At 29.2% G+C, this 41,089-nt stretch carries 35 protein-coding genes; all 35 read right to left on the bottom strand.

Translation table 11 applies throughout. The features are described 5' to 3' along the window. Window positions 1-131: 131 nt before the first annotated feature. The 35 genes from glyS to VN21_RS10700 all read right to left on the bottom strand — a co-directional run bounded on the left by glyS (window position 132) and on the right by VN21_RS10700 (window position 40,841). Window positions 132-2,198 (bottom strand): glycine--tRNA ligase subunit beta, encoded by a 2,067-nt coding sequence (gene glyS / locus VN21_RS10865; RefSeq protein WP_046823290.1) that lies wholly within the window; start codon window positions 2,196-2,198, stop codon window positions 132-134. Continuing rightward, entirely contained in the window at window positions 2,198-3,076 is an 879-nt protein-coding gene (gene glyQ, locus VN21_RS10860) for a glycine--tRNA ligase subunit alpha (RefSeq protein WP_021429889.1), read from the bottom strand. Before glyQ ends, glyS begins: the two co-directional genes overlap by 1 nt. A gap of 136 nt (window positions 3,077-3,212) precedes the next feature. Further along, complete coding sequence (locus VN21_RS10855; protein ID WP_046823289.1) at window positions 3,213-3,788, bottom strand: DUF4342 domain-containing protein; 576 nt, start codon at window positions 3,786-3,788, stop codon at window positions 3,213-3,215. Then, window positions 3,781-4,527 carry a DNA repair protein RecO gene (gene recO, locus VN21_RS10850; RefSeq protein WP_332840874.1) on the bottom strand — a complete coding sequence of 249 codons (747 nt, stop codon included), beginning with the start codon at window positions 4,525-4,527 and terminating at the stop codon, window positions 3,781-3,783. Before recO ends, VN21_RS10855 begins: the two co-directional genes overlap by 8 nt. Next, a complete protein-coding gene (locus VN21_RS18420; RefSeq protein ID WP_152650803.1) occupies window positions 4,505-4,678 on the bottom strand; it encodes a YqzL family protein in 174 nt (57 codons plus the stop codon). The genes recO and VN21_RS18420 overlap by 23 nt, the downstream gene beginning before the upstream one ends. A gap of 70 nt (window positions 4,679-4,748) precedes the next feature. After that, window positions 4,749-6,128: a magnesium transporter gene (mgtE, locus tag VN21_RS10845; RefSeq protein ID WP_046823287.1), complete on the bottom strand. Its 1,380-nt coding sequence runs from the start codon at window positions 6,126-6,128 to the stop codon at window positions 4,749-4,751. Between the two features lie 14 nt (window positions 6,129-6,142). Beyond that, a complete protein-coding gene (gene era / locus VN21_RS10840; protein ID WP_046823286.1) occupies window positions 6,143-7,033 on the bottom strand; it encodes a GTPase Era in 891 nt (296 codons plus the stop codon). Window positions 7,034-7,072: 39 nt separating this feature from the next. Then, window positions 7,073-7,474, bottom strand: a complete 402-nt coding sequence (gene cdd, locus VN21_RS10835; protein WP_046823294.1) for a cytidine deaminase — start codon at window positions 7,472-7,474, stop codon at window positions 7,073-7,075. A gap of 134 nt (window positions 7,475-7,608) precedes the next feature. Next, window positions 7,609-8,322 (bottom strand): diacylglycerol kinase, encoded by a 714-nt coding sequence (locus VN21_RS10830; RefSeq protein WP_021429952.1) that lies wholly within the window; start codon window positions 8,320-8,322, stop codon window positions 7,609-7,611. Between the two features lie 4 nt (window positions 8,323-8,326). After that, window positions 8,327-8,785, bottom strand: coding sequence for an rRNA maturation RNase YbeY (gene ybeY, locus VN21_RS10825; RefSeq protein ID WP_046823285.1), 459 nt, complete (start codon window positions 8,783-8,785; stop codon window positions 8,327-8,329). 3 nt (window positions 8,786-8,788) lie between these two features. Then, entirely contained in the window at window positions 8,789-9,790 is a 1,002-nt protein-coding gene (locus tag VN21_RS10820) for a PhoH family protein (RefSeq protein WP_046823284.1), read from the bottom strand. Window positions 9,791-9,802: 12 nt separating this feature from the next. Continuing rightward, window positions 9,803-11,107, bottom strand: a complete 1,305-nt coding sequence (gene yqfD, locus VN21_RS10815; RefSeq protein ID WP_046823283.1) for a sporulation protein YqfD — start codon at window positions 11,105-11,107, stop codon at window positions 9,803-9,805. A gap of 13 nt (window positions 11,108-11,120) precedes the next feature. Beyond that, on the bottom strand, window positions 11,121-11,357 hold the full coding sequence (locus tag VN21_RS10810; protein ID WP_046823282.1) for a YabP/YqfC family sporulation protein: 237 nt from the start codon (window positions 11,355-11,357) through the stop codon (window positions 11,121-11,123). Between the two features lie 147 nt (window positions 11,358-11,504). Beyond that, window positions 11,505-12,011, bottom strand: a complete 507-nt coding sequence (locus tag VN21_RS10805) for a TspO/MBR family protein (RefSeq protein ID WP_226896701.1) — start codon at window positions 12,009-12,011, stop codon at window positions 11,505-11,507. A 124-nt stretch (window positions 12,012-12,135) separates the two neighbouring features. Beyond that, window positions 12,136-12,579, bottom strand: coding sequence for a GatB/YqeY domain-containing protein (locus tag VN21_RS10800; RefSeq protein ID WP_046823280.1), 444 nt, complete (start codon window positions 12,577-12,579; stop codon window positions 12,136-12,138). 26 nt (window positions 12,580-12,605) lie between these two features. Continuing rightward, a complete protein-coding gene (rpsU, locus tag VN21_RS10795) occupies window positions 12,606-12,785 on the bottom strand; it encodes a 30S ribosomal protein S21 (protein ID WP_021125460.1) in 180 nt (59 codons plus the stop codon). A 161-nt stretch (window positions 12,786-12,946) separates the two neighbouring features. Then, window positions 12,947-13,294, bottom strand: a complete 348-nt coding sequence (locus VN21_RS10790) for a histidine triad nucleotide-binding protein (protein WP_046823279.1) — start codon at window positions 13,292-13,294, stop codon at window positions 12,947-12,949. A gap of 41 nt (window positions 13,295-13,335) precedes the next feature. Continuing rightward, on the bottom strand, window positions 13,336-14,637 hold the full coding sequence (gene mtaB, locus VN21_RS10785) for a tRNA (N(6)-L-threonylcarbamoyladenosine(37)-C(2))-methylthiotransferase MtaB (RefSeq protein WP_046823278.1): 1,302 nt from the start codon (window positions 14,635-14,637) through the stop codon (window positions 13,336-13,338). A 1-nt stretch (window position 14,638) separates the two neighbouring features. Next, window positions 14,639-15,391, bottom strand: a complete 753-nt coding sequence (locus VN21_RS10780) for a 16S rRNA (uracil(1498)-N(3))-methyltransferase (protein ID WP_046823277.1) — start codon at window positions 15,389-15,391, stop codon at window positions 14,639-14,641. Window positions 15,392-15,400: 9 nt separating this feature from the next. Then, window positions 15,401-16,342, bottom strand: a complete 942-nt coding sequence (prmA, locus tag VN21_RS10775) for a 50S ribosomal protein L11 methyltransferase (RefSeq protein ID WP_046823276.1) — start codon at window positions 16,340-16,342, stop codon at window positions 15,401-15,403. 192 nt (window positions 16,343-16,534) lie between these two features. Then, on the bottom strand, window positions 16,535-17,506 hold the full coding sequence (locus tag VN21_RS10770; RefSeq protein ID WP_052952044.1) for a DUF4003 family protein: 972 nt from the start codon (window positions 17,504-17,506) through the stop codon (window positions 16,535-16,537). Window positions 17,507-17,529: 23 nt separating this feature from the next. After that, window positions 17,530-18,048, bottom strand: a complete 519-nt coding sequence (locus VN21_RS10765) for a GNAT family N-acetyltransferase (protein WP_046823275.1) — start codon at window positions 18,046-18,048, stop codon at window positions 17,530-17,532. 96 nt (window positions 18,049-18,144) lie between these two features. After that, a complete protein-coding gene (locus VN21_RS10760) occupies window positions 18,145-20,514 on the bottom strand; it encodes a glycoside hydrolase family 31 protein (protein ID WP_046823274.1) in 2,370 nt (789 codons plus the stop codon). 57 nt (window positions 20,515-20,571) lie between these two features. Continuing rightward, window positions 20,572-23,574, bottom strand: a complete 3,003-nt coding sequence (locus tag VN21_RS10755; RefSeq protein WP_052952043.1) for an endo-beta-N-acetylglucosaminidase — start codon at window positions 23,572-23,574, stop codon at window positions 20,572-20,574. Between the two features lie 30 nt (window positions 23,575-23,604). Continuing rightward, window positions 23,605-24,486 carry an ROK family protein gene (locus VN21_RS10750; protein WP_046823273.1) on the bottom strand — a complete coding sequence of 294 codons (882 nt, stop codon included), beginning with the start codon at window positions 24,484-24,486 and terminating at the stop codon, window positions 23,605-23,607. A gap of 161 nt (window positions 24,487-24,647) precedes the next feature. Continuing rightward, window positions 24,648-26,021: a glycoside hydrolase family 1 protein gene (locus VN21_RS10745; protein WP_046823272.1), complete on the bottom strand. Its 1,374-nt coding sequence runs from the start codon at window positions 26,019-26,021 to the stop codon at window positions 24,648-24,650. A gap of 18 nt (window positions 26,022-26,039) precedes the next feature. After that, window positions 26,040-27,314, bottom strand: a complete 1,275-nt coding sequence (locus VN21_RS10740) for a glycoside hydrolase family 125 protein (protein ID WP_046823271.1) — start codon at window positions 27,312-27,314, stop codon at window positions 26,040-26,042. A 72-nt stretch (window positions 27,315-27,386) separates the two neighbouring features. Beyond that, entirely contained in the window at window positions 27,387-28,847 is a 1,461-nt protein-coding gene (locus VN21_RS10735) for an ABC transporter substrate-binding protein (protein WP_046823270.1), read from the bottom strand. Between the two features lie 32 nt (window positions 28,848-28,879). Beyond that, window positions 28,880-29,830, bottom strand: a complete 951-nt coding sequence (locus VN21_RS10730) for a carbohydrate ABC transporter permease (RefSeq protein WP_226896700.1) — start codon at window positions 29,828-29,830, stop codon at window positions 28,880-28,882. A 22-nt stretch (window positions 29,831-29,852) separates the two neighbouring features. Continuing rightward, window positions 29,853-30,782: an ABC transporter permease gene (locus VN21_RS10725; protein WP_046823269.1), complete on the bottom strand. Its 930-nt coding sequence runs from the start codon at window positions 30,780-30,782 to the stop codon at window positions 29,853-29,855. A 169-nt stretch (window positions 30,783-30,951) separates the two neighbouring features. Next, window positions 30,952-32,433, bottom strand: coding sequence for a response regulator transcription factor (locus VN21_RS10720; RefSeq protein ID WP_046823268.1), 1,482 nt, complete (start codon window positions 32,431-32,433; stop codon window positions 30,952-30,954). Beyond that, window positions 32,426-34,129: a sensor histidine kinase gene (locus VN21_RS10715; RefSeq protein ID WP_046823267.1), complete on the bottom strand. Its 1,704-nt coding sequence runs from the start codon at window positions 34,127-34,129 to the stop codon at window positions 32,426-32,428. Before VN21_RS10715 ends, VN21_RS10720 begins: the two co-directional genes overlap by 8 nt. 24 nt (window positions 34,130-34,153) lie before the next feature. Further along, complete coding sequence (locus VN21_RS10710; RefSeq protein WP_046823266.1) at window positions 34,154-34,759, bottom strand: YesL family protein; 606 nt, start codon at window positions 34,757-34,759, stop codon at window positions 34,154-34,156. Between the two features lie 72 nt (window positions 34,760-34,831). Continuing rightward, window positions 34,832-37,537, bottom strand: a complete 2,706-nt coding sequence (locus tag VN21_RS10705) for an alpha-mannosidase (protein ID WP_046823265.1) — start codon at window positions 37,535-37,537, stop codon at window positions 34,832-34,834. A gap of 172 nt (window positions 37,538-37,709) precedes the next feature. Further along, complete coding sequence (locus tag VN21_RS10700) at window positions 37,710-40,841, bottom strand: alpha-mannosidase (protein ID WP_084822078.1); 3,132 nt, start codon at window positions 40,839-40,841, stop codon at window positions 37,710-37,712. Between the last annotated feature and the right edge of the window lie 248 nt (window positions 40,842-41,089).

The following is a 41,089-nucleotide window of genomic DNA, read 5'->3' as shown; positions in this document are numbered from 1 at the left end:
CTTATTTATTTAATTACAGTTTTAGCCATAGGGTCCTTTTTTATCCCACTTTAGGTAAAATTTAACCTATAATCTACTTTTCTTAAAGATTTAAATAACCGAGGAAAAATTCCCTCGGTTATTTTAACAGACTATTTGTACACTATCTTTGATAGGTCACAAATATTTAACATTATGTCATATATTTGTTTTAATATGGCTAATCTGTTATTCTTTATAGCCTCGTCCTTGTCCATTATCATTACTGAGTCAAACATATTATCTATTGCTGGTCTTAACGATGCGAATGCATCAAGAGCTTTTGTATATTCTTTATTAGCTAATAAGTGCTCAACATTTGAACTTATTTCTTGGAATTGTTGATATAAATTAAATTCTGCTTCTTCTCTCATTAAGTTTATATTAACTTCATTAGTTTCAGCTTTTTCTGCTAAAGTAGCAACCCTGTTGAACGCTGTTAACATTTCAACTAACTCACCTTTATCTATCCAAGAGTTTAAAGCCTTAGCTCTAGCATACATATCAGCTATATCATCTATATTAGAACTTAATATAGCATCTATAACATCATATCTTATGCCTAAATCTCTAAATAAATTCTTTATTCTATCTTTGAAGAATTCCATTATTTGATTTAAAACTTCATCTTTATCAAACTCTATAAATGAATAATTATCAAGAGTTAATGATACAAGTTCTCTTAAGCTTATATCTAAGTTGTTATCCATTAATATATTTATTATACCTAATGCTTGTCTTCTTAAAGCATATGGATCTTGTGATCCTGTTGGTTGTATTCCTATAGCAAAGAATCCTGCTATAGAATCTAATTTATCTGCTATAGATAAAACTATTCCAGATTTAGTAGCCGGAAGTATATCTCCTGCAAATCTAGGTAAATAATGTTCAAATATAGCTTCTGCTACATTTTCATTTTCACCACTTACTTTTGCATATTCTCTTCCCATTACACCTTGAAGTTCAGTAAATTCAAATACCATACCTGTAACTAAGTCTGCCTTGCATAATTTAGCTGCATGAAGTGTATCTTCTTTTATATCTGTTTCATTTAATTTTTCTAATATATCATTAGCTAATTTTTCTATTCTTAAAGATTTATCATAAACTGTACCAAGTTTAGCTTGGAACACAACAGTTTTTAATTTTTCTATGTAGCTTTCTAAAGACTTCTTAGTATCTTCTTTATAGAAGAATAATGCATCTGCAAGTCTAGCTTCTAATACTTTTTCATTACCTTTTTTAACGTTATCAATTCTATGGCTATCTCCATTTCTAACAGCTATAAAGTTTGGAAGCAATTTTCCATCCTTTAAAACAGGGAAATATCTTTGATGTTGTTTCATTGGTGTTATTACAACTTCTTTTGGAAGTTTGGCATAATCTTCATCAAATTCTCCATAGAATGCAGTTGGATACTCTACTAAATGAGTTACTTCTTCAAGTAATTCTTCATCAAACTCTATTTCTCCACCTAAAGATTTAGCAACATCGTCACATTGTTTCTTTATTAATTCTTTTCTTTCGTCTTGATTTAATATTACAAAGTTCTCTTCTAACTTAGTTAAGTATTCATTTAAAGTATTTACTTCAAATTCACTTTCTCCTAAGAATCTATGTCCTTTAGTAGTATTAGATGATACTATTCCTTCTAACTCTATATCAAGTACAGAATCATTTAATATACAAACCATCCATCTTATTGGTCTTATAAATCTCATGTTCTTTCCACCCCAATGCATAGCCTTAGGGAACGTCATAGATTTTATAGCTTCAGGAAGTATGCTTTTTAAAACTTCACTAGTTAATTGTCCATCTTGCTTTATTTTACCGAAAGCATATTCTTCTTTTCCAACTTGTTTAAAGTATAAGTCTTCTTCTTTTATACCTTTGCTCTTCATAAATCCTAAAAGAGGTTTAGTATAGTTGCCTTCAGCATCAACCGCTATTCTCTTAGCTGGTCCTTTTACTTCTTCTTCTAAATCTGATTGTTTTTCACATATATTATTAACTATAACAGTTAATCTTCTTGGTGTAGAATATACATTAACTTCATCAAAAGTTATTCTATTTTCATTAAAAGATTTAACTATGTTAGTTTTTAATTGGTCCATTGCTGAATTTACATATCTTGCAGGTAATTCCTCAACACCTATTTCAAATAAAAGGTAATTTTTCATTATTTGTCACCTTCCTTTAAAAGTGGATATCCCATTTCTTTTCTTAACTCTACATAAGCCTTAGCTACTGTTCTAGCCATATTTCTAACTCTACTTATAAATGAAGCTCTTTGACTTACACCTATAGCTCCTCTTGCGTCTAGAGTATTAAATGTGTGCGAACATTTTAACACATAATCATATGCTGGAGTTATTAATCCTTTTTCCATAAGTCTTAATGCTTCTTTTTCATATACATCAAATAAGTTAAATAGCATATCTGCATCACACTCTTCAAATGCATATACAGAGTTTTCATATTCAGCTCTATTGAATACTTCGCCATATGTTATTTCATCATTCCATTTTAAATCGTATACACTTTCAACTTCTTGAAGGTACATAGCTAGTCTTTCTAAACCATATGTAATTTCTCCTGTTTCAAGCTCACACTCGATTCCACCAACTTGTTGGAAGTAAGTAAACTGTGTTATTTCCATACCGTCTAACCAAACTTCCCAACCAAGGCCCCATGCCCCAACAGCAGTTGCTTCCCAGTTATCTTCAACAAATCTTATATCATGTGCTTTTGTATCTATTCCTATAGCCTCTAAACTTCCTAAGTATAACTCTTGTATATTATCTGGAGATGGTTTTAAGATAACTTGGAATTGGTGATGTTGATATAATCTATTTGGGTTCTCACCGTATCTTCCATCTGCCGGTCTTCTAGATGGTTCTACATAACATACTTTCCAAGGTTCTGGTCCTAAAGATCTTAAGAATGTATTTGGGTTCATTGTTCCTGCACCTTTTTCTACGTCATAAGGTTGCATCATTATACATCCTTGCTTAGCCCAATAATCTTGTAATGTTAGTATCATATTTTGAAAATTCATACGAATACCTCCTGTATTAAAAACAAAGCCTTTCGTCTACACGAAAGGCCATTAAATGGTTATTTTCTAACTTTTAGAATATCAAAGTATAGAGTATTTGTCAATATGCTTAAATATTAGTTTTGTCAACACTTTTTTAGTATTTAGTTATATCGTCATCCTCTTTTATTAATTCTTCAGTTATATCTTTGTCATCTTTTTTATTATGTTTAACTACATCAGTAACTTCTTTTGCAGTGTTTGTTAACATATTTTTTAGCATATTTAATGTATCTTCATTTAGTTCTCCTAAATCAACAACTGTTTTGTCTTCTTCATTTTGAACTTTTATATTAAATTTGCCTATTACAGCTGCTGAAAGTCCCACTAATGTAACTAAAGGTCCTAGTGCTAACCCAACAACTCCAACTGTTAAAGGAATATTCATTATAATCTTATTGTCTTTTTCAACTATTACTCTTATAACGTTACTTCTTTTTAGCATTTCTTTTAATTGATTCTTTATTTCTTCTGTATCTTTTCCTAAAGCAGTTTCCATTTTTTCTTTTGCTTTATTTTTTACTTTTGCAGTTTTTTTGTTTTGCTCTAAATATATTATTGCATCTAGTACATTTCCATCGCTAATCACTAATGCTTCTTTAGCTTCTGCATAACTTGCACTTGGAACTCTCTCTAATACTTGATCTATCTTTTCTAATGTTATATCAGTCATCAATATCAGCTCCTTTATTATTTTCTATTCCTTGTAATAAGTGTAATGATTTTGTGTTTGCGTTGTCAACGTAAACCTGAATGTAAACTTTTAAAATTTTTGTTAGTTCATTTACTAAGTATTTTGATACCTTAGCCTTACTACAAGTTAATATATCATTCCTAAAAATGTAATCCATTAATTTTATAGTAGTACTATCAATTTTAAAATTATACACATGGTTTTCTTTACACTTTTCACATAGTATTCCACCTTTGTCAACATTAAATACACTACTTTTAAGATTTGTAGTATTGCAGTTGACACATCTATTTACTATTGGTTTAAAGCCTATATAGTCTAAAAACTTTAGTTCAAATGCTCTAGTTATGTATTCTTTATCAACTTTATTTTGAGTATATAGGTAAAGAGTTTGCGCTAGTAACACAAAAAGCCTGTTATTAGTCTGATTTTCATATATAGATCCATCTACTAAACTCGTTATATATGTAGCGTAGGAAAATGCTTCTATATCATATGCAATATCATAAAAATTTTTAATGGTCTCACTTTGACTTACTCTATACATATTGCCTTGTTTTTTTAAAGTAAAATTAGAGTATGAGAAAACCTGAGAAGAAGATAATAACGAGCTTTTATTTCTTTTTGCGCCTTTTGCTATAGCTGATATCTTCCCAAGTTTTCGTGTAAATATTGTTAAAATCAAATCATTTTCTTTATATCTTGCTGATCTTAGCACTATCCCCTGGGTGTTCACAATTATCATGGTCGTTTTCTATCTCCCTGTTCATATTGACTTCGCCATTATTTATATTTATGCTATTTTTTAAGTATAGATAGGCTTCTATACTTCCTGTTTTTTTAAAAAGTTCCCAACACAAATTGTTCATTTTTAAAAACCCCCTTCTTACGCTTATACTATATTTTTAGTAAGAAAGGGGAAAAAAATGCATTAAGTTGTTAGACAATTTTTGACAATGTAATTGTTGTTATTAAAAAATAGATAACCATCCCAATTATATCAAGGGATGTAGCTATTAATGGAGCAGAAACAATTGACGGATCTACATCCATTTTTTTAAACATCATAGGTATAAATGACCCAATCATCGCTCCTATTATCATATTTATAAGCAATGATACAGATACTATTAAAACTATATTTGTGTCCTTTACAAAAACATAAGTAGCTATTCCTATAATTAAACTACATATAATTCCTGTAAATACACCTACCATACCTTCTAATAATACATTTTTAAAATCTAACTTTCTATTAGACAGTGCCATTACAGTAAGTGCTGATGCTTGAGTCCCTATATTCCCAGCCATACCTGTAACAACTGGAACAAAGTATATCAGAGGAAAATACTTTGAATCTATTACATAATCAAAACTCGATAATATCAATGTAGCTATAAAACTACCAACTAAAGTTACTATAAGCCAAGGTATTCTAGCTTTAAAAGATGACAATACCTTGTCTTTTGGATCTACATTAGTTTGTTCTATAGTATCTCTTTCTTGTTCTGATGTACCAGCGAATTTATACATATCTTCACTGGCTTCTTCTTCAATTACATCTATTACATCATCTACTGTTATAATTCCTTTTAAAATGCGATTTCTATCTATTACTGGTATAGCTATTAAGTCGTACTTAGAAACAAGCTTAACAGCCTCTTCTCGGTCTTCATCTACATATACAGAAATTATATTCTCACTCATTAAATCTTCTATTATGCTATCATCTCTGGATATTATAAGTTCTCTTAAAGATAATACTCCAACTAGTTTATCAAAATTATCAACCACATACATATAGTAGATTGTTTCTGCATCTACAGCATTCTCTCGCATGTATTCTATGGCCTCTTTTGCTGTCATATCTTTATTTATAGATATGTACCCAGTTGTCATTATACCTCCAGCAGATTCTTCTTCATATATAAGAAGTTCTTTTACGTCTTGGGCATCTTCTTGATTTAGAAGGTTTATAATTTCTTCTCTTTCACTTTCTTCTAACTCTCCTAAGATATCTGCCATGTCATCTAAAGACATCATTTCTAAAATATTAGCTTTATGCTCTATGTTTAACTTAGAAAGTATATGCCTAAAAAATTCTGAATCAGTTTCATCAAGTATGGAAGCTGCCATATCTATAGGTAATATTTCAAAAAGCTTTATTTGTTTGTCTTCATCTAAGTTTTCTAATATGTCAAAAATATCCCTGTTATGATATTCTTCCATTAATTCTCTTAATTCTAAAATTTTATTGTTGTCTATTAAATCTTCAACTTGATTTAACAGCAGCTTGGAATGTTCATCTTTCCTATCCATAAAACCCACCTTTATTATTTTTCAGTATACCCAAAGTTATTTATAAAACTTTGTAGGTTTCTCCAATTTTCTTTAACTTTAACCCAAACTTGAAGGTTAATCTGAGATCCTAGTAATAATTCAATCTCTTCTCTTGCTGATTTTCCTATTCCTTTTAACTTTCTACCATTCTTACCTATTATTATACCTTTATGTGAATCTCTTTCACAGTATATAACAGCAGATATATCTATTATATCTTTATCTGGTCTTTTTTTCATTCTTTCTATCTCTACAGCAACTCCATGAGGTATCTCATCATGTACATAATGTAGAACTTTTTCTCTTATAAGTTCAGATACTAAAACTCTTTCAGGTTGATCTGTTATCATATACTCTGGGAAATATTGAGGCCCTTCCTCTAAGTATCTTTCTATTACTTTTAGTAGTCTATCAGTATTCTTCCCTTTTAATGCTGAAATTGGAACAATCTCATCAAACATATTTTCAGCATCATACATTTTCATTAAGTCGAATAATTCTTCTTCACTTAACATATCAATTTTGTTTAAAACTAAAATTTTAGGAGTTTTTATTCCTCTTAAATTTTCAATTATCATTCTGTCTCCTGGTCCAATTTTCTTAGACTCATCAACTACATATAATACTACATCGACATTTTTAAACGCATCTGTAGCCGATTTTACCATAAATTCTCCTAATTTATTTTTAGGCTTATGAATACCTGGTGTATCTAAAAATACCATTTGACATTCTTTGTCTGTATAAACTGCTTGTATAGTGTTTCTTGTTGTTTGTGGTTTATCACTCATTATAGCTATTTTTTCTCCAACTACGCTATTCATAAGAGTAGATTTCCCAACATTTGGTCTTCCTACTATACTAACAAATCCTGATTTAAACATATTAATTCCTCTTTTCAATTTATCTTTTGTTGTTTTAATTTATTTGAAGTCACTACCTGAGAAATAATGTGGAACTAATTCTGCGATAGTTTGTTCCTGTATATCTCCTTGTGAGTATCCAGTTATTATTCTTATGTGTGGCCCAAACTCAATTATTACCTGTCTACATATAGCACACGGATATGTAGGCTCATTTTTTTCTGAATTAGTACTAGCAACAGCTATTGCCTCTATATCTTTATACCCTTCAGAGATAGCTTTAAATAGCGCAGTTCTTTCAGCGCAATTTGTCCCTCCAAAAGATGCACATTCTACATTGCAGCCTGTAAAAACTTTACCACTCTTAGTTAAAAGTGCTGCACCAACTTTAAAATTTGAATATGGTGAATAAGAGTGTTCTCTTGCTTTTTCTGCTATTTCTAATAATTCTCTATTATCCATTATATTAACCTCCATCAAAGACCACCTATACATTATATTTTAAGTAGTACATTACATTATACCAAAATAGAAAAAAAGAAAAAAGTATATTTATATTTCCTTTCAAAAAAAAGCGGGAATAACTTTCCCACCTTTTAATATTGAGCTATTTGTAAAACTAACATAGCTACCAAAACTCCAAGTAATGCCCCCGCTACAGTTTCCCAAAAAGTATGTATTTTACCTTCTATTCTACTTTGTGCAACTAAAACTGCCATTAAGTAAGCAAGTGTAGATGCTACCACTCTTTCTGTCATAAATGTTACAAGTGTAGCAAGTGCAAAAGCAAGCGCCGAATGACCACTTGGCATTCCTCCTTGTAGAGGAGTTCCTGTAGATGTTAATGATTTCACTACTACTACTGCTATTAAAACTAAAACTATACATATAAGAGTAACATGAATTGGCGATTTTCTTATTGTAAAAAATACAGATGCACCTACAGTTTCTAGTTTATCATAAAATAGTAAGTATCCAATTATACAAGCATTTAAACTCGCTATCAATACTCCTCCAGCAGCAACATCTTTTGCTATTTTAGCTAATGGGTGATATGTATCCGTTATCATGTCTACAGTTTTTTCTATAGCTGTATTAAACATTTCTGATATTACAACTAAGCTTATTGTAAATAATAATAGCATCATTTCAAATTTATTAAATTCACAAAACAAACTAATTGTAAGAACTAAAGCTGCAACAAAGTAGTGTATTTTCATATTTCTTTCATGCTTGAAAGTGTATAAAATTCCAGCAATAGCTGCATTAAAGGCATTTATTATCCCTTGTTTACCTTTCTTTTTACCCATAAGTTTACTCCCTTGTTATATTAAGCTTGTTTAGTACATCCTCTTCTCTTTTTCTCATATCCTTTGTATTTTCTTCAGTATCATGGTCATAACCTAATAAATGGAACATACTATGACATACTAAAAAGCATACTTCTCTTTCAAAGCTATGATTATATTCTTCACTTTGTTCTAAAGCTCTTTCTAGAGATATAACAATATCTCCTAAAGATTCTTCTTCTATTTCAACATCAAATTCATCTGTTAAAAGTGGAAAAGATAAAACATCTGTAGCTCTATCTACACCTCTATATTCTCTATTTAATTCATGAATTTCTTCATTATCAACAAAAGATAAACTTACTTCATAATTGTCATCATAACCTTCGTAGTATAATGTTTCAACGATTATATCATTGATTTTTCCTAAAAGGTCTTCACTTACTTTTATTTTATCTTGTCTATTGTCTAATATAATTTCCATAATTTATCTCCTATTTCTTTTGTTTCTATCATCATTAAATTTATTTAACTCTTGTTCTTCATCAAACTTTTCATAAGCTTTAATTATTCTTTGTACTAATTCATGCCTAACGACATCTTTTTCTGTAAACTTGTTTATACCAACTCCATCTACATCTTTTAAAACGTCCATAGCTTGAATTAATCCACTTTTATATTTATTTGGTAAATCTATTTGTGTTAGATCTCCAGTAACTACAGCTTTTGATTCAAAACCTAATCTAGTTAAAAACATCTTCATTTGCTCTGAAGTTGTATTTTGAGCTTCATCTAAAATTATGAATGCATTATCTAGAGTTCTTCCTCTCATAAAAGCTAATGGAGCAACTTCTATTATTCCTCTTTCAATATACTTAGCACATTTTTCATCGCCTAACATATCAAATAATGCATCGTAAAGAGGTCTTAGATAAGGGTCTACTTTATCTTTCATATCTCCTGGTAAAAAACCTAAGCTTTCACCTGCCTCAACAGCCGGTCTAGTTAATATAATTCTACTTATTTCATCTTTTTTAAAAGCTCTAACCGCCATAGCTACCGCAAGATATGTTTTACCTGTTCCAGCCGGCCCAACTCCAAGTGTTATATCGTTATTTCTAATAAGGTTTATATAATGTTTTTGACCTATTGTTTTAGGTTTAACTTCTCTACCTTTTTTTGTTACAGCTATAGTATCTTCTAATTCTTCTATTTGATCTTTATTTCCTTCATTTAATAGCTCTATAGCATAAGTAATACTCTGTTTATCTAAAGTTTTACCTATTTTAAAATTTTTATATAATTCATTTATAAATTCTATTGCTTTTTCTACATTTTTACTTTGACCTATCAAAACTATATTTCCTTCTCTTAACAGTACATCTACATTTAAACTCTTCTCTATTATTTTTATATTTTCGTCAAAGTTTCCAAATAGTTCTCTTTCAAATTTATCATCTGTTATTTCAAAACTCTTTTGTACTATCAACGTTTATCCTCCTTAGTTATCCCTTGTTTGAACTTCTTCTTTATCTTTTGCATCTTTATCTTTATTTATATCCTTAAATTCATTTCTTATATCATTAATAGGTCTTTTATCTGGATTTGAAGGTACTTCTTCTTCACCTTCTTTAGGCTTACTTTCTTGTCTAATTAATTCTTCAGCTTCCGATTTGCTTAAAGAGTGTACCTTAGCTATATTTTCTAAAGTTGTAACAGTTACTATGTACTCTAATTTATCTTTTTTAACTTTGTATTGATGTTTAACATCTTTATATCTTGAATCCACAGGGATAGTGTACTCAAGTTCTTTAAGAGCCTTTTGTTTTAAATCTTCTTTTACTTCTTCTTTATTTTTCTCAACTTCTTTTACATTTACTTCATGGAAAATACTAGACTTTATTTTTAAAGGAAAAGTATAGTCTCCAATATTTAAAACATGTTCTTTGTTTTCGATTTCGTAATTTTTAAAGTCTATATTTCTTCTTAATGTATATTTTTTATCATAGAAGCTAAATGTATATACTGTTTTTTTATTACCAGTTCTTGTTTTAACCTTGTCTATGTAATTTGTACTTTGTTTTGACTCGTAAAATGTAGTTGCCCATACTTCTGGTAGAGATTTAGTGTTCGATCCCGATACTAAGACGTCTCCTTTTCTTACTATATCACCTACATTAGCAACTTGTTTACCACTTCTTGGTATTACCTTCTCTATTATACCATTTTTCTTAGCAATTATATTACAATAATTAGTTTCTTTTTTCTCTTCTAATGATTCATCTTTCTTCGTCACTGTAACAAATATATTAGTTCCTTTTACATTTATAGATACATAGGCAATATCCCCGAACTCTCCCATTATTTGATCTCTTACTTCTTTTCTATCTATGCCCTTTTTATACACACCAGGCTTTACACCTGCTTTTTCAAGTTCCTTCCTTACAAGCACTTTGTCAATTCCCTCTGGAGCTTTTATGTATACATCTGTTACAAATAACGATGTACTCATTAATAAAATCAAGGAAAGTATAGCACAAATCCACATTCCTTTGTATCTATATATACGCCTAGCAAAAAAAGGCAACCCTGTTTTTTGCTTTATTTTAACCTCAAACTTACTGCCTCTATAAATACTTTTAAATGTTCGCATACTTTTCCTATCAACCTTAAGTTCAATTTTTGTGTTTGAAATTCGTTTTACATCATAAACATTAACTTTATTTCTTATTAGTATGTTTAAAAATTTTTCTGTATTTATACCCTCTATCGTTACTACATAGTAACCTCTAATATAACTTATCAAGCGTAATTCCCCCCTATGTAGTGTATTCTACACTATATATAATTCCTTTTATTCCTATCTCCGTCTCTGTAATATGCTTTAAATATAGCTTTTCCCCACATATTTTTATGGTATTTAACTTTGTTTTTATTTTAATTAAATTTACATCGTATTCTAATATGGACTTGTAGTTTTCTATGCTCATAAATGTATTCCCCAAAACAGTAACTGTAGGTTGATTTACCTGTAAATCAGTAGGAACTTCTATCATACTCATAACCCCCTTAATATATTCTATGTCCTTTTTTTTATTTTAATTACTTGTATTAGTTTCTAAGCCTTAATATAATAGTATGTTCCTTTAATACATTTTGAGACTTTTATTTCAAAAAAAATAAAGCCAAGCCGGCTTTTATTTTTATCTATTTATTGACCATATAACGTAATTTAAAAAGAATGCATAAAATAACCAAGCTAAATATGGTAAATTTATATAAGCTGCTCTTTTGTCAATTTTAGCAAATTTAGTTATCATAATTAATACAATCACTATCATAAGTCCTATAACTATCAAAGCTGTGAATCTAAGCCCTAATCCAAAGAATAAAATAGGCCATATAAAGTTCAATCCTAATTGTAAGTAATAATAAAACATTGCATCTCTTACTTTAAGAGTGTTCAATCCTTTTTTAGAAATTAAATAAGCCGAGATACCCATAAGTACATACAAAATAGTCCACACTATAGGAAATACATACCCCGGAGGGAAAAAACCTGGTTTTATTAAATTTGAATAATATGTACTTGTATTTGTCTGACTTAAAAATTCAGATATAAAGCTACTAGAAAAACCAACTATAATAGGTATAAAAACACTTATTATAAACTTTTTTATTTCTTTTGTAGATATGATCAATGAATTCACCCTCTCTTTATCCTCTATTTAGTTTATAAATATGTTATCTAAAATAATATTATTACAATTTTTTGGACAAAGATTATAAAATTAAAAGCAAAAAACCTAGAGCATTAGCTCTAGGTTTTTCTATCTATTGTAAGTTAGATTTAACTAACTCATTTATCATTTTTCCGTCAGCTCTACCTTTTGTTTTCGGTTTTATAGCTGCCATGATTTTTCCCATATCTTTCATAGAAGTAGCTCCTACTTCAGATATAGTATCTTTGACTATCTCATTTAATTCTTCTTTGCTCAGCTGTTGAGGTAGGTATTCCATTAATACTTCAATCTCAGCTTCGGCCTCTTGAACTAAATCGTCTCTTGATGCTTTTGCAAATTCAGTTTTCGCATCTCTACGTTGCTTTAACTGTTTTGTTATTACGTCTATAATTTCGTCATCACCAAGTTCTGTTCTAGTGTCAACTTCACGCTGCTTGATTTCAGCTCTTATTAATGTAACAACAGATTTTTTTACTGTATCTTTGTTTTTCATAGCAAGTTTTAAGTCTTCTTGTAACTTTGCTTTAAGGGACATATCCCTTCACCTCTTATCTACAAAAATTATTTCTTAGCGTTTTTTCTTCTTGCAGCTTCAGCTTTTTTCTTACGTCTTACGCTTGGCTTATCATAGTGTTCTCTTTTTCTTACTTCAGACATTATGCCAGACATAGCACATGAACGCTTAAATCTTCTTAAAGCGCTGTCTAATGTTTCGTTTTCTCTTACTCTTACTTCTGACATTCTTTTTCCCTCCCTCCGATAGCGCAAATTATGCTGGGACTGTAACTCGATTATATCTGCATAATATGCATTACAACCTCACACTTTGTTTATTATAAACTAATCTTATTTTTTTTTCAAGTATTTTTATGAATAATACCTCTAAAAGTTTAATTTATCTATTACTTCTCAGCATCATACCAATCTAATTTTTTTCCTGCTAACACATGATAATGAATATGCTTAACTTCTTGGCATCCATCATCTCCACAGTTATTTATTATTCTAAATCCAGTTTTGTCATATCCTTTTTCTTTAACTATTTTATTAATAACCTTATGAATATGTGCAATTATTTCCATATTTTCTTCACCTATGTCTATTATTGACTCATAGTGCTTTTTAGGTATAACTAAAACATGTAATGGTGCAACAGGATTTATATCATTAAAAGCTAAGACTTTATCATCTTCATAAACTTTATTTGATGGTATTTCTCCATTTATAATTTTACAAAATATACAGCTCATATTTACACCTCCTATCTGTTAAGAGTTATTATTTCTACATATTATACTAAAATTCCTTCTACATATTCATCTTTTACGTGTAATATTTTAGTATTTAATATCTTACCATGTATATCTTCATCACTTTCAACTACTACTCTTATATAGTTAGGTGTTAATCCTTCATATTTTTTGCCTTCTATATTCTGTTCAAATAGTACTTCAAACTCTTCTCCTATAAAGTTTGTTGCAAAATCACTAAAATTCTTTTTATTTAATGATATTAATTTATCACTTCTTAGTTGCTTCATTTGAGGATCTATTTGATTTTCCATAGTTGCTGCTGGTGTTCCTTTTCTTGGAGAGTATTTAAACACATGCATTTGAGAAAGTTTTATATCACTTAAAAACTCATATGTTTTATTAAATTCATCATTAGTTTCTCCTGGGAATCCAACTATTACATCTGTAGTTATTGCCACTTCAGGCATCTTTTCTCTTAATTTATCAACTATTTCCTTATACTCTTCTGTAGTGTATCTTCTATTCATTCTTTTTAATGTTTCATCACATCCACTTTGTAATGATAAATGGAAATGGGGACATACTTTTGGCATTTTAGAAACTGTGTCTATAAATTCATCAGTCATTAATATAGGTTCTACCGAACTTAATCTTATTCTCTTAACTCCGTCAATTTCATCTATAGCCTTTATAACACTTAATAAATTAACTTCAGCATCTTTTACATCTTTTCCATAAGATGCAACATGTATCCCAGTTAAAACTATTTCTGTGTATCCATTATGTGCTAACTTCTTAGCTTCATTTACTACACTCTCTAAATCTCTACTTCTTACTTTTCCACCTCTTGCGTAAGGTATTATGCAGTAAGAACAGAATCTGTCACATCCATCTTGAATTTTCATAAATGCTCTAGTTCTTCCATTAGCTTGATTTATTTCAATTTCTTCAAAAGCTCTTACTTTCATTATATCGTCAACTGTACTAGCTTTTTTAGATGCATCTAATTTTTTTATTTCTTCAACTATTTGTCTTCTCTCGTTAGTTCCCATAACTAAATTTACTTCTTCTATTTCTAAAATTTCTTCTGGAGAAACTTGAGAGTAGCATCCAACAACAGCTATTATAGCATCTGGATTTTTCTTTTTCATTCTTCTTATATATTGACGTGATTTTCTATCACTCATATGTGTTACTGTACATGTATTTATAACATAAACATCTGCAAATTCTTCACTATCAACTTGAGTGTATCCATCTTTTTTAAACATCTCAAGCATAGCTTCTGTTTCATATTGATTTACTTTACATCCTAAAGTATAAAAAGCTACTTTTTTCACTCTAATCATTTCCTCCTAAGTCACTTAATTCGTATAATACTATAGATGATGCAACAAGCGATGCTGTTTCAGTTCTTAGAATTCTAGGCCCAAGAGACACTGATTGTCCACCTATTTCTTCTATAGCTTTAATTTCAGTATCTTCAAATCCGCCTTCTGGTCCTACGAAAATACCTATATTTTTTATATCTACACCTTTTATAGCTTGTTTAATCGATTTTGTTCTTTCATTTTCATATGGAGCTATATTAAAGTCATTTTCTTTCATATCAGCTAGTGCTTCCTTAAAGCTTAAAACTCCTCTTAATTTTGGAATTTTTCCACGCTTACTTTGCTTTGCAGCTTCATATATTATTCTTTCCCATCTTTCGATTTTCTTGTCTTCTTTTTTATCATCAACTTTAACAACAGTTCTCTTCGTCTGAACTAGAATTATCTCGTCTACTCCAACTTCAGTTAACTTTTGAAGTATCATTTCCATCTTAGGTCCTTTTGGAAGGCCTTGATATACTTTTATTTTCAAATCAGACTCTCTTTTTATGTCTACAACCTCTACTATATTAAGTTCAACTTGAGACTTATCTATATTAGTTATTTCACATATGTATTCATTGTTGTCATTATCACATACTTCTAGTTCTTCTCCAATTCTACATCTTAAAACTTTAGAAATATGTTTTACATCTTCACCTTCTATAATACATGTCTTATTTTCAAGGTTTATATTTTTCTTTCCTACAAAAAATCTATCCATGCAATTCACCTACTTTGCTATTTTAGATACTATAGCGTTCCACTCACCTAAAGACTCTACATGTACTATTTCAAGTCCATTTTGAGTTAAAGCTTCTTTAACTTCATCTACTTTAGCATGTATTATTCCTGAAGATATAAATACAGCATCATCTTTCATAAATTGCTTTATATCTTTTGCTAGTATTTTTATTATATCCGCTATTATATTTGCTACAACTATATCCGCTTTATCCTTTACAACTTCCATTAAGTTTCCGTGAAGTGCATTAACACTACCTTCTACTTTGTTTAACTCTATATTTTCTTTTGAAACTTTTACAGCAACTTCATCTAAATCAACAGCTAATACATCTTTAGCTCCTAATTTTGCTGCTGCTATTGAAAGTATTCCACTTCCACAACCTATATCAAAAACTTTAGATTCTGGTTTAACATACTTTTCTAATTCTCTTATACACATACTTGTAGTTTCATGTGTACCCGTTCCAAATGCCATTCCTGGATCTAATTCTATTATTAAATCAGTATCTTTAGCTTCATAATCTTCCCAAGTTGGCTTTACTACTATTTTCTCACCTATTTTAGTTGGCTTGTAGTAGTTTTTCCATTCATTTGCCCAATCTTCTTCATCTACTTGAGAAAGTTCAACTATAGCTTCTCCTACATCTATTCCGAATTCTTTAAGTCCATCTATTTTTTCTTTTATTAATTTTATATCGTCAGATACATCTCTTTCTTCTGTTATATAAGTTTTTATTATAACTCCATCATACCCGCTATTAAAAATTTCTTCTTCAACAAAATCCCAATCATATTCATGTTTCTTTTGGAATTTAAAATCTTTAGGATCTTCTATAGATACTCCACCTACATTTTGTTCATATAATATATTTGTTATAGCTTCAACTGCTTCAGTTGTTGTCTTAATAGTTATTTCTGCCCATTTCATTTATGTACACGCTCCTTTTAAAATTCCTGTTTTTCGTAAACTTTATTATATCATATTTATTATTGTCTTTTAAAATAATCTTTTATACTTTAAAACACATTTATACTTTTATAAGTTTTAAAATAAATTCATAAAAATAAGAAAATAAACCTAAGTATTGTTTCTCTTAAGTTTATTTTCTTATTTTTATAGCTATGTAGATGAATTGTATATAACTATGGAACTTGTTGTAGCTGCATTTGTCGCTATGTTCATGGCTTGATTAATATTTGATATAATTTTATCCATTATTATACTATTAATTTCTATATCATCAATATATTTAGATAATGCAATAACTGCACTAATCATGTTTCTGTATCTTTCTCCTAAAATAAAGTTTCCATACCCTTGATGCTCTTTTAAAGTATCTGATATATATTTAATTTTTTCTATTAAATGTTTTACATCTTTTATATCTATAAGAGCCATAACTCCTATTAGCGGATATCCAAACTCATGAATCTTACATTTATTTTTTTCTAATTCCTTTTTTATTTCTATACATCTATTAAGTGTTTCCTTGTTTTTGTTAAAAGAAAGAACATGCGATAAACTTTGAAGAGTTCTACGATTATGAAACCCATTTTTCATTAAATACTCATATGCTATTTCCATATTATTCAATTCCTCTTCAATGTCCCTTGCGCTTATTGCAATTATACATGTTATCATGTATTCTTCTACACCTATTGAAAATGGATGATTTTGTATCATAGATTTGTATACATATCTCATTTTTTCTATACACTCATCTATATTTATTTTATTCTTATTTTCAAATATTACATTTGATACTAGTGCTAAACAATCTCCTGAGCAAAATTTATTTAATTTCAACTTTTTATGGATATTTAAAATTTCATCGAAGCTAGACTTGGGATTTGCTTGAAATGATAGTATTATTGCCGTGTTTATTGAACTTTTACCTCTAAAGTCAGAGAATATAGAGGTGTTTTCTCTTATAATTTCCATACTCTCGTTTACTAGATTTGTATTTATTTTTTTATCTTTTAGTGTATACTCAAGTGCACATCCATGTATTATTAAGCCCATCCAAGATGATGCATTCACTTTTTTCAATGACTCATAGTTGTCTATCAAAAGGTCTAACCTTTTTTCCATAAATCACCTCTACACTTTTTAATTTAATTTTTAATTATTTTCTCATTATATCTACCCATTATAATTTCATCTACATAAATTCCATTTTTTATAGCTGCGTATTTTTTTATACCTTCTTTTTTAAATCCAAAATTTCCATACATATTTATAGCTTTATTATTATCTGGGTATACACCCAATTCAATTCTTGTTAACATAAGCCAATTATCTGCTAAATCTAATATCGCTTCCATTAATTTTTTTCCTATTCCCATACTTTGATACTCTGCGTGTACACTTATTCCTAAACTACCACTATGTCTTAATCTCGGCGATGAGTTCACGTTCAAAGATACAATTCCAACTACTTTTTTATTTTCACTTTCTTTCAATTCAGCTACGAGAATATGTGTATTTAAATCTAGGCTCTCAGTATGCCTCTTTGTTCTATCTAACCTTTCGCTACTTATTGCTAGCATATTTTCCATAACGCCCTTCATTCGTCTTATTTCATTTATATCTTTTGAATCTTCAACTTCAACTGGTCTTATCGTTAATTCCAATCTTTCTCACCTCCTTACTATTATAATATTAATTGTAATATACTTTATTTAATCATGTAATAAATAAGAGGTAATTTTTCATTACCTCTTTATTTGTTATATTATTTTTATGCTAAAATCTAAATTTTTAGCCTTTATAATAGTATTTTCATTTAAAATTTTAAAGTCTATGCTTTTATCTCCTTGATATACATTTTCAGCTTTTATTCCGTTAAATATAAGTTTTAAACTTTTATAAGTATTTTCATACCCATTATTTAAAACTGAACTTTTAAATTCTATATTCTCACCTGAATTTATACAAAACTCATATAAGTTATATTCTCCATCTTTGTATTTAAAATCTTCCCCATTATCTTGATAGTGAGTATACTTGAAATTACTTTCGTATGGATATATATCTAAAGTGAGTTCATCAATTTCCTTTTCTCCTATATAGTTTATACTTGGATAATTTGGTATTATAGAGCCTTCCTTGATATATATAGGACACACATCTAAAGGAGTTTCTTTTATTATATATTGCCCTCCTTTAAGTTTCTTTTTATTCCAATAATCAACCCAATTGCTTCCTTTAGGTAAATATACCATTCTAGCTTTTTTACCTTGTTCTAAAATTGGAGCTACCATAATTTTTTCACCAAACATGAATTGGTCGTTTATTTCATATGTATCAATATCATTTTGATAATGAAGTAGCAAAGGTCTTATAATAGGAAGTCCATTGTCTTCACACTCTTTAAATAAATCATAGATATATGGAATTAATTTATATCTTAATTTGATATATTTTTTATTTATCTCTCCTGTAGTCTTATCAAATGCCCAAGGCTCTTGATCTCTAGAGTATATAGTTGTGTGATTTCTAAATAATGGTGTAAATGTTCCAACTTGTACCCATCTACTTAAAAGCTCTGGAGTAGTATCATATCCAAATCCGCCTACATCTGTTCCACAAAATGCCATACCACTAATCCCTAAATTCATAAGCATAGGTACGCTCATCCTTAAATGTTCCCATGTACTTTGGTTATCTCCAGTCCATGCAGTTGAGTACTTTTGAGTCCCTGCATAACATGCTCTAGTAACTACAAATGGTCTCTTATTTGTACTTTTTTTGATTCCTTCATAAGTAGCTTTATCCATCATATGCCCATACACATTATGAACTTCTTTATGTTCTACAATTTCTCCATCATTGTTAAACTTTAAATCTAAAGGCAATTCAACCCCTAAATTTGCAGGTTCATTCATATCATTCCAAATTCCAGAAACCCCTATATCTGTTAAATTTTTTTGATTTTCTGCCCACCAATTTCTAACTTCTTTATTTATAAAATCTGGGAAAACAGAGTGTCCTGGCCAAACCCATCCTGTATGTACAATTCCATCTTTATTTGTTGCAAAATACCCTTTTTTAAGTCCTTCATTAAAAATTTTATAATCTTTATCAACTTTTACTCCTGGGTCTATAATTGTGACTAGCTTAAATCCATCTTCATTTAGTTTTTTTATCATTCTCTTAGGATTTGGGAATTTTTTATCGTCCCATGTAAATACTCTAAATCCATTCATGTACTCTATATCCAAATATATGCAATCACATGGAATTTCTTTTTCTCTAAATTTTTTTGAAATTTCCATAACATTTTCTTCTGGACAATAAGCCCATCTACATTGCTGATATCCTAACGTCCACATTTGAGGAAGCGGTGTAGTTCCAGTTAAGTAAGTATATCCTTTTAATACATTTTTTACCGATGGTCCATATATAAAATAGTAATCTATATTTCCATCTATAGCTGCAAAATAGTAATATTTTGAATTTTCCTTACCTAGATCAAAATGAGTTTCAAATGTATTATCAAAGAAAATACCAAAAGCATTTTCTTTTCTAAGATTTATAAAAAATGGTATAGATTTATATAGTTTCTCATAAGTTTCTCCATGTGGGCTTGGATCATCTGTATTCCAATTTAAATAATGGCAGTTCTTTTTATTTAAATGCCCTGTTTTTTCTCCAAATCCATAAAAATACATATCATCCTCTAGCTTCTTTGGCATAAACACTTTAAAGTCCATATGCTCATTAGGTTTATGTCCTTCTTGAATTGCTATGTCTAATCTTCCTGCACAGTTTTTTATAAACGGCTCTCTTTTGCCTCTATAATCCTCACATAGTAATTCTCCTAGTTTATTATATATATCTATCTTAAATTCATCATATATGTTTACAGTCAGTTCACTTGTCTTGATTTGTATGTAGTCATTTATCTCAACCACTTCAAAGTCACAATCTTCAAATTTTAAATTTTCTATAGCATATGAAGCTTGCTTTTTTCTAAATATCGGTGCGAAAAAATTTATTATATTAGAATTTACTATACTTACCCTTGTTTCTATTTTTTCATATTGTATATTTATAATATTGTTTCTTATATTGTAATCTAATATTTTACCAAACATTTTTTCTCCTTTATATTCTACAAGCTGATGTGTTTTACATCAGCTTGCAATTTCATTTTATATACTCTTTATTTCATTAAAAGCGTCTTCTAAATCATTTTCTACTTTTAATATTTCTTCTTTATCAACTTCAACTATTTCTATAATTTGTTTAGCTCTGTGTAGTATTTTTTCAAAATTTTCATCATTTGTTCCTAAATCTTTATATAAATATTCTAATTCATTGACTTTGTTAATAAAGTTAATTAAAGTTTCTTTATTATCTATAACAGTTATTTTATTAGTATCTAACCCCAAAGCTTCTATTTCGTAAATCCTAGTTGCTCCACCAGAGCCTTGTTCTGATTTATTTATATTAACTTTTATGTACCTAGCTAATTCATAGTTTAAGTCATCATTAGATATTGAACTTGAGTTATTTGAAACATCTTTTATTTTTCTCCAACTTTGACCATCATTACTAACTTCTATATTATACTGAGATGTATTCATACTTTTAGCTTCTCCACCTGCTTCAGCATGACTAATTCTTAATTGTTTTATAATATTTTCTTTCCCTAAGTCAACTTGTATATAGTTTCCACTTTCTCCAAGTGCACACCATTTACTATTTAATTTACCATCAAATGCAAACTTAGCATCTTCATTTTCATTAGTTTTTGCATTTGCAATTGCTTCTTTGTTTAAAGCTAAATTCTTTAATCCATCTTTAGCTTGGCTACTTACAACTATATAATCATCTTTTTTATTTACAGTATCTCCCGCTGGATTTGATACTATCTGTGTTACAGAGTAAACTCCTGGTTTATCAAACTTTATACTCACTTCATTTCCTGTTACTTCTTCATTTTTATTTAGTCCTTCTATTTTCCACTTAACAGTTTCTCCTGCTAAAGATTTATCTTTAAAATTCACAGACTCCCCAGGTAAAACTATCGGTGAGCTAACTTCAAAGTCAGCTTTTGGAGCTTCTAGATCTGGCCATTTCACAGTAATTTTAGCTTCATTTTTTTCTTCACTTTTAAACAAATTACTTATAGGTTTAACTATAAAATTAGATTTAGAATCTAATTGAAGGTCTCTCTCAATATCTTTTACATAAAAAGCATTGGTTGGTGTAGACCCTACTAGTTCTCTATGCCCATCACTATGCTCTAAATATATTTCATAATGGCTAATATTCTTTTTTGATTTATCCCAAGTTAGCCTTGCATTACCATAATAATTATCTATTACTTTAAACTCTTCCACTTTTAAATTTTTTATCTTAGACACTTTGTCTTTAGTATTTTTGTTATTTATAGCTACCTGCCCTAAATTTAAATGATATGAACTAGACGATTCTTTTCCTTCTATAATTAAAGAAATTTCTTTTATTTTTGACTTTTCGAATTGACTTAGAGATGCTTTTGCATCTATCCATTCCCCACTTTGTTTAGATTCTAAGTTAATTATTTTATGCTCACCATTATCTAGTTCAAATTCTAATTTAATATTAGACTTTCCTCCACTTTCTTTGTACTTTATACTAACCTCACTGTTATTAGTTAGCTCTAAATCAGTTGCAAATAATTTGACCTTAGTTGTTCCTCCATTTGCTAAACTTCCATTTATACCTATCGAATTGCCTCCATAATAAGCATTTTTATAATCAATATTAGCAGTTAAATTATTTTTATTGTTATCAATTATCCATCTGTACGTAGGAAGTATATCCATCATTCCTCTATGATTCCAGTCCTTTTCTGATACCTGTAATCCATCGACATTGAAAAATTCACCATTACCCATAGAGAAGTTAGTTACAAATGGTAACTGTGTTATTGGGCTTTTCTCAACTATGTTATTAGAAATACCTTTCCAGTCTTCACTACTCTGACTTCTTGGATCTCCTTTTTCATTAACCCAAAACCTACTTTCTTTTTGTAAAAATTCATCTACTGTTTTTGATGAATCATAAGTCCAAGATGGACAGTATAATCCTAAAGAGGTGTTAGCTTCTTGATTTTTAGGGAATAAGTAATTCCATTTTATAGGCGTATTATATCCATTAGCTTGAACATCAACCCCTGCATACAAATCGTATTTATCTCTTCCCATTTTTTTTGCTAAATCTCCAGACTCTTTAAGCTCATTCCCTGTTACATTATATATAAGTCTATTATCATCATTATTTGGATCTACTACTGAATATCTATCCTCAGTCCACCAAAAATTTAAAAACATACTATCAGATAACTCTTTTCCCTTTTCACCTAAAAAATTCTGATTATATTGATTTAACCTATTTTGCCAAAATACTCTACCATCATCAATCATAGAATCATACCATACGATTTCCATATTTTTTGGCTTTATCTTTTGTAAATATTCTAAAAACTCTTTCATTAAGTCTGCAAGTTCTGGATTTATATAATCTGCTCCCCTATTTCCAGTTTCTTGATTTATAAACCATCCATCAAAATTATAATATTGTGCCACTTCTACTAATTTATGTGCCATTGGAAAACTTCCATCTTTATCTTTAACTAAAAATTCATGCATCCATTCGAATTTTCCTCCATAATCTTCTGGGGGGAAAAATACAGTACCTAAAACCGGAACCCCATTTGTATGTGCTGAATCTATTATATCTGCACTCGGTGGAACTATTAGTCCTTCACCTGCTGACCCTCCCCAGGCCACTAATGTATCAATATATTGCCAGTAGCTAAAATTGTATCCTTCAAATTCAGTTTTACCTTGAGATGGAGTAGAGCTGGTTGTTTTATTGGCTATAGCTAATGATATAACCTTGACTTCATCATTTTGTGAATTTTTAACAACATCTCCTTTTGTCCTTGCTTGTAGTGGAACTGTTCCAATGTTAAACTTAGCATCTTTGTCATTATTTGGACTCCATGCTAAAAGTTCTTTTGGATACCAATATGATGAAAATGGCTGCCCTGTCTCTTCTTGAATTTTCTGATCTGATTCAAGAAGCGCATGTCCTATTATAGGTGTTGATCCAAATAAACTTAACGCTACAATAGTTGATGTAATAGTCTTTTTATATTTCATGTAGATCCCCTTCCATTTATAAAATATTTACTACCTATTTAAATATTTATAAAGTGCTCCTATTTTACCTGAGTCATTTTGAAATTTACAAACATCAATATCTACCATATCAATCACTTCTGGATTTAATAATTCTAAGTTTCTTTTAACATTTTCTATTAAATCCGACCTCACACTTACTCCTCCTCCAATTAAAATCTTCTCTGGAGCGAAACTGTAAGCAATGTTGTAAATTCCTACAGCTAAACTAAAGTAAAACTCTTCTATTTCCTTTTGAACTTCTAAATCTCCACTTTCAGCTAGCTCAAATACTTTTTTCCCATCTAAATTTAATTTTTTTAGTTTATTAACTCTATCAATCAAATTATAGGTAGATCCGAGCCTACTAAATGTTTTATAGTTTAAACTTTGAAGTTCCGACCTTCTGTGTTCTAATATATTTATTCCAAACTCTCCAGCCATACCTCTATGTCCTCTATATAGTTGGTTGTTGATAAACACACCTCCACCAATTCCAGTTCCTATCGTTATGCATACAAAGTTTTTATTATCCATCGCATTACCTTTATACTTTTCAGCCATAGCAACACAATTAACATCATTATCGTATACACATTCAAGTCCTGTATGCTTCTTTATATATTTATTTAAATACAGATCTTGTAAATCAAATACAGATCCCATGAAATGTATATATCCATCATCATCTATTCCCCCAGGTACACTCATAGCAACTCCATCAATTTCATTTTCTAATTGATAATTTTTTATAATATCAACTAAAAGTTCCAAAGTTTTTCCTTCTCCTTGATGAGGTGTAGGAACTAAATTAGAATCTAACATTTCACCATCTTTATTCATCAAACTATATTTAATATTAGTTCCACCTATATCAAAAACAACATACTTCATCCTCAAATCCCCCTCCACAAGAAATAATGCATTTTTAAATTTTTCCATTATTAATTTTCAAAGTAGTATTATTGGCTATTGACGAAACACTCAAAGTGCGCCTTTTGCACTTCGTGTGAAGGAAATAGCCAATAATACTACGATAAGTCTATATGTAAAATTTAAAATCCATTATTCTCAATCAATTTTTTAAACCAATAAGCACTCTTCTTAGGAGTTCTTTTATATTCATCATTTATATTAACTTCCACAAATCCATATCTATTTTTATATGAGTTTAACCAAGACCAGTTGTCCATAAATGTCCATAAATGATATCCTCTAACATTACATCCTTCTTCAATAGCCTTATGAACATATTTTAAGTGCTCTTTTATAAACTCGATGCGATAGTCATCATTTATTTGTCCATTTACTTTAAACTTTTCTTCACCTTCTACCCCCATGCCATTTTCAGATATATAAAAAGGTATATTATTGTAATTGTCTCTTATGTTAATAGCTAAATCATAAATACCTTTTTCATAAATTTCCCATCCTCTATGAGGATTAATTTTTTTACCTGGCATATCATAGAAATCGAAAAAGCTCTCTGGTGTTAGTATATCTCCTTTTGCACTTTCCTTTGCCTTCACTCTTCTAGGCTGATAATAATTAACACCTAATAAATCCACAGTGTTATTTTTTATAATTTCTAAATCCTCATTTTTATAAACAGGAATTAAATCATGACTTTTTAAAAATTCTACTAACTCATTAGGAAACTCTCCATGTACAGATGGATCTAAAAACGATCTATTTAATATTAAATCTGCAATATTAGATGCGTTTAAATCTTCTTTTGAATTGCTTCTCGGGTATGAAGGAGTTAAGTTTATTATTATCCCTATTTGCCCTTCTAGATTTAATTTTTTATACTCCATAATAGCTAAAGCACTTGATAGCATTATATGGTATCCAACTTGCACAGCTCTCTTAAAATCCACTACAGCTGGATAGTGGTATTCACCTAGGTATCCACATTCTACAGGTACTATCGGCTCATTATGAGTAAACCAATTTTTAACCCTATCTCCAAATAATTCAAAACATAGCTTTGCAAAGTTTTGATATCTATTTACAACATCACGATTTTCCCATCCTCCTAGTTCTTGTAAATACATCGGCATATCAAAATGAAATAAATTTATAAAAGGTTCTATCTCATTTTCTAAAAGAGTATTAATTACATCATTGTAAAAATCTACAGCTATTTCATTTATACTTCCATCTGATTTTATAAGTCTAGACCAGCTTATTGAAAATCTAAATGAATTATGTCCTAACTCTTTCATTAATTTTATATCTTCTTTATATTTATAATAAAATTGGCTAGTATTGCTTGGTCCTATTTCATTATGAAATTTCTCTGGTGCTATCTCAAACCAATAGTCCCATATATTTTTTTCTTTTCCTTCAATATCAAATGCACCTTCCATCTGAGTTGCAGAAGAAGCACTCCCCCACCAAAAATCCTTCGGAAATACATAATCCATAGTAGACCTCCATATAAATTATTTTTTTACTTTTATCCCACAGTAGTCTAGAACTAATTCACAAAACATCATATTAGCCCAAGAGAACCAATCTCTAGTAAACATATTTGGGTCATTTGGATTAAACCCTTCATGCATTAAGTAAGTCCCTGCATCAGTATTTTTCATTATTTCTATTAATTCTCTTTTTTTGTTTTCATCATCTGTAGTTAATCCTTGCATTGCAAGAGATATATGCCATATATATCCTTCTGGAGTATGTGGACTTCCGACTCCACTAGCATATTTTCCTATATGAAACTCTGAATTTTCAGTGCTAAGTATAAATTTTCTTGTATTTATGTACCTTTCATCATTTAAATCAGCATATCCTAAATAAGGTATTGCTAGTAAACTTGGTAAATTTGCATCATCCATTAAATTGTAATTTCCTAACCCATCAACTTCATAAGCGTATATTTCTCCACATCTTGGGTGATTATAAACTGCATATTTTTCTATTCCTTCATTTATTTCATTTCTTAACATCTCAGCTTTTTTAGCTAATACATCATCATTTATTATATTCATCGCTATTTCGTTTATATAGCCTAATACCACTACCGCAAACATATTAGATGGAACTAGATAGCTATATGTACAAGCATCATCACTTGGTCTAAATCCGCACCAAGTCATTCCAATTTGTTTATGAACTGGTCCTTTTCCACTTCTTGCTAGAGTATCTAGTTGTCTACAATCTAATCTTTCAAATAAATACGGTGACTTTTCTTCGTGGTTTTGCTCAACTTTCCATAATTCTATTATTGAATTTGCAGCCTTTACAAATGTTTCATTAAACTGAGAAGTTCTACCTGTATTTTTATATAATAAGTAACTCAACTGTATAGGAAAACATAAAGAATCTATTTCATACTTTCTTTCCCAAACTTCTGGTTTCATATCTGTTAAATCAGTTTGATGCCCCGCCTTATTTGCACTTTCATTAAATGCATTTGCATATGGGTCTATTAATATATATCTAAATTGTCTTTCTACTAACCCCTCTATCATATCTGCTATTTCTTTATCTTCATTAGCTAAAACTAAATATGGTCTAATTTGACAAACAGAGTCTCTAAGCCACATAGCTGGTATGTCCCCAGTCAGTACATATGTAGTATCATCTTCCATTCTCTTAACAGTAGTGTTTATAGTGTTTAAGATACACTTTTCAAACATCTCTGCTATTTTTTTATCATCTTTAAATTTTTCCTTAACTGTTATTATTAGCTTATCTATTGAACTGTACATAATTTCCTCCCATAATTTACATAAGAGGCTACCATATTGATAGCCTCTTTATATAATTTAAATATAATTTTATTATTTTTTATCTGCCATCCATTTATCATATTGAGCTTGTATGTTTTCCATAACTTTATCTATTCCCGCTGCATCTAACTTTTTGTTTAACTCATTTAAATACTTATCTGTATCTACAGATCCTGTAAATAATGGCGATTTAAATTCTTGAACTATGTTTGATATATTAGCTACTTCATTGCTTATCTCTGTGGTATCTACATAGAATCCTAATGTTGGAGAAGCAACCGCTGACTTATTAAACTCTTCATATTGTTCGATTCTATCTTTTGGATCAGTATCGTATGATTTAGTTATAAGTACATTTCCTAAAGCCCAAGATGGCATATTATATCCTTTAGCTTCTTCAGTTTTAGTTATAGTCTTATCTTCATTTGTCTTATAATGTACACCCTCTATACCTCTATCTATTAAGTTTCTTAAATACTCATCTGTATTTAATAAGTTTAAGAACTTAAGAGCCTCATCTGGATGTTGAGATGTTGCAGATATTGACATTACAGATCCAGTAACTGAGTTATTTATAGTTAAAGGATCATGCATTGGTGTATATCCAATTTCGTACCCTGCATTAGATGACCACATTTCCTTAGCTCCTGGTGCATATTGTTCTTTTCTTACGAACCAGTTTTGAACACTCATCTCATGTGGATCAGTATCTGTTGCTGCTTGAGAATGTATGTATCCTTTTTTATAGAAATCTCTTAGTGTATTTAAAGTTTTCTTTACATCTTCTTGTTCATATAGATTTACAATTTTACTTGTATCTCCTTCTAAAGATATTGCAAATGGTAAGTTATCCCCTAATAATAAGTCATACGGCATGTATGGCATGAAGTTTGCTCCTGCCGCCATTGGCATTTTTAAGTCTGGGTTCTTAGCCTTAACTTTTTCTAATACTGGACCTAAATCTTCTAGAGTTTTAACATTTGACATATCTACTCCAGCTTTCTTAGCCATTTCAACATTATATGCCCATCCCATTTGTTGTCCAACTTCTTTATTTGCAGGTATTCCATATAATTTTCCGTTTATAGATGCCCCTTCTAAGAATAATGGGTTTATAGCCTCTTTTAATTCTTTAGCATTTTTATCTAACATTTCATCTGTTATTTCTAAGTATGCTCCCTTTTGTGCATTTATTGAATAATCACTTGCAAATGCTAAATCATATGGCTCTCCTGATGAAGTTATAACTTGCATTTTTTGACCATAATCTCCCCAGTCTACCATTCTTAAATCTATAGTTACACCTATCTTTTCCTTTGTATATTTATTAACTTCTTCCATAACCTTAGCTTGGTCTGGTTGTGGAGTTCCTATCATATACCATACTAATTCTGTGTTTCCATTTGAGTCTTTTGCTGCACCCTTATCATCATTTGAACTACTACATCCCGTAAGAATTGTTGCCCCTAAAGTCGCCGCTAAAAATAAGCTCGATACCTTTTTAAATTTCATATTACTTCCTCCCCAATTTTATTAGTAAGTTATTATTCTTTTACTCCTCCAACTGTTAATCCACTTATAAAGTATTTTTGGAAGAATGGATAGCTACATGCTATTGGCAATGTAGATATAACTACCATAGCCATTCTAACTGATTCTTGTGGTAAGTTTTGCATCACTTGCCCACTTAACATTGCATTTTGTCTTATAAACTCTAAGTTTTTTTCTATTTTCATAAGCATATGTTGAAGTGGTATTAAATTTTGATGATCTATATATAACATCGCGTTAAACCAATCGTTCCAATATGCTAATGTACTAAATAACGCAATCGTTGCGATACCCGGTAACGCCAAAGGTATAACCATTTTTATAAATATTTTAAATTCACTTGCTCCATCTATTCTTGCAGATTCTATTATAGATTCTGGAACAGACCTTTGGAAAAATGTCTTCATAACTATTATGTTAAATGCATTAAATGCTAATGGTAATATTAATGCCCATATAGTATTTTTAAGACCTAACACCTGAGTCATTACTATGTATGAAGGAACCATCCCTCCACCAAATAACATTGTGAAAAACACTAAGAATGTGAATTGTTTTCTATATTTAAAGTTTTGTCTAGATATTGCATAAGCATAAGTTGATACCATACTTACATTTATTATTGTTCCTACAACAGTTACTACTATAGTAACTAAGTAAGAATGCATTAACTGTTTACCTGATGTAAGTAAATATTTATAAGCATCTAAGCTCCACTCTTCTGGGAATATTGAATATCCATTTTGTAATAATGATTGTTCTGATGTTAAAGATATTATTATTACAAATACAAATGGGAATATACATGCTATAGCCATTATAGCTAGTATAATATTTGAAATTATATTAGTAATTCCTGTAAACCCTTCATTATATGCTTTCTTCTTTTTCTTCCCTAAAAGATTAGGCTTTTTTTCTTGTTCTTTAGATACTACACTTTCCACGATTGCCTATCTCCTTTCTTTTTTAGAATAAACCATATTCTGGATCTACTTTTTTAACTAACTTATTAGTTGTCATTATTAATATAAATCCAACTGCTGCTTGATATAAACCAGCTGCTGTACTCATACCAATGTTACCCATATTCATAAGACCTTTATATATATATGTGTCTATAACGTCTGTTACTGGATATAATACAGCTGAGTTTCTCGGTATATTGTAGAATAATCCGAAATCTGAGTTAAATATTCTACCTATAGCCATTATCGTAAGTATAATCATAAGTGGTACTATTAGAGGTATTGTTATATTCTTTATTTGTTGCCATTTACTAGCTCCATCTATAGTAGCAGCTTCATAGTATGTTCTATCTATTCCTACTATTGCAGCTAAGTAAACTATACTTCCATATCCTACACCCTTCCATATATTCATAAATATTAGTATGAAAGGCCAATGTTTCGGTTCACTATACCAAGATACTGGTTCTGCTCCAAATGTAGATAAAATAGAGTTAACCATACCTTTATCTGTACTTAAGAAACTAAATACAAAGTAACTTACAATTACCCAAGATAAGAAATGTGGGAATAGCATCCCTGTTTGATATATTTTAGCTAATTTTTTATTAGCTATTTCACTTAATGTTATAGCAACAAATACAGCAAATATAAGTCCTAGCACTATAAACACCAAGTTATACAAAATAGTATTTCGTGTTATACGAAATGCATCTCCACTTGTAAATAAAAATTTAAAGTTATCAAATCCAACCCACTCACTATTTATTAAACTTTGTACAAATCCGCCTGGGTGCATTTTATAATTTTTAAACGCTAATACTGTCCCAAACATAGGCAAGTATGAGAATACTAGTAACCATATAGTTCCTGGTAATACCATCAACAGCCAAGCTCTATTTTTCCATAAATCTTTCATGAATTTCTTCATCAGCGTCACCCCTTTTCCTAATTATATTTTATCATTAGGAAAAGCTTTTCTAAAGTTTACTATCTTTAGATTCGCTACACTTTCCTTAGTTTATGTATACGTTTTCCTATTTTTATAAAAATACACTTTCTGTTGCGTAAAAAAATGCCTCTTAATTAGAGGCATTTCTTTATAAGTTTATTTTTCTCCATTCACTAGGTGTAATTCCAACTATATCTTTAAACTTTCTATAAAAATAATTCTTATTTGCATAACCTACTAGTTCTCCAATTTCTGCAGCTTTTAAACTTGTTTCTACCAGTAAATTTTTTGCTTTGTTAACCCTAAAATTATTCAGATAATCCGAAAACAATATACCTGTTTCTTTTTGAAATAATTGCCCTAAATATATAGAATTTATATTATAGGTTTCACTTATTTCCTTTAAGTTCAGATCTTTGCTATAATTTTTTTCTATATTTCTTAAGAGCTTTAATATTATAGGGCTTATACTATCATCAGTTTCTTCTAATTTTGACTGTCTATGCTTAATCATATTATTTAACTCAATCTGTATTTGATCTAAGTTAACCGAGTTTATAACTTTTTCAAGATATAAATCTAATCCTTTTATAATCTTAGAGTCATTAAAATAATTATATACATTTAAAAATACTTCAATAGACTTTGTTTTAATTTGCTTTACTGTAAGATTCTCATCCTTTTTTAATTTACTAAATATAGATTCAATGTAATTTAAAGATTCTTTATTATCTTTATTTAACATAAGCTTTTTTAAATGATCGAAATCTATATAATCTATATTTTCAAGATTATATGACTTTTCTTTGTACTCTCTAATCCAAGATATATTTGGGTAAACCAACTTATATTCATGAATATCCTTAGCACTTTGATAACTACAATTTAAATTTTCTATTGAGTCAACGTACTTACCTCTACTTATATATATTTGTTCATTTGTTGTGCTATTAAGATCATCTTTTAAACTTCTTAAAACATCTTTATTTGCAGATTCTTTATCCATTATAATTAAAATTTGATTTTGAAGATTTACACAGTATTCATAATTTAAATTATCAATATGATTTAATATAAGATTATTTATATTACCGCCTTCTGCAAATTCTAATATTACTACACATAAGTTTTTATAATTTAAATTTACACCTTCTAATCTTAATCTATCCAATACTCCATCATTATTTTTATTACATATTAATTTCAATATAAGATCATTTTTTAATATTTTTGTATCCACTTTTTCTAACTTGACTTTTTCAATTTTTTTCTTAACTTCTTCTATAGTCTGTATCAATTCATCTTCATCTATAGGTTTAGTTAAGTAGTTTTCAGCCCCCATACTAATAGCTTCTTTTGCATATTGAAATTCTTGAAATGCACTTAGTACTATAAACTTAGCATTATGATTAATTTTTTTCAAATTGCTAATTAGTTCTAGCCCAGTCATTTTGGGCATCATTATATCAGTTATTATTAAATCTACATCCTCATTTTTTATAAAATTAAATCCATCTTCTCCGTTATTTGAAGTTCCTACTACATCAAATCCATATTCTTCCCAATCTATAATATATTTAAGACCTTCTAAAATAAATGGTTCATCGTCTAATAAATATAACTTATACATTTTTAACTCCATCCTTTAAAATAGGTATTTTAATTTTAACTATAGTACCTCTATTTTCTTCGCTGTCTATATGTATTCCATATTTATCACCAAACCTAATTTTAAGCCTGCTGTTTATATTCATTAATCCTATTGAGCTTTTCTTCTGTAAATTTTGATTTAAGTTTTCCTCAATCACATTCATTCTTTCACTACTTATTCCAATTCCATTATCCTCAACTATAAGTTCTATATCTTCTTCAATCATGTTTGCCTTTATAGATATGAAATTATCATTTCTATCTTTTGCCATACCGTGATTTATACTGTTTTCTATCACTGGTTGTAATATAAATTTTGGAACTTTAAAATCTAATAGTTCTTCATCAATTTCTACTTTATAATCAATTATTCCTTTATATCTTGTACAACATAAATTCAAATACATTTCGCAGTAATTAACCATTTCTGACAATTTAACATCTGATGCATTATTATATGTAGAGTACTTGAACATACTAGCCAAATTATATATCATGTTTGCAACTTCTTTATTTTTACTTGCTAAAGCACACATCCTAATAACCTCTAATGTATTGTATAAAAAGTGTGGTTTTATTTGAGCTTGAAGTGCATTTAATTCCGCTTCTTTTTGTTTTACTTCAGACTTATATGTTTTCTCTATATTTTCTTGCAAACTCTCACACATTCTATCAATTTCACTTGCAATCATATCTAGTTCATCTTCTTCTTTTTCAACATTAAATCGTACACTTAAATCTCCTCTTTTTATATTTTCTATCCCTTGCATCATATTACTTAATTTATCAGAGAAATTTTTTATTACAAGGTAAGTAATAAAAAGTATTAGTACAATACATAACAATGAAATTAAAGATATTTTAAAAATCATGCTTCCAATTCCTAGATCTTCATTTTTTATTACGCTAATATATTTATACTTGGTTTGTACATCTTGTTTTACACTTGCCAATTTGCTATTCTTATCTAAATATTTTTCTTCAACTTTTTCTACATTCCATATGCTTTTTTCCCTATAAGAATCTAGTATTATGTCATTAGAATTATCTGCTATTAAAAGTCTACCTTTTAAATTTGATCCATCAATTAAGTTATTTATATTTGTCAAATCAAAATATATATCAACATACCCTATTACATAAGTAGAATCTATATTTTTTATAGGCTTAGTTATTTTCCTAATATATTTGCTTTTTAACTTATTTTTCAACTTATACCAATCACTGTGTTTAAAAACAAGCTCACTTACGTATTCTTTATTTTTATCATTTATTATAATAGCTAACGCATCACTTCTACCTGATAATATAGTTTTTACTACATAGTCTAAGTCTGCTTCTTTTACATTTGTGCTTGAAAATTTATCTAATTTGTAACTTATATAATCTTCATACGTTGAGTTTATTAACATCTGAATTTCATCAGTAATCTTTTTTTGTGTATTTATTCCATTTATAAGAGAGGTACTTACTATATCTTGTTCTTCGAATCTTTTTTCTATATTAAATATCATCTCTGAATGTATGTTTAACTCGTTTTGTAGTTCACTCTCTAAATAATACTTTAAAAATATATTAGATAGTAAACAAATAGATACAATGGTTATTGCTGAATATATAAGTAGCATCTTACTAAATAGGTTTTTAGATGTGTATAAATTATATAGTTTTTTCAAGTTACCCCTCTCCCCATGTAAATTTTATGCCCTTTGAAGCTTTAAAAACTTTTTATATAAAATATTCATCACCCAATACCCTGGTACAACTATAGCAAAGTATATTAATAACCCAGGACTACTTTTTACAAAGTATGCAAGTAGAGCTATTCCAATTAATATTAAAATAGTCTCTTTTGGACTTCCCATGGATAACATAAATGAATTTTTTATATAATCCTTAGTCGATAATTCAAAGTGTACATAAGTTGGGAAAAAGTATATAAATGCAATAACAGAAAAAAACAAAGCTGCATTTACTAATATATAAATTACAGTTGCATATATAGCATCTATTTGGTATAAAATCCACAAATCAAATGCTAAAAATAAAAATATACCTAAAAATACAGCTCCACACTTATTAGAGTTTAAAAACTCCTTTTTATAAGCTCCTTTAAATGACTCAAAAATATTAATTTCTAAATCCCCTTGAACCCATTTTCTTAAAACATAAAAAGTTGCAACAGTTGATGGCATTATCCCTAATACAACCCCTCCAAGTAAAGTTCCTACAGACCAAAAAAGATTTAGTACTGCAAACTTCCATATCCAACTGCAAAAATTAAATATAACAGATTCCATTTTCATAACATATCACCTCAATATTAATATTTAAAAAAATAAAAAGGTCATCCAATCAGATAACCTTTTTACGTTAATTTACTTCCCTATGCTTACAGTTACTATTTCTGATTGTCTTAAGTGGATTTTATTTTCTGTAATTTTTTGGATTTTATCTTCTAATATATTCGCTCTATACTTATCCCCTAATAAAATACAACTACTTAAATTCAAAATAGTTTCTTCTTTGTTTAAATTGTATACTCTTAATATATTATTTCCATTTTTACATTCCCTTTTTAATGTTGACCACATTATACCATACCCCTCTACATTTAGTAAACCGTTTGCACGAGGTATTTCTCCACTTTGTATAGACATTTGTTTAGAAATTATAGGTATTTGGAATAAATGAGCTTCCTTATAAGAATCAAATACTTCTTTACCATGAGGTATTATTTCAAGCTCTACTTTATGATTTCCTAAACACTGAGCTTCTGGAGTTTCAAAAACTCCCCAATCACCTAATTCCCTAACACTTCTTAATAATGTAACTGCAATTGTATTTCTACCATTATTCAAAATTTCATATTCATTTAAACCTTTATTTGCAATTGTAAGTCCATAGTTATCGTCATGTATATTTACAAATGTGTGCTGATGTTGGCAATTGCATGGATTTTCACAAGATGTATGTGGAATATTATTCCTCTTTGCTACCTCAAATATTGATTCTGCATAATGAACATTACTTTCTATATCTGCATTAAATAACATCCTCATTCTATGATCTTTACAGATATTGTTAAATTCAGATTCAATCTTTAATCCCTTAGCACTTTTTTCTAAAGTTAAGGTAGTTTTTATTTCCATCTGTAATGTTTCTTTAACTCTTTGTGCCTTTCTATGCTTAAATTCTAATACTTCTTCAATTTCTTTATCTAACAAGTAATCTGCACTTTTGGGAATATCCCACTTATGAATAACTTCCACAACAGCCTTATATGGTAAATCTTCTTTTATATTTATATTAGCTTTTATTTCCTTAGTAGTTAATGGTGTTTCACCCTCTGGCATTTTATAAATATATTCATTACCTATGTCACCTGTATTTTCATATATACATAAATCTTTGAAAGCTTTACTAGTATTTTTATCTAATATATTAATACTTCCATTTTCATTTATTTCAACTCTTATATTTTCATTTTCTAATATATTTTCATTTATTAAGCTATTAATACTATTTTCAATGCTATTTGAGTCATCCTCTACTAAAGCATATGTATCCCATCCAAAAGACTTAATATTATTCGTTTCAATCTCAACACTTACTAGCCTTGAATAATAAGGTTGTCTAAATTTATCATCTGGCAAATCATATCCAAATTTTATTCCTAAATCGTTTGTATTTGAATCTATCTTATTTCCATTTATATCAACTACTTTAAACTTAGGAAGCTTTATATTTCTCATTTCTTTTGCTATTTCATTTGGATGTCCTTCTTTGAAATACTTTCTTACTATATCAACCTCAACTTTAACTAAGCCTTTTCTATCATACCCTGATGTATTTAAAACTAAAAATGGATATACATTTTCTCCTAAATCTTTAAATTTCAGCGTATTTATTTTACTAGATATATAAGTTAAACTTTCATTTACAATATACTTAGCAACATCCTTAGCTTTATCAAATCTAGCTACCATTTCTCTATGAACTTCATCTACACTACACCCACAAATACTGTCGTGAGGATGATTCTTCATTAAAGATTTCCATCCATACTCAAATAAATGATGAGGGTATTCAAAACCATATTGGCTAGCCATAGTTGCTATTGGTTCAGCTACTTTTTCAAATAAAGTCTGACAAAGTTGGTTCCATTGCTTTAAGTAAACTCTCGATGAGGCTGTATTAGCAAGTGTGTACCATCCATCAGTTTGCTGACTTCTTAATTCTCCCTTTATAATTTGTAAATCTTTATCTATATTACTTTTTAAATCATTTACATAATCTTCAAAGTTAGAATGTATAAAATCTATATCACTATATATGTTCTTAGCCATTTTGATAGCTTCTGATAAATCAGTTTGAATAGGTTGATGATCACATCCATTTAAAAATAACAAATTATTTGTTGATGCAAATTTTCCAGCATCATCTATTCTCTTACTCCAATAATTTTTAGCTTCTTTTTCATCAGTAGGTATTTCCATCCCATTACAGTACCAGTTAGCAAATAGTATTCCTAATACCTTAGATCCATCTGGACTTTCCCAATACATTTCAGAATATGGAGACTCAAATTTATCATCAGCACTTACTTCATTGTTAAAACCAGTTGGTTTGACACCTCTTCCAAAAGCTGCAGCGTCTATTCCTGCTTGCTTTAATATTTGAGGGGCTTGCCCCATGTTCCCGAAAGAATCTGGGAAGTACCCTATTTTACATGCTTCAACTCCATAATTATTTGCATCTTTATGACCATATTGTAAATTTCTAATATTTGATTCGCTACTTGTTAAAAACTCATCTTGAAGAACATACCAAGGTCCAATTTTAAGTCTTCCTTCTTTAATAACCTTTTCTAAAAGTTCTTTTCTATCAGGTCTAACTTCCAAATAATCTTCTAGTAAAACTGTTTGTCCATCTAAATGATAATATTTAAATTCTGGATCTTTCTCAAATGTATCAAGTAAAGTATCCATAGTTTTTATAAGCATCATATGATGTGTTTCATATGGTAAATACCACTCTCTATCCCAATGAGTATGAGATATTATATGTGCAGTCTTTTTCATAAAAAATCCCCCAATACTAATTATCTCCACCACACCTTAATGTAGTGAATTACTTGAAGTCAGAAAGCAAAGTGATGTAGATAATTGTTGACGAAACACTTAAAGCACATGCTCTTAGTGCTTTGTGTGAAGGAAACAATTATCTACATCACAAGCCTCTGCTCAAGCTAGATTACTTCATTTTTATCATAAGTGTTTTAATTTCATATGGATTTACAACAACATTTATAGAGTTTTCATTTCTTAAATTCTCTATTGGTTTTTCCATTAAGTTTGTCTCCATCCATCCAGTAATTTCATAATCACTATCTATACTTACATTTTGTCTACTTCCTGAATAATCATGGAAACGGATTATTATCATATCTTCATCTTCAGCTTTTTTTATAGCATCAACTAATATATTTGCATCATTAAATTTAAATAATTGCTTTTTAACCTCACTCTTTAACATTCCTTTTATAGATTTTAACGGTTGATTAAGTTCATATGCATGCTTTACTGTGTTTCCATCTATAAAGTCTCCACTATGAGGTAATAGTGAATAAGTAAAGTTTTGTTCTCCTTGATCTTGTACTGGATCAGGGTGTGTAGCTGATTTTAATAATGTTAATCTCATTACATTGTCTTTTATGTCATGGCCATATTTACAATTATTTAATAAACTTACACCATAATTTCTTTCAGATAAATCAACCCATTGTTGTGCAACACTTTCAAATCTAGCTCTATCCCAACTAGTATTCCAGTGAGTTGGTCTTTTTACATTTCCAAACTGAACATCGTACGTAGCCATAGTACTTCTTATATCTACTACAAATGCCACCTTAAGTAATTGCTTTTTCTCTCTCCAATCAACATTTGTTTTAAAATCTATTCTACTACTATTAGCGTATACTATCATGTCTTGGCTTATTGTTGTGTTCATATATTTATATTTAAATCTTATAACAGCTTTTATATTTCCGTCTTCTATTAATTCAACGCTTTGTAAATCTTTTACTTCTCTCATCTTCTCTTGATAGAATATATCAATATCCCACGCTTCATGTGCCATTGGCTTGTCTTCAAACATTTGAAGAACATTTCCTCTTTCACCCTTAGCCAATACTTCTCTTTTGTTTTCTTTATCATATATAGATGTTAATTGTCCATATTCATTCCACTCTATATCATATTTAGGAGTTGAAATTTTACCATCACAGTATTCGAATACTGAGTTGTTATCATATTGTACATCATCTACTTTTAATATTATTCTTTTATATCCAAGTGCTGGAATATCTTTAATTTCTACTGTATATTCATCTTTATTTCTTTGATATTTTAGTTTATTTCCATCTTCATCATAAAAACTTCCATCTTCATCGCATTTTATATTTATAGATTCAGTCCTGTCCCAGTTAGAGTTATTTACTATTGTCCAAGTATGTTCATCTTTATTTATATATATTTCTTCAAGTTTATTTTGTATATCTAATGCGATGTCTTCTGCTTCTTTATACTCTTGTTTTGCATCTTCATAAACTTCCGTTATAGACGAACCAGGTATTATGTCATGGAATTGGTTTCTAAGTATAGTCTTCCATCCTTTAGTTATTTCATTATTCGCATATAATGACCAATCATTGTTAGTTAAGCAAGCTACAGTTGATAACCACTCTGTTTCTCTATATAAAAGTTCTAGTTTTCTATTCATCATTTTAGTGTATGCCTGACTTGTATATGTACCTCTATGATATTCTAAGTATAATTCTCCATCCCATGTATGAACATATTCGTCAGTTTTTTCTACCTTTTCTTTTAAACATCTAAAGTATTCACTAGCTTTTCCAGTCTTTACATTAGGTAATCCTGGCATTTTATCTAATCTTTTTCTATACTCTAACATTTCACGGTTTACTCCACCGCCACCGTCTCCAAAACCATAAGATACTAATAAATCATTAGTTATTCCTTTATCTGTATATGCATCCCATACCCCTTTTACTGTTTTAGGTGTAAGTCTTCCATTGTATGTATAAAACCAAGATCCAGGTTGACTCCATGGTTCTGGAGTTGTTATAAAGTGAGTTAGTATTTCTGAACCATCTATTCCTCTCCACTTAAATGTATCATGCGGCATTCTATTATATTGATTCCAACTTATCTTAGTTGTCATAAACATATCTATTCCAGATTTTTTTAATATTTGAGGTAACGCCCATGAGTATCCAAAAACATCTGGTAACCATAAATATTCAACATCTTTATTGAATTCTTCTTTTATGAATCTCGAACCTACTAAAATTTGTCTTACTAAAGATTCTCCTGATGGTATATTACAGTCTGCTTCTAACCACATTCCACCATCAACTTCCCAGTTACCATCTTTAACCTTTTGTTTTATAGCTTCATATAATTCTGGGTAATCATTTTTTACATATTCATATAACTGAGGTTGTGTTTGTAAAAATATGTACTCAGGATATCTTTCCATTAATCTTAATACTGTTGAAAATGACCTTGCGCATTTCTCTCTAGTATGTTTTAATCTCCAAAGCCAAGCAACATCTATATGAGTGTGTCCAATGCAAGTTACATTAACCACTGAATGTTTATCAATTTTATCTATTTCTTTATTTAAGTAATCTGAGGCTTCATGTAGTGAATTATAAAAATCTTCATTACCTGGATATGCCCAGTCAATTAATTTAAATGCATTATTTAGTATTTTTGTTAAGTGAACTTTATCTGGAGAATACTCATCTAGTTCTCCTATAGTTTCTAAAATTACACTTGCATTATAGAACAAATCATCTACTTTTTCATCTAACCACGCTAATTGAGCTCTATTTATACGATGTTCTTGTTCTCTTGGAATTCCTCCTCCTTCAAGCCCAGTCCATAGTCTAAATATTAATTCCACGCTAGTTCCATTAATATCTTTCGGTAAAAATACTTCTTTGTGATTGCTATCAACCCCTTGGTAAGGCTTATTATTTAGATAAAATAACGATTCAAATCCAGAGTTGTTCCCAGCTCCAGTTTCTCCAAAATCAAATATACCAACAACAGTTTTTTTCTCCCAGTTTAATGGTATATCAACTTGCTTTTGCATCCAAAGGTATAAATCTCTTCCTTTCCATGTCTCCCCAGTTTTTATAACTCCATCATACTCAGTTGGAATATTAGGCGCTATATCTCTGTCCCCATTTAACTTTGTGTTAAAATATTCAAGTTCTACTTTATCTCTATATCTATAATCATCTAGTTCATGTATTCTATTTCTAAGCTTATCTATTGTATAAAACATATCTTTCATGCTTTTTTCTCCCCCTTCGCTAATATAGTCTCATTATATTTAGAAACGTTTTCACTGTCAATTTGATATAAACATCTATATTTACTTAGTATAGCTTTTATAATATAAGTGTAGTTTTAGCTTATTTTTTGTTAATTAGTTCTTTATTTTTATCAATTGTAAAAAGTGTACAAACTTAAGTTTATATTCATTATTCTTATATAAAATTAATATACAGCACTACTTTGAAAACATTTTCTTAAATTATT

The organism is Paraclostridium benzoelyticum, from assembly GCF_001006285.1.
GTDB classification, from domain to species: domain Bacteria; phylum Bacillota; class Clostridia; order Peptostreptococcales; family Peptostreptococcaceae; genus Paraclostridium; species Paraclostridium benzoelyticum.
The sequence above is the reverse complement of the archived record's forward strand: the minus strand, read 5'-3'. Positions and strand labels throughout refer to the sequence as shown.

Coding starts and splice junctions, on each gene's coding strand:
- glyS (WP_046823290.1), bottom strand. CDS start 2,198: ATGAAAAATTACCTTTTATTTGAAATAGGTGTTGAGGAATTACCTGCA.
- glyQ (WP_021429889.1), bottom strand. CDS start 3,076: ATGAATTTTCAAAATATGATACTAACATTACAAGATTATTGGGCTAAG.
- VN21_RS10855 (WP_046823289.1), bottom strand. CDS start 3,788: ATGACTGATATAACATTAGAAAAGATAGATCAAGTATTAGAGAGAGTT.
- VN21_RS18420 (WP_152650803.1), bottom strand. CDS start 4,678: ATGAACAATTTGTGTTGGGAACTTTTTAAAAAAACAGGAAGTATAGAA.
- mgtE (WP_046823287.1), bottom strand. CDS start 6,128: ATGGATAGGAAAGATGAACATTCCAAGCTGCTGTTAAATCAAGTTGAA.
- era (WP_046823286.1), bottom strand. CDS start 7,033: ATGTTTAAATCAGGATTTGTTAGTATAGTAGGAAGACCAAATGTTGGG.
- cdd (WP_046823294.1), bottom strand. CDS start 7,474: ATGGATAATAGAGAATTATTAGAAATAGCAGAAAAAGCAAGAGAACAC.
- VN21_RS10830 (WP_021429952.1), bottom strand. CDS start 8,322: ATGGGTAAAAAGAAAGGTAAACAAGGGATAATAAATGCCTTTAATGCA.
- ybeY (WP_046823285.1), bottom strand. CDS start 8,785: ATGGAAATTATATTAGACAATAGACAAGATAAAATAAAAGTAAGTGAA.
- VN21_RS10810 (WP_046823282.1), bottom strand. CDS start 11,357: ATGATAGAAGTTCCTACTGATTTACAGGTAAATCAACCTACAGTTACT.
- VN21_RS10800 (WP_046823280.1), bottom strand. CDS start 12,579: ATGTCCCTTAAAGCAAAGTTACAAGAAGACTTAAAACTTGCTATGAAA.
- rpsU (WP_021125460.1), bottom strand. CDS start 12,785: ATGTCAGAAGTAAGAGTAAGAGAAAACGAAACATTAGACAGCGCTTTA.
- VN21_RS10790 (WP_046823279.1), bottom strand. CDS start 13,294: ATGAGCTGTATATTTTGTAAAATTATAAATGGAGAAATACCATCAAAT.
- VN21_RS10780 (WP_046823277.1), bottom strand. CDS start 15,391: ATGGATAGATTTTTTGTAGGAAAGAAAAATATAAACCTTGAAAATAAG.
- prmA (WP_046823276.1), bottom strand. CDS start 16,342: ATGAAATGGGCAGAAATAACTATTAAGACAACAACTGAAGCAGTTGAA.
- VN21_RS10770 (WP_052952044.1), bottom strand. CDS start 17,506: ATGGAAAAAAGGTTAGACCTTTTGATAGACAACTATGAGTCATTGAAA.
- VN21_RS10760 (WP_046823274.1), bottom strand. CDS start 20,514: ATGTTTGGTAAAATATTAGATTACAATATAAGAAACAATATTATAAAT.
- VN21_RS10755 (WP_052952043.1), bottom strand. CDS start 23,574: ATGAAATATAAAAAGACTATTACATCAACTATTGTAGCGTTAAGTTTA.
- VN21_RS10750 (WP_046823273.1), bottom strand. CDS start 24,486: ATGAAGTATGTTGTTTTTGATATAGGTGGAACTAATATTAAATATAGT.
- VN21_RS10745 (WP_046823272.1), bottom strand. CDS start 26,021: ATGGATTATGTATTTCCGAAGGATTTTTGGTGGGGGAGTGCTTCTTCT.
- VN21_RS10740 (WP_046823271.1), bottom strand. CDS start 27,314: ATGTACAGTTCAATAGATAAGCTAATAATAACAGTTAAGGAAAAATTT.
- VN21_RS10735 (WP_046823270.1), bottom strand. CDS start 28,847: ATGAAATTTAAAAAGGTATCGAGCTTATTTTTAGCGGCGACTTTAGGG.
- VN21_RS10725 (WP_046823269.1), bottom strand. CDS start 30,782: ATGAAGAAATTCATGAAAGATTTATGGAAAAATAGAGCTTGGCTGTTG.
- VN21_RS10720 (WP_046823268.1), bottom strand. CDS start 32,433: ATGTATAAGTTATATTTATTAGACGATGAACCATTTATTTTAGAAGGT.
- VN21_RS10710 (WP_046823266.1), bottom strand. CDS start 34,759: ATGAAAATGGAATCTGTTATATTTAATTTTTGCAGTTGGATATGGAAG.
- VN21_RS10705 (WP_046823265.1), bottom strand. CDS start 37,537: ATGAAAAAGACTGCACATATAATATCTCATACTCATTGGGATAGAGAG.
- VN21_RS10700 (WP_084822078.1), bottom strand. CDS start 40,841: ATGAAAGATATGTTTTATACAATAGATAAGCTTAGAAATAGAATACAT.